Here is a 43159-nt window from a genome sequence, read left to right as displayed (position 1 = left end):
TATATACAAATCTGCAAGAGCCGAAAGTCTTACTTAACATAATTTCTTGTTCTTTAGTTGGCACTAACCTAAATTTAAAAGACTTCTCCACAATATCACCTCATTTCTTATGTATTTTATGTAGTTTGTATAGTTATTATACAATGCTATTGAAATGACGTCAGAATTAACTTTCATATTGTATTTTGTTCTAAATCAGAAGTTAGTGTAATGTTAAGTTAGGGGAGTATCGAACTCCCCTAACTTAAAGCCCTTACATCCTCGACCACAAGGGCACGAGGTTTTACGGGCAAAATAATAAAATGGAACTAAATGTGTACCATCTCCATTTTTCACAAAGTTTGAGAATATGAAAGTTAAAGCTAAACCAAGGACTGTTCCAATTATGCTACCTATTATCCCAAGCATAAGACCTTGAAACAAGAATATAAGACTTGCATCACTGTTTTTTATCCCCATAGCCTTTAATATACCTATTTGCCTAGACTTTTGCACAACTGATATTGCAAGAACTGAAGCTATTCCAAGTAACACCGCTAAAAGTATAAACACTTGAATTAGATAACTAGAAGCTGATTGACCAGTAAGTCCTGATAATAATTCCTCATTTTGTTCTTTCCAGTTTGTAATTTTAAGATTACTATCTAAATCTTTTTCTATTCTTTCCGCTATTATATCAGCTTTAAATACTTCTTTTACTTGCGTTTCTATTGAAGACAATTTTCCTTCTCTACTAAACATATCTTCTGCGGTTTTTAAATTTGATATGATCCAAGATTCATTTATAGCTTTTACCTTTAAATCGTACATACCAGTTAATTTTACTTTTTCTTTCTTTCCATCTGCTGTTACTATGTCTAATGTATCTCCAATTTTTACCTTTAAATCTTCTATTAGATCCTTTCCCAGCATTACTTCTTTATTTGATGATGGAATCTTTCCCTCAATCAACTTTTCCTCAAAATTATATATTTTATTTGCACTTGCAAATTCCATTCCCCTAAATAATATTGGATAAGCATCATCATCTATTGTTAAAAAAGCTGATGAATCCAAGCTCTTTGAAACTGCTGTTATCTCTTTATCTTTATTCAATTTCTCTAAAAATTTATCATCTGCATCAAAGTAGTTTCCCTTATCTGATGGTACAATTGTAACTTGCGATGAATTACCTATAGTTTTATCTACTAAGCTAACCTGAAGTCCGTCTATTAGGGATCCTATAAATATCTGCACGGAAACCCCTATAGCTATTCCTAGTATTATAAGTACAGTTTGTGATTTGCTTGATTTTAAAAATCTTAATGCTATATTCCATGCTAATTTCATTGTCTGTCCACTTCCTATCCAAGTAAAAATATATCTTTTAAGTCTTTAATGTAAATATCTCCACCAATTTCTTTGTACAGATTATCAGAATTTCTAAATGCGTATCCTGAAAGTATGAATTTTATATCATAATTAAAATTCTTTTTTATATTCTCTATGGTGTTTTTTGTTTCTACAATATTATAAAAATTTGTAACACTTATACACACAATCTTCGGTTTTTTTACTTCAATAGCCTTTATAACTGTATTCCAAGGAGTATTGGATCCTATAAATATAGTCTCATATCCCGCTATAGTAAATATATCAGCAGCCATTTTAGCACCTATAATATGATCTTCAAACTTTGGACAGAGGACTATTACCTCTTCTTCTTTATTTACTCCTCTTTGCTCTCTTTCTTTTAATATATACAGGTATGCATTTTCTATTATACACAAAACTATCTCACTTCTTACATGCTCCTCCCAAATTAGCATATCCTCATCTTGAAACTCTTCAATTACACTATTTAAAATAGGTGTAAGCAATTCTTCGTATAGCGTTATTACATCTACCACTCTGTTCTCAAGAGCATTCATAGCCAATTTCACAGCTTTCTCTTTATCATGTTCTTTTAGAGCGGAAAAGAGCTCTTCATATAATTTTCTCATGTTCTTCTCCTTTCTTAATCAAAATTAGTATAATCTTTGAGAGTATCCATATAACTTAATAGGATTATACCATGATATAGTAAGATTATTAAAGACATGATTATTATATTTAGAGCTCATAATTAATAGTTTATATATTTATTCTCTTTCTGATAGAGACGTTTTATACATTTCTACTCTGTACAAACTTAATAAAAGCATTTGCTTGTCTTTCTAAATAAGGGTAACTTGCTTTTAACACTAATTTACCCTCACCATCAACTTGTTCCATAGCCTTTGGTATTGTAAGGCGCGGATAATTCATAACATTCATGTTTAGTACACTTATAAGTGTAACTAAATGATCTTGAGCAAGTGCTGTACCTGAAGTACCAGGAGATATTCCACTTACTGCAGCTGGCTTTTGGCTAAGCACCTGTCTTTCTTTGTCGCTTATAGGACGAGACAACCAGTCAATTAGATTCTTCATAGCACCGGAAAAAAAGTGATTGTATTCAGGTGTAAAGAACCATATGCCATCTGCAGATTTTACTTCCTCACGAACGCGTTTTATACATTCAGGTGCTGGATATTCAATATCTTCATTAAACAGTGGTATGTCTTTATACTCCAATATTAAAAATTCAGCCCTATCCCCTATTATTTCTTTTGCTGCCAAGGCCAATTGACGATTAAAAGATTCTTTTCTTAAAGAACCAACAATTGCTAATATCCTTATTTTTTCCATTATAATGCCTCCTCCATAATTGATTTAATATCTATTAGTAAGAAATTTTATTTTGTATAAAAGTGCCTTTTTTTAAATCATCGAATGCTTTATTTAAGTCTTCCTTGCTACTCATAACTATAGGTCCACCCCAAAATACTTCCTCATTTAAAACTGTAGAGCTTATATATAATACTTGGCATTTTTTATCCCTTGCCTTTATTTCTATATAATCACCAGGGGTAAGTTTAACTGCTGTTTTTTCTTTTACTAACTCCCCTGATATGTAGGCATCACCTAGTAGGGTAAATAACATAATAGAGCGATCCCTTTCTGTATCTAAAACAATGGATCCATTTGGGTTTAGGTGTAAGTCATAATAATTTAAGGGAAGGTATTTGCTTAAATATCCTTTTGTTCCCTGAAACTCTCCTGCTAGAAGCCTTAGCTTTCCATTTTCCAATTCTATTTCTTTAATCTCGGAATTTTTTATACTAGTATAAGCTGGTGGAACCATCTTATCTTTTTTAGGTAGATTAAGCCAAAGTTGCACTCCAAGCAACCTCTCTGCTGCTGGTATTTTTTCTTCATGCATAATGCCAGAACCAGCCGTCATCCATTGAACTTCCCCATCGCCTATAGTATTCTCATTACCTAAACTGTCTTTATGAGTCATACGGCCACGATAAATATAAGTAATTGTTTCTATTCCTCTGTGCGGATGCATTGGAAACCCAGCTGTGTAATCATCAGGGTTTTTGCTATCAAAAGAATCAAGCATCAAAATCGGATCATATTCTTTAACAGTGTCTCTTCCTAAAGCTCTAACTAAGCTTACGCCTGCTCCATCCTGTGTTCTAAAACCTTGGATCTGTTGTTTGATTTTTCTTTCCATATCCTTAGCCTCCTAGTTCATAGTTATTTCTTTCATTAGTAAGTAAAAATATTGACTATTCTTTCTTACTTATAAGTATAACAATTCTTTTTTTATTTTACTATACATAAAAAAGCAGTTCTCTTTAATCTTAAAAAGAACTGTTTTTATATATTCTAAGTTTACTCTTCTATTGTAGCATCTACTACATTTTTTCTGACACTTACTATACCATTTAAGCAAGCTGATTTTGCACCATAACCTTCTGAAGCTAGAATGTTTTCCCCATTTCTTGCATTTAATCTAAAGCGATGTTCACCCGCTTTATCTAAGTACATTTGAAATTTAGGGTTAGTAACATTTTCAAAATTCTCTTCTGTTTGGTCCTCAAATTTTGCAATTACCGCATTATTTTTTACACTTTCAATTCCTTTCATGCAAGCGCTTTTTGTAGTGTAAACTTCAGATGTACCAATTACTTGTCCATTTGATGCTTTCAGATCAAACTTAATCCCAGTTTTTGTTTCTTTAATAACAAATTTGCCCATATACATACATCCCCTTTCTTATTTTCTTCTATAATAGTGTACAATCTAATATAATTATACACTATTACTGCTTTGTGTTGTTTAATTGTTTACAATTTTAAAATAATTAAATTTATTAAAAATATTTTATATTTGTGTAGTTATAAAAATATAGCCCGACCTATTTAAGGTGCAGGCTCTCTCTATAATCACTTTCTCCCTTTTATCTTTTATTCTCCAAACAACCATATGCTTTTTTCTCAACATATGTCATCATTGCATTGTATCTATACCCATGAAAGCATATTAGCAGCACCATTGATGCATAAACCATGAGGCTTTCCCTAAGTACAAGGCCTGTGACGAAAACGGTAACTACAATTACCCCGAGAAATACCATAAGTGCAATGTGATCCTTCAGCCATTTCTTTTTATAGAAATCTATCCTATCTTTCAAATTAAAACTGCTGGTCTTTATAGTCTGCTTCAAATTTTCCTCCGCTGCTTCCTTATACTCTTCAATAGCTAATCTCTTTCCACTTAGGATTTCATTGATACTTACTGAGAACAACTGGCTCATGGATAATAGGACATCCCCTGGTGGAAGATAAATTCCCGTTTCCCATCTGGAAATAGTTTTGTTTGTCACACCAAGCTTATTGCCCAGTTCCTCTTGAGTAAGCTGTTGTTCCTTTCTTAATTCAGCTATGAACTTCCCAATTTTAATTAAGTCCATTCAATCACCCCCAAGAAAAAGTATATAACTCTTGCTGATTTTTGTCTTTACCACAAACAGCGAATCCATTGGACATAATCCTTTTTAACCTAAAAAAATAACTTACATTAGGTATGGTAATTAAAATATGGAAGGAACTATCATGGAAAGTAGAAATCCTAATATTAAAGATATAGCATTGGCTGTTATGATTTTATAATCCAAGACTACAAGTCCAAGCTATGGCATCATCCTTTGACAATGTTTCATTAAATATTTTACCTTCTTTTATGACAGTACTATCATCCACACTCACCTTCAGATTTTCAACAGTTTTCCCAAATCCACTGCCACCTGACGTTGCGAACAATACAATGGTTTTATTGGAAAAGTCATAGCTCTCCAAAAACGTATTAATTATATGAGGAGCAACATACCACCAAATTGGAAAACCAATAAAGATTACATTATGTTTGTCCACATCCGCTTCTTTATCAGCAAGGGCTGGACGTGATTTTAGGTCATTCATCTCAATTGAACTACGGCTGTTTTTATTTTTCCAGTTTAAATCTTCCTGCGTGTATGTTACTTCTGGTTTAATTTCGTATAGGTCTGCACTTACAACCCCTGCTAACACCTGTGCCACCTTTTTAGTTACTCCACTTGCTGAAAAATATGCTACTAATGCTTTTCCCTCCATTTTAAACACCCTTTCTTATTTTAATAATATTTAATTCCTAATTTTTAACTCTACCAACTATAGTTTCTATGATTTTCTATCATATAATTTTCCTATGTAGCTTCCACCCAAATACCCCAATAATCCTATTAATGCAGACCACACACTTCCAGTAAAATAAACAGCAATTCCTGTTCCAACTGCTCCAACTAAACTGCCGATTAGAGCACCTATGCCTTCACCCTTTTTCATATACCAATCACCCCATAATTTTTAATTTATCTACTACACTTATTATATCAAATATGCTAATAAATAAGTATATGTCAAATTATTATAATCTTCTAATCAACTTATTGTAATTTATCTAATGTCATAAGATCCTTTACCGTCTTTTGGTGAGTATCTTAATTATAGTGAATTATGAACATAACCTTTTTAGATCTAAAATATAATAGCTTTGTACACTATCTACTCCTTATTCTAACATATTTTTCTAATGTAAATCCATTTTCAACACTGATTTAAAACATAGTATATTTATTATTTACACTTTTCAGTTATTGATGTAAAATAATATCTATACAGAATTTTCCTAAATATATTGAGGAGGCAACGATGATAAAAAAAATATTGAATATTATCATAACTTTTGGAGCTGTTATCATAGTAAATTTATTCTTAATCGTATTACATTTTGTGGCCATTGTACCCTTAGCTTTTAATGATTCAGGTATCACTTATATGCCTTGGCTACAACTTATATTTGTCATAATTATGTTTGTATTGCCATTAATAGTTACTTATATTGCCGGTGTTTATGTTGTAAAAAGGCTTTATAAGGACATCAATAAAATTGTATATCTAGCCTTTGCTATTCCCATGTTTATGTATTATTCATACTCATATATACGCATTTATCAACCTGATAATATATTAATATCATTTTTAGAAAATAATTCTTTGGAACGTGAATACAAAAGCCAGCAAATGATAACAAATAAATTGGGGTCTAAGGTTGAATCTGCCACTAAAATCATCACAACGCAGTATAACGGTGCTGAATTGTCACTTTTATATAATACTGAAAATTTTTATTTTTATTATAAAGATGATATCGCGGAAAAGGATATAATACAAGAAACCTCTACAGAGATTATGGATTCTCACAATTGTATTAAACCAACGTTACTTCTCAACTCTCCTAAAGACACAATTATTTTTGGAAGTTGTAATGCTTTCAAAACTTCAAATGGGAAAGTTTTTCATTATAATGATTATGTTCCTATGATATTAAACACCCCTAAAGCACCTAAAAACAAAAATGATAAATTTGAAAAGTTTTACCCAGATACTATTATTTATGATGCCATGCTTAAAACACGTTTTAAAATTTCATCAAATAGCTGTATTTATGATGGTACTGTGGGATATTACGAAATCAAACTAAACGAACAAGGTCTCTTGGAGATTGCTTCTCATATTCCCACTATAAATGGAACCGAAGGAAATATAAGTGGAATCAATTATTATGTTAATGGTATAAAAATGTTGTGTAAATCTGATAATATCTCCTTATGCAACCCCAAATTGGATTTCAGCGTTGCTAAGAGAGATGCTATAGAAACAGCACAAAAAAAGTACGGTATTAAATTAGAAGATATTCACACCATTGAGCTATGTTTGCAATCTTTTTCAACTTTGACAAGTGAAAATATACCTTGTAGTAATGTGCTTTCCGTGAGCCTTCATTGACTTATTACATATGGTATAGCTTATATTGAAGCAATAGCTGAAATTTTAATAAGGCAACTTATTAAAATTTCAAATTAGTTCCTAGTGAATATAAAGATAAGATAATAAAAGTAGCTGAGATTTTAATGCCTCAGCCACCAGGTTAAAAAATAAATTATTTTAGAATAAGTTTTTGATTTTGCCAACAATTCCGCTTGCTTCATCTAAAGATATCTTTGCTTTAACCCCATCTATTACAGACTTTATCTGTTCTTCAGGAAGGTCAACACCTATAATAGATTCCACAGCTTGAATTGGGTTGCTTTTAAATTTAGCAGCAAAGTCCTTGTCATTTTTCACCTTTGATATAATCTCTTCAATTTTTCCTTTAATGTCCATATTTAACACCTCTATTTTTTTGTTAGTGTAAATTTTTTAACACTTAATGTCCTTCTTTATCTTTGTACATAAAGGGCTACAGAGTTTTTATATACAAAACAGTAATCCCCTTTAGATAGTCTTTCACCTACCATAACATAATTATAAACTATATAGTTGCAATTCGCAATGACAACTAATAAGACGTGTAATGAGTAGAATGAAATACCTTTACTGGATGTCACTAAATAGAGAAAAGAGATTTTGCACATTAATGCAATACCGTACCTGTCTTTAATTTTTCTTGTCTTTTATATATCTAACTCATTTAATATCTCTTTAATCTTCCTTAATTCTTCAACGGTAAATGTAACGCCCTTGCCCATCTTCTTATGCTCTGGGTCCCACTCTCTAATGTCATACTTAGCTTTTTTGTCATTCCAGCTTATTAAATTTAATTCCTTTTTCCATCCCTTAGTGGATTCTGAAATAACCCCTACAGTTTCTTTAATTTCAAACTTAATTTCTGCCATATTATTTTTCATCCTCTTTCTATAATAAATAATAGTATTTAGTTGACATTAACATTTTACAATACACAATCGTATTAATTATTCTCTTTATCTAGCAATGCTGGTGATTTCTTTGATATATTAAAATACCAATTTAAGCCATCATTAGGATGGTACTGAAATCCACATTTTTCTACCATAGCACCTTTAAATTCACCATTAGTAATAGGAAATTCTTTAAAAAAATCTTTTAATTGAAGGCTTGTCATATCTTTATTTATGCCCTTTATCTTATTAAAATTGGTGTTAATCCAACTTATAAGCGCATCCTGTTTGCCTTTGTCCAATTTATAAAACATCATAGGTTCATTTTCGTTATCAATAGTAGGTTTTTCTTTAACTTGATCTTCAGTTACAATTTTGAGTCCATATTCTTCAAGAAATTTATTTAAACAACCAGCACTAAGATCTGTTTCAAATTCTACCCAATAAATGTGATTACTTTCTGTTTTATAATCCACAATTTGAGCATTTATTCTTGTTTTAAAATCCGTCCATCCCCACAAATCAATTTCACCTTGTACTTTGTATCTCATTTAACCACCCTTTCTATTTAGAAACTCAATATTCTTCAATGTATTTCGGCAAAAATAACACCATACCTGTAATATTCCCATTACAAATTTATTTTTACTTTTTATCCACAAAGGACTGCACCTAAAACCCAGAGGACGGATTTATCCCGTTAATCTCCTTATGAATTATAGCTTTCCACCCACTCCTTTAAACTTCTCCACAAAGGCAGCTATTTTCTGAAAAACGCTGTGTTTTTTTGTTAAATATTTAGGGTTAAGTGGGCTCATCTTCGGAAGAACTTCATTCAACTCTGTTCCGTTTTCACTGGCATATTCTCTTTTTAAGGATGCAATGATATATCTTTTAGCTGCATCCACGTTAAGTTCTTCTGAATTAATCAATTCTTCTGCCTCTTTTTTTTGTTCCTTTTGTGCAAATAAGAAGAAGGCATCAATAATGCTTGCTTTGTCTTGAATTTCATCCAAATTTGTTTGGTTAATAAAATCTACTATTAAGCTTTCTTTTGCACGATTGCCTGTACTAGAACGAATTATACGGCGTATTTCGTCAACCAGTGTTTCTTTATCTTTTACGTTTTTATGTTTTTCAAAAATCAATTCTAGTATATAATCTAGGTTTACAAATAGTTTAGCAAATTCTTCTTTCATTGTTTGATAATCTAAATCTTTTCTATCTACTACGAAAAACACCTTGTCTATAAAATCAAGCTCAGTTGCTAGACGTGCTGCCTTAAAGCTAGTCAATGTTTTACCTGAACCCTATCGCGTCAAGTCAATGATAGCATTTTCTTTAAAAAACTTATATATAAAAGGAGAACTTGATAAACTGATATCTTTCTATTGTACTAATTATATTCTATTTTTTCTATACCTTTGCTAGAAATATAAATTGTTTTAATATATTTACCCACTACATCTTCAGTAAGACTCTCTATACTTCCAATTTCCTTAATATCCTTATCAATAACTTCTATACGCCTTTTATTTTCTTCACAAGACTCTTGTAACAGGTCATTAAGGATTTTTGCAGTGCCATTTAAAGTATGTCCATCAGGATAAGCTGAAATATATCTAACATTATCTGAAACTACTTCATCAATGATAAGTTTGACTTATCTTTAGGATCTTTTAGATATCCATATGGTGGTGTTCCTGTGGTATATTTTCCTTGTTTTCTAGCAGTATAGAGGGCAGTTATCATATTTTCTTAAATGTCTCTACTATAGTTATTTTCTTCTCTTTTGGGCTTAATCAAACCTTTTTCTTCATAGTATTCAATTGCTTTTCTAGTTAATTTTGTTTTCTCTTTTACTTCGCTCATAAGCATAAGTTTAACTCCCTTATAAGCTATATAATACCAGTCACCATAAGGGACAGGTCAAGACTTTATTTAAATTTCATAAAGAATTTTAAATTATTTATGAAATTTTCTTATATAAACTACTGTACTACATAAATTATCGTTTCCTATCCAATCGCTACAAATCAAGTTTCCTTACCCTAGAGAGCATTTTGTAAACTACCTTTTTTGCTTTATTGACGATTTTATTTTGAAATTTGAGTCACAAAAAACAGCAAACCTATTTGATTTACTGCTTCTCAAATTTTTATATTCAATTAGATAAATTGGGATTTATCTCTATTTCTTTTTTGAATTGTAATATTTACTTCCACAACCTATTGATTGGCTGCGGATAGAATGTAATTGGTACATTGCTGCTGTTCTGATGTCTGCTCTGTCTCATCAAGTAAAGCGGTGTTTCCGTGAATTATAGTAAGGGGCGTTTTAATATCGTGTGCCATAGCTGAAATTTGATCCCTCTTGTTTTTCTCCATTTTCCACTGACTCTCTAATGACTCTTTTAATGCAGCACGCATCTGATCAACAGAAAAAAGCATTTCGTCAATTTCAGTGATGCCACTGTGCTGTATTGTAAAATCAAGATCCTGATTTTGTATTTTTGCAGTGGCTTCTTTTGCAACTTCCAAACGACCTTTGAGTTGTTTTCTAAATACAGAACTCAGAAAAAAAATAATGAGGATTGTTCCAAAAAGGGTTTCGTCATATAATCGTCAGCACCTTCACTTAGACCATCAATCACATCATTTTCCATAGTTTGGGCAGTAAGGAAAATAATAGGGCAGTCTACCCTATTTCGAATCTCATGACATAGTTTCCTAAGTTCCTGTATACCTATTGAATCAAGGCCATTTGTGGGTTCATCAAGAATCAATAGTTTAGGACTATTTACCAAAGCAATTGCAATTCCAAGGCGCTGTTTCATACCCATAGAAAAATTGCCAGATTTCTTTTTTCCTGTATCCATAAGATCTACTATTTTCAATACTTCATCAATGCGTGTGTCTGGCAATCCGAAAAATCTAGTGCGTACCTTTAAGTTTTCCCGAGCCGTCAAATTTTCGTAAATAGGTGGATTTTCAATTAGCGCTCCAATCTTATTCAAATCATTACGTCTCCAAGTATGCCCGTCAAATTCGATCTTTCCAGAAGTCGGTCGAAGCATTCCAGTCATCATTTTTAGAATTGTTGATTTTCCCGCTCCATTTGGTCCAGGGAGCCCATAAATTGAGTTTTCCTCAACGGAAATGGAAATTCCATCTACCGCCTTTTGCTTTTTAAATGTTTTACAAAGATTATCTGTTTTTAAAATAATGTTATTCATATTACATTCTCCTTTCCTTATCTAAAATCAATTATAATTTGAAAGTTTAAGTATTTTATAAGGAAAGGGAAATAATAATTATAAATATTTTTAAAACTTTTCTTTTACTCTAACTCATAAGGTACTAACTCCCAATCTTCATTGTACCCTATACTTAAGTGACGGTTTATATTGTCTTTATTATCTTTGAAGCATTTAATGTTATGAAATTTCCGTAAAATTGCTTTAACACTATTTATAGTAACTCTATATTTACCACATAAACCATTACTCTTTTACCATAATATTTTTATCAAACAGTTCATTAATTCCATTCTTTATTTTCACATCTTCAAGACCATAATATTTTAATTGCATAGCATACAGAATATTTTCAAGGAATACCAAATCTAATAATGCTAGGCCAACAAACTCTTTGTCCAAATTTTCATGAGCAAAGTTATTTCTTTGCTGTGATAATCTCTCACCCATTTTGTAATAATCAAGCTCTTCTCCATTCAGATGATACAAATGCTTTCCAAATATATCTATTATCCCAATAAGTTTCTTTCCAACAAATGTTATTTTATTATTTAATGAACTTAATCCTATACTTTTTTGCATATATTTATAAATACTTTTAAGTTCTCCACTGCTTCTATCAATTATCTCCTGCAGTACCTGGCTAGCTTGCGCCTCAGCTTTCAATTTTGCATCTTTCTTTTTTACCCCTTCCGGAAAAATACGCCTAAACTCCCACTCAAAAGCTGCTGTAATCATTACAAAATTTGCGGCATCACTATGCCTACTTGCTTCATATGTTTCAGGTAAATGTCGCATATAGATTGTATTGGAAGCAATATCAGATAATATCTTTCCCTCAAAGCCATCAATATAGCATTGCCTAATATAACGCCCATCTTTTATGGTATTTTCTTCACATTGACTATAGTCATCTAAAATTTGCATTTTTGCGCATATATTATAGTTTTCATCGTCCATTAGTTCACTAAGTTCAACTGCATCAATAACAACATTCTGTCTATAGCATAAATACTGAACAAACAACTTTGCTATCCTATACAAGCGTAAAATGAAATCATAATCATCTGTAGATTCAAATTCAAAAATCATAATGGACGTCAGTTTTAGTGGTGCATCTTGTATGCCAATACTAACTCGTCTTCCAATACTAAAATGAACTGATACCGCCTTATCATTAACATTAAAAGTACTTTTATCCGTTATCGTTTTCTCATATTCAGTTGTTTGAATAGAAACTATTCCCTTCTGCGATTGCTCCTCATCATATATCACTGAAAATGCTTGTCCTACAGAATGAATAGCATTAATCTCTGGTCCTGTAAAATCAATCCTATTAATCATCTTTTTTTCAGTAGTGAACAGAATAACTGCTACCACTTTAACAAATAATACATAATTGTAATTTCCAATAGATGCTCCTTGTCTCATAATAAATATAATATTTTGTCCTGTTTCATTAATAGAGCCCTCAAGATAAGGACTATCCATAGTAAGTAAAGCTCCACCAGACAATTCCATTAGTTGCCATCTACGAACCTCTGACCTCTTATCTGCTGGCGGAATCAATCTAAGCTCCTGCTTGTCATAAACAAAGTCAAAACATATATCTTTGTACTTCAACTTACCAGAATAAATATTTAATTCTTCCAAACGATCACCTCCTCCTACAGATGCTGATTCAATACCAACCTCTGCTCTAATCCATTTTTGTATATGTAGATCAACCTGCGCCTATCAAATATAGGATTTGTGTCATGTATAACACTATGATGATTCGGACATACAATAATCTGATTACTTGCATCATTATTAAGGCTGGATACAAAATAATCAATATGGTGTGCCTCTACAATATGAGAGCCAAACTCTTCACCAATTAACTTACCGCATATCTGACAGCGATAACCATAAAGCAATTTCAGGTTATCACCTATCTTTTTGTTCAACTTACGTATTTTATCAATTCTTTCTGTTTCAATAATTGTAGAAGTCGAATCCTCAACATCATAGTTGAACGCTGCTTCCATTACTCGTTCCTTCTGACCAGAAACTGCTTGTCTTAATGAAATTATTTCATCTGCCACAATTGTCTCCAGAACATATGAATCATCATATTCTGTTGTATAAATAACAAGGTACTCCTTGTATTCTTCCGGCAACCTTATCATCGTTCTATCTCCAGGTTCACGCAATTCTCGTGTTTTCTTTATAAACTGATAACTCTTTGAAAAGTATGCCTGCAGTGCTTTTGCCAACTCACCATTCTTTGTATAACGTATTTGGAGTGTATCCTTTTTTCTCTTAAACTTTAGATCAAAATTGACATTTGTTATTTTGGCTTTATAAGATTTTCCATTCAAATAAAGCGTAATATCTTTTGACTCTCCCCTTTGCAAGAACCGTCCCATAATCTGCCCAAATACAACCTGATTATCAAAAGGCAAAGTTAACCCCTCATTTAACAATGACCAGTCCACTTCTTTTTTGTAGACGTAATTTTCTGTTGTCATTAAAGCTCCCCCCATTAATTATAAAGTTACACATAGGCTTAATAAACCACTGACTCTACTATTTTATTGGCTAGTTTTTCATACCAAACACAACAATTTAATTGTACACCTTTTCACGCTATTTTAACATATATGAAAACTTAATTTTGAAAAAGATTCATTGTGTTCAAAACATATATTTGTATTCTCTAGCTGTTATTTTGTTACTCACCATCCAATCCTAAGCTAATTAAAAGTTCCATGGTTATAATCTTGTTTCTTTTTTTAATCTGTGCAATGCCAAGGAAAAACTGATAAAGCACATAATCACAAGCAAAAGAAATACAAATGCAACATCACGTACAGCAATATTTTCCTGTAAAATCAAAGCTCTTAAGATGTTAATTACATGAGTAAATGGGTTTAGCTTAACTGCAATTGAAAGTCCTCCAGATAATCTATCTGCCGGAAATAATGCCGTGCTTAGAAAAAATATCGGCAAGACAATTGCATTCATAACGGTTTCGTAAATGACCTCATTGGGAAGGCAAAGGCTAATGGCATAAGTAATTCCTGACATAAAGAATGCCGTCATAAATACTAGCAAAGCAATGAGGAGAGCTCCTGCAAGCCCAGAAGCAATTTTTACAGAGAAGAAGAGACTGACAATGCACATAATAGCAACTTCAATAAAAGTACATAATACCGCTTCTAATACTTGTCCGAGTACAATTGAGCTTCTTTGAACCGGGGCAATCAACACCCTGTAAAAACTCCCATCGGTTTTCATAAGATAATTCATAATACCGCTGCTGCTGCATGCTCCAAAACTTACAAGTACAACTAGCCCAGGAAGAATAAAGGCCGTATAGTTTTCAATTCCAATACCCTGCATGGACTGTGCGGCAACGGCACTATATAAAACCAGCCAAAGTATAGGCTGTAAAATTGTCATTACAATGGTAAAAGGGTTGTGAAATCGCCATTTTATATTGCGCTGAAGTAGAGTAAAAACATCCATTAGCTGACCTCCTTACCATCTTCGCTGGTTAGCCTGACAAAAACATCTTCCAAGGTAGGCTGCATAATTTCTATACCCAAGAAAGGAATGTTATGATCAAGAAGCCATCGATTGGCTTTTTCTAAATCAATATGTCCATTTGTTAAGTCGGTAATGATTTTATCATGACACAAGTTAGATTCTTTTATCCCAATAAGGCTTTTTAACGGCTCAAAACAGTTTTTGGCTTGTTCTTTCGATGCAAAGCTGATTTTCAGCATATCCTGTCGTAAATATTCTCTGAGAGCCCGAGGAGTACCTTGAAGTATCTCTTTCCCATTCTTCATAATGCATATGGTATCGCTTAACTGGTCAGCTTCCTCTAAATAATGAGTTGTCAAAAAAATTGTTGTTCCAAAATCATTTCTAATTTTTTTCATCATGTCCCACATTACCATACGTGATTGAATGTCCATACCAACGGTTGGCTCATCCAAGAATAGTATTTTGGGATTTGACATCATATTGAGTGCAATATCAAGGCGCCTCTTTACCCCACCGGAATAAGAGGCAACAGGATATTTCAAATATTGCTCTAAACCAAAACAAGAAATTAGTGTTTTCATACGTTTTTGGGCTTCCAGTTTAGGCACCTTATAGAGCTTGCTTTGAAACATCATATTTTCTGTAAGGGACAAGTGCGTATCAATTGATGTCTGCTGTGCTACACAAGATATTTGTGTACGAATTTCAGAGGCTTCCCTATAAACATCTTTTCCAAACATGGTAACAACACCAGAGGTAGGCGCAAGATAAGTGGTCAGTATATGAATAAGCGTTGATTTTCCAGCACCATTTTGTCCTAGGAGGGAGAAAATTTCCCCCTCCTTTACTGATAAACTAAGACCATTTAATGCCTTTACACCGTTCTTATACCTTTTTATTAAATTTTCAGTTTTAATAGCCATCATATTATTCCTCCTTAATTGGGAACAAAATTTCTGTAATATATTTATCAGGATTTCCTTTTATAAACATTCCAGGCCCTTTAATGAAAACCTCTCTAAACGGTGGCTGCAATTGTAGGTTATGGCTCTTAGCGTATTGGTCTATTTCACCATAGGCTTTATATATAGTTTCATAAGAACCTACATGAGGAACGCTAACTGCCTTGATACGCGGCATTTCTTTTACTTCAATTCCATTTTCATAAGGTGTCTGAGCGGTTGGTACACATATATCCATTTCCCCCATTCTTGTTTCAGAGTCCATGACGTAATAAGAGATAAACGGTGCCCCATTCGCTTTTCCTCGAATAGCCTTAAAAATATTGGGGAAAACTTTATTTGCTCCGGTTGCAATGCCCTTGTATCTCATAAAGGCAATTCGAATGGGTTCAATATCTCTGATTTCAATTTGGTATTCCATTTTTTTAATTCTCCTTTTCCTTTTTTACAGCAATCCATACTTCAGAATGCCCCTGTTGCGGTTTTCCTTCACTGATTGGATATACTTCTATGTCCGGCAACTCAGCATAAGTATAGCCTGAGAAGGGAAGCCATTCTGTAAGAAAACGTCTAAAAATATTCTGAATGGACTCTTTAAAATGTCCTTCACTTTCAAATATTACCCATGTTGCTGCCGGAATTTTATACTCAAACATTCCTTCAGAAACATGCTGATCTGTTGCAGCTGCAATATAATAGTAAATATTATTTGGATTTTCATAAACAGTAATACCTAGCACTACACCCGGAATTTTATTAGACAGCTTGCAGACTTCTGTAAATCGATTATCTTGCAACGCACTGTTCCAAAAATGCGGCACTAGTTTTTGGTTTTCATTCACATCCTCTGTTAATGGAATGCGGATACCTACAATTCGCATAGCCTCTTTTTCTTCCATACGATATGGCACAGCATCACCTCCTGTAACTTTAACGGAAAACTTAATAGGTGGATACGCATTAAGCACGCTCCCCTCCAATTTAGCAGCTGATGGAGAAATTCCATGAACGCTCTGAAATGCCCGATTAAAAGATGTCGGGGAATTGTAGCCGTATTTCAGTGCAACATCCATTATCTTTATATCTGTAGATTGCAATTCAAAGCCGGCCTGTGTCATTCTCCTGCGGCGAATATATTCAGATAATGGAATACCGGCTACATAGGTAAACATGCGTCTGAAATAATAAGACGAGCAACACGCTATTTTTGCTGCTTCCTCACATGAAATCTCCTTATTCAAGTTTTTTTCGATATAATCAATAGCACGGCTTAATTCCTTTAGCCACTCCATTTCTTCACCCCCTTGTAAAAATCATACTATACAAAATAAATTTATTCCTCGCTTTTTGTGTCCTCTTTTGTAAACATTATTATATATCAATAAAACTGCTTTTGAGCGTAAGAGTCAAAAATTAAATAACTAGAACTTCTATCCTCCCATTGATAAACTTAAGTAAAAGATTATTTGTTGGAGGATTGCCTATGTATAAAAAATTAGATAACAAGGCTTGGGAGGAATATTTAAATAACTTTGACGCTATTAAAGATACAATAACAGTAAGAGGTTTCTGTGAAGAAAACAACCTTAGTAAGAGTCAATTTTATTATCATAAAAAAAGAGTAGAAAAAGTAGCCAAGGTAAAGATCCTGTTTTTCAAGATATCCCTTTGAATTGTAAGGTTCATAATATGGACGAAAACAAGATTACATCAAAAGAAGTAAAAGAAAAAATATAAACCAATTAAAGCAGATGAAACTGCGAGAACAACCTGGCTAGAGATTTTTTTGCATCAGATATAATGAAAAATGGGCAACAGATGTAACTGAATTCAAAGTGCCAGGTAAAAAGAAGAGGTTTTATTTAAGTACCATCATCGATTTGTATAACCGTTATCCTGTTTCGCATGTTATAAACTGCAGAAATGATAATCCGTTAGTATTTAAAGCATTTGATAAAGCAATAGCTGCTAATCCTGTTGCAAAATCTCTGTTTCATTCAGATCGAGGATTTCAATATACAAGCAAAGTATTTCAAAGAGGCTTGTTGATAACGAAATGGAACAATCTATGCCAAGAGTAGGTCATTACATTGATAATGGTCCGACAGAAGAATTCTTGGGAATAATTAAGACTGAAATGTATCAAATGTATGATATCACGGATGAAGCATCTTTAAGATTAGCAATTAATGATTACATACGTTTCTATTCAACTGAGCGTCCTCAAGATCGTTATCACTGCAAGACACCTTTAGAAGTCAGAATGGAGGCATTACACACAACTGTTCCAGAGCAGCGCCCTATACAAGAAAATAAACGAGTCAAGAAATATAAAGAAAAATGGTTTGTATAGAAATACAACCACACAGCTTAACACTGTATGGTTGTATACTACACTTTGTTTTAGATATTTGCCTGTCTACCTGACAGGGGGCAAATCAATCAATATGCCTTACTAGGATATCTTAATACTGTTTGTGAGGTTGTTAAATACACCAAAACTTTGACACTTACGTTTATAGCCTTGTTATTGACATCATCATCTACCATCTAGGTAACCTCCTTTCTGGGGAAAATAAAAAAATCGGCCCAGATTTTCAGGTCTGAACCGCTAAAACTATAACTTTATATACCTACTTATAATTCCTATTAGTATTTATCATTTGAATAATTTGTTAAAATCAATAGAGTAACCATACGCATTTAATTCTTTAGCAATTTCTGTTTTCCATGCACCATTGGAATCATAACTTACATAAACAACTCCTGATATATCATTAGGTTTTTCAACAGTTTCTTTGACAAGTGCAACTACATTCTTTCTTCCGATTTTTCCAATTAAATACCCATGTTCAAACACAACATTTTGTCTTGCACGAAAATTCAAATCTATCGGTTCTTTAGCTACTCCGCCCTTGTCGCATGGTGTATATAATACTATCCCAAAGCCAACATTTGAATAACGTTCTATTTTTTCTATAATGGTGTCTCCACTACTCGATTGTTCATGTAATATAATCGGTTCTAATCCAAGGTTTTCTAAAAACCTAGCTACTTCATTTTTTATCCCATCATCATGCCCATGAACAATAAAAATCTTTTTACCGCTTATAGAAGGGTTTTCTTGTTCAATCACTGGAGAAGAAAAAAATTTTTCATATTCTTCTTTATTATCGCTAATATCTTTAATGATTTTATCTACTTTTATTTTATTTTCCCTATGTACTTCTTTATAAAAAACATATCCGTTTGTCTGAATATTTGACATGTTTTTACTATACCAATCTGAAATTTTTATACAGCAAAACTCAAGAACTTCGAAGTTAAGATTATCTTGTTCAAGCCCCTCTTTCAAAGTTTTATTAGGAATACTAATATTAGGGTTACTAGTATATTCACTGATATTCCCGATAATCGCTAATAGTTCTATTTTTAAAATCTTATAGTTTATCATTTCTTCCTCCTGGTAATCTTATATAATCAAACTAATTATTAACTAAAAAAATATTCACCAATAAATCATATTATTGTCTATCACTATTTTGTTTCAATACCTACTGGAACACTAATATAATCTTTTTTAACTTTATTTCAAGTTTTATTACCCTCTTTTATAATGATAATATACCTCTAAAAGTGCTTTCTTCTCATGCACTGCTCACAACAATTAGACTCTAATTACTCTAAGCAATGCATGAATTATATTTGGTTAAAGTTTCTGAAACCCTTGATTTTATAACATATATTGCACCCATCACTATTATGACACGTTCCCCAGTTGGCATAACAATTGTTGCTACTTCCTTACTTACACTCCAATGTGATTTAATAGCATAAAGTGCACCCAATTGTGGACTTCTTAGCCCTTCAATATTTCGTTCTATATCCTCTTGCTTATAATTGAATGAATCATACCATGAGTTTATAACTTTATCAGGAGCAACAAATATTGACTTATTATTTAATACTTGTTGATAAACTTTGTTTTTTCCTATTTTACACTGTAAAGTTGACATTTTATTAACCTCTTTATTAAATAACCTGAATTATTCATAAGAGCCAACCCAATCATGGCGGAAGCCTGCAATTGTTAGCTTTTATCTATATTTTCAAATTCACCTATTAAGTGATATAGAAAAAGAACCAAACTTTTGTTAAAATTATAGGTAACTAATCCAAATAGAAACAAAAGAGAGGTTCTTATATGGATATTTTAAACACTAAATCACTAGAAAGCAATAGTAAAATTAAAATAAATTTTGCCGGAGGCGATTTGACCTCCGACGCAGGTCTTCTTTTAATCAAGGAATTCATTAATAAACTGGGATTTGTTAAACTTCTCAAATCAGAGTTTAAAACTAAAGATAATGCTAGTTTTCGTTATCATAAGGATGCTGAAAATTTGCTACAAATGATTTATCAAATTATTATGGCCTATTTTCAGGATGATTGTGCAGATGAACTTACCACAGAACCAGTATTCACGGCAATACTGGAAAAGAATACACTTGCTTCGCAACCAACTCTATCTAGATTTTTTAATAGAATGGATGAGTCTACTTTAAACCAATTTCATGAACTTATGACTAAATTTCGCGAAATTGTGTATACAGTCAAAACTCCTGAGCTAATGCTCCTTGATTTAGATTCTACACTTCTTAATACCTATGGACATCAAGAAGGCGAAGACTTCAATTTTCATTATCAAAGTCATGGTTATCATCCATTAGTTTGTTACGATGGCATCACTGGAGATTTATTGAAAATTCAACTGCGTGACGGAACTGATTACTCGTCAACAGGTGTTGTAGAATTTTTACAACCACTTTTAATGGAATTTCAAAATAATTATCCTGATATTCCACTACTCCTTAGAGGTGATAGTGGATTTACAAAACCAGAACTTTACGAGCAATGTGAAGTCAATGGTGTTTCTTACGTGATTCGTTTAAAAGAAAACAAACTGCTACGAAAATTAGCAGATCATATTGATGAACGTCTAACAGATGCCACTAAAAATGATATGTGTTCTTATGCTGTTCAATATGGAGAATTCATGTATCAATCTGGTTCATGGAAATATCCACGACGAGTGGTGTGCAAAGTAGAAAAACCATATGGACAATTTATCCACATGTATACATTTATAGTGACTAATATGGAGTCCTCGCCAGCGCAGCTAATAAAGTTTTACTGCAAACGTGGTACAATGGAAAACTTTATTAAAGAAAGTAAGAATGGCTTTGATTTTGCTGCCGTTAGCAGTTCTTCTAAAATTGTTAATGCAAATCGTGTTCAAGTGCATGCTCTCGCATATAACATATTTAATTGGTTTAAACGTCTAGTTTTACCCATTAGTATCCGTAGGCAGTTAGTAGATACCATCCGCTTAAAGTTATTAAAGATTGCAGCGAAGGTAGTACATTCAGCAAGGTATATAACTTTCAAATTATGTAGCAGTTGTCCATATAAAACTGAATTCTACGAAACCTTGAATAATATCAGAGGGCTACGCCCAAAGCTTGAGTAAGCGCTTTTGACGATCTTTGATAGTTAAAAAATGGTAATATATAATAGTCCTAGGGTTACTATACCCTTTTTTAGGCGTGTATACAAATATTAACATGGTTATAAATTAAAAAACTTAAAATAAAACTATTTGTGCTAGTTTTTAATGTTCATGAATAATTCGGGAATAATATTTATTTTCTACACTTAAATACTTTAGTCATTAAATCTTATACTTCTTAATAATATATTGACTATAATATTCTACAAATTATTGATTATACCTTCTTATTTTACCAAATATCCTTTGACCTGATATAATTAAGTTGTAACACCTCTGTCTAATTAATGATATAATCAAATTAGAGAAAAGAGGTAGACTAATGAGTAAATATGAACAAGAATTTAAGGACAAGATAATACGCCAACATCTTAGTGATGGAAGGACTCTTGCGAGCCTTTCAAAGGAATATGGAGTAAACAAAGCTACAATATGTAATTGGGTAAAAGTATACCGTGAAGAATGCCAAGAAGATCCTACTAAAAACGAAGAAAAAGACTATTTCAAAGAAAATTTGCTATTAAAGAAGCAGCTCGAAGAGCTTGAAAAAGAAAATAAATTCTTAAAAAAAGCAGCGGCATTCTTCGCGAAGGAAATAGACTAAGTGTATATACTTTTATCAAAAACTATAAATCAGAATTTGGTGTAAGGTGGCTACTAAAAAAATTCAACTTATCTCCAAATGCTTACTATAACTTCCTTAAAAATAGGAGGTCTAAGTACCATACCCAAAAACAAGCTACGCTTGGCAAAATCAATGAAATTTTTCATAAAACCAACGGAGTTGTTGGCTATAGAATCATGAAAATATTCCTTCAAAGGCAAGGCTTTAATTATAGCTATCAGACTGTGCATAAGTATATGAATAAAGAACTTAAGCTCCACTCAATAATAAGAAGAAAGAAACCTCCGTATATCAAGGGCGATGCCCATAAAGTGTTTCCTAATCTATTAAATCAGGATTTCAGTGTACAATCACCCAACACCGTATGGTGTACTGATTTTACATATATGTACCTTCAAAATGGGAAAACACGTTATAATTGCTCTATTCTAGATCTTTATGATAGATCTATAGTTTCTACCTTAAATAGCAAAGAAATTAATGCGGAGCTAGCAATAAATACATTAAAAACCGCTTTAAAGAAAGTGGGTAAAATAAGCAATAAAATTATTCTACACAGTGATCAAGGACGTCAATATACTTCCAAAGATTTCACGGAGTTTTGCGCTAGTAATAATGTGGTTCAAAGCATGAGCAAAGCTGGGTGCCCTTATGATAATGCTCCCATGGAAAGATATTTTAATACATTCAAGAACGAGTTTCTAAATCTATATAACTTTAAAACAGATGAATCTTTAAATAATGCTGTATATGATTTTTCATATACCTGGTATAACCATGTGAGACCTCATTCTTTCAATGGAGGACTAACACCGTTTGAAGCTAGGTATTCTATGAAATCTTTTTAGACAAAAGTGTTACAATTTTGCTTGACCACAACACTTATAGTCTTTTATTATACTTACGTTTACTAGTAGATTTCTTAAGTATTCAATTTATAAAACACAAAAGACCATGAAGTTTCAGCCATACTCGCTCTCTTCATAGTCTTTTTCTGTTTTGTATAAATTTATAATAACGTGACCCCTTACAGCATATCAAATTCCAACTCTTACTTTTACACCATTAATTGGCTCTTTATTTTTAAAATCATTACCTTGTGCGGTAAAGTGAATGAATTCACGGATTATAAGGTATCTTTGCGGCGTATTCCTACTACCACCTCAGTCGTAGATTGCTTCCACTCAAACTTAGCTATCACTCGTTTTTGTGGGCAATCCTAACATGAGTCGTACTAATTACTTACTTCATCGCTCCGCTCTTCGTAAGTAAGTTACGACTTCAATATGAAGTTTTTAGGCTAATTTACACTATCGTAAAAACACAGCAAAAATGCTGTGTTTATGCTGGTTTGATATCCAACCTGTCCTCTTTATAAATAACTTCCGAGTAGGCTATTTTATTTCTTCATTGCTTTGAGCTATATTTTTTTCCTTGGTTGCCTGGTAGTGTGTCTTGCTTATGTTGCTAAACTGGTTTATTAAGATGTAAGCCGCTTTGGCTTCCTATAATTCGTCTATTAAGAAAACTCCGAACTATATTTCAAGGGCATATTCGCTTACATGCCCCCTAAAGTCTCCATAACTATTAATTATTCCACTACCTACTTTTTTAAATCCAATTCTCTCATGAAGTTTGATAGAGGGTATATTTTTATTTGCAATATGTACAAATACCCTTTCATTAGTTGTCTCTCGTAAAATACGAATACCTTCTATAACTATAGACTTTCCTATACCTTTTCTCCTTTCATTAGGTATCACTTCCAATCCTTCTATCAACCACTTATTGTCGCAAAACGGAGTCTTCCAAAGCCTTGCGACACCTATAATATTATTTTGCTCTTGAGCGATAATTGTAAGTTTCTCTCCTGGTATTTTATCTGAAAACCAACTTTTCCACCATTTAACACAGTCATCAAAGTTTTCTGGCTCAGAATAAGTCAAAACGTGTGATAATTGTTCTATTACCTGTTTGTCTGCATCTGTCTGTTCAACTCTTTTGATATATACTAAACCAACCATAGTTCTCCCCCCTGTGATCCGCCATAAAATACAATTGCGACCTATATCTTAACTATTTACTTTTTCGAACTGTATTTTTTGCCTTTTCGCTTACTTCGGTGCTGTTTTTCAATCTGCGCCGCTTGAAATGTTTCCTTAGAGATTATCGCCGGACTGTTGTCTTCAGCCAAATAACATGCGCTATGCTCTCCGTTGTCCAACAGCCGCACATTGCCTATATACTTTTCATTACTGAGCATTACGTCAATTGTTCTCTTGGGTCATGTAGCCTTTCCTGTAGGAGGCTTGATCCCTAGCCGCTCCAGTTCTTTCACAATACCTAAAACACTTTTACCCTGAAGATAGAGGTTAAATATCAGGCGGACATTTTTAGCTTCTTTCTCATCAATTACAAGATTACCATTTTCATCATTGGAATATCCATAACATTTTCTATTATATAGCTTTGAAGTGCCTTGTGCAGCACATTATTTAATTCCCCACTTAATGTTATCGCTACGTGATTCATTCTCTGCCTGAGCAATTGACTCTATTATGGAGACCATAAGGGTGCTGTCTGTATCAGCTGTATCAAGTTGTTCCTGTTCAAATATAACACGAACGTCGAGAATCCTTAGCTGGTTCAACGCATCAAGAATCTCTACTGTCTCTCGTCCAAATCTGCTGATACTCTTGGTTAGGATAATTTCTAAATCATGCGACTGACAATCCTTCAGCATACAATTAAACTCTTTTCGAGAAGAGCCCGTCTTGCTTGAAGCAATATCAATATATCCATCTACTAATAACCATTTGGGATTAACTGCTGTTAATCTTGTTAGCGCTGATACTTGGGCGGTAAGACTTTTCAATTGATCAGCACTGTTTGTACTCACACGACAGTAAATACCAACTCGTTTTTCTCTCTTTGGAGGTAATTGTGGTATGAAATGAATTGTTTTATTATCAGCCATGACAATACCTCCTTGATTTCAAGTTCATTGAAAAATATAAAAGTTTGGTTTTTTAATCTATTTTTCTCCATTTTAAATTCAGCGCTTTGATAAACGAACCTGTATAATTTAAATCCTCTTTATCCAAAGCGTCATCTGCCCAAAAAATACATTCATCTTTAACGAATAAGCATGCGCTAAAGATTTCTCGGCTATAGTTTTCCTGTGTGGGCCTTAAATTCATGGATATCAGACCCTCAAAGCACAGTTCGACAACACCATACCATCCGGAATTATCGAAGGTTACAGTCAAACTCCTTTCACTATAACCCTCGATATACTGTATTTTATCAAGTGTTGAATCATGAAATCCTGCAAACACTTTAAAAAACTCGTCCGCATCGCTTTGCGTCTTTATATATGTCCATTGATCAGTATCACATGGTTCCCTTACTTGAATAGAACAATTGCTCTTTGGCACGATCCTAGCTCTAAGAATTTTCAGCATAAAATCATAGTCCTGATACAACTCATCATATCCGCAATACTGTTTTATAAAAGCATTTATACCATTGCTCTTAAAGTAACGATTAAGCTTTAATACATTTACTTTATCATATGTCACCCATTCATTTCTATCGGAATTGATTACCTCTATCAATGGCAGTAGCACACTCTGGTCCTTGCTTTCTTTATCCAGATAATCCACTAATTCGAACGCGTCCTCTCTTGGGTTGTATACGATATTGCGCTCATAATACCCAATATCAAGTTTGCCATAAATGATAGATTTATAAAAAATTCCAGTCTTTTTATCAAACACACGCGCAAACATTATCTTCAACCTCCTTTGTACCATGACTAATAAACATATTAGCATATTTCAGCTATGTTGATTAGCCTATTCTACAACCTTTTAACCCCAACATTCAGCCTGACCACACAACCCCGACAAAATAAAAAACATCTAAATCGACCACTCATGAACACCCACCATCTATCCTAACCATTCGTCAAGCACCGACATCTAAATAGCTCTCTCGCAAACGTTTTAGCCTATTTAGATATGTTAAAATGAAGCAAAAAACACACGATTTCCTCGATCCTATTTTTTAATTCCAAAATACACAAATGGCTTATATACTTGGCTTTCTACGCCCCTACTTTTTTACCCTTCTTATCAATGCTACCGTCTCCACGTGAGGTGTGTGTGCGAACATGTCTTTGCCTCGTACTTTTTCTATTACATATCCTTGTTCTGTGAGATATTTTAAGTCTTCCACTAGGGTTTTTGGGTTGCAGGATACATAGATGATGTTTTTGGGGTTGAATTTCACTACGTACTGCAAGGCTACCGGGTGTACACCTGGTCTTGGTGGATCTAGGATTATTGTATCTGGTGATGCTTCTATGGTGTTGATGGTTTTTGCCACGTCTCCTGCTATGAATTCGCAGTTTGTTAGGTTATTTAGGGCTGCGTTTTCTTTGGCTGCTTCTACGGCTTCTTCTATGAGCTCTATGCCGATAACTTTCTTTGCTTTTGGTGCCACGATTTGGCCTATGGTTCCTGTGCCACAGTATAGGTCGAATACTACTTTGTCCTCTGTATCCCCAAGGAAGTCGCGGACTATTTTGTATAGTTCCTCTGCTGCCAAGGTGTTGGTTTGAAAGAAGGAGAATGGACTAATCTTGAATTTCAAGCCCAACAATTCTTCGTATATGTATGGCACGCCGTATAATACTTCTACTTTTTCTGGGATAACTGCATCACTAAAGGAGTCATTGCTGGTGTGTAGAATGCCTGCTATAGTTCCTTCGTATTGCTGATTTAATATAAGTTCTTTGTATTCTCTAAGGTCAAAGTCCACTTGAGTTGTGGTCACGAGGTTTACGAGAATTTCACCTGTTCTCTTGCTCTTTCGAATTACAAAATGGCGCAAATACCCTTCCCTCTTCATGACTTTGTATGGTGAGAATCCTTTTTCTCTAAAGTAATGCATGGTGATGCTCTGTAGCTTTCTAAAATCGCTGTCCATGATCATGCATGGTTCTGTGCTTACTATGGAAAATCCTCTATTCTTCACGTGCATGCCTAAGGTAAGCTGGCCGCCCTTTTCCATGTCGCCAAAGGTGAATTCCATTTTATTTCTGTACTCGAAGATGGCTGGACTCTTTTCCACTCCTTCATAATTAAAATCTGTAAAGCCTGCATTTCTGAATAATCTTTTTAGCTGTTCATCTTTAAACTCTACTTGTTTTTCATAGGGAATGTCCTGACATGCACAGCCGCCACATAGATCTGTTATGGGACATTTAGGCTCTATCTGGTATGGTGCTTTCTCTAGAATTTCTAAAAGCTTTGCCTCCACTCTAGATGTACCTTTCTTATTAACTTTTGCTCTGACTTTTTGCATAGGATATGCACCCTTTACATGGACTCTAGTGTCTTCGTATTTTGCAAGTCCTATGGCTGGGAATGCCGTTCCTTCTATATTAAATTCGTATTCTTTTCCTTTTTTCATATATTATCTCCATTCCGTGTTTTTTCATATCTAGTCTATCATAAATTATGGCTTATTACTATAAAAACTAATTTTCTAATGGAAGTGACTTTAAAGTTCATAAATGATATAATGTTCTATATTCTAATTAATTTCCGGAGGTGATTTTATGGTAAACACAATCTTCGCAGGATTATTCATTGTTATTGGTATCATCGAAGCCCGTGCAGGCATTACTCTACCTTTACATAAAGTTCTTGTAGACGAGAAAGGCAACACTATAAAAGATAATGAAAAGAAACTTTCACAGGAAGAAATGACTTTATCAAAACAAGAAAAAAACATCTTAATTTTCCAAAAAATTTACTTTATTTTTATGGGAATTTTCACAGCCATTCTCGGAGTTCTTTCTATAGTAAAAGAAAACTTCATACCAAAATACATGGTAGTAATCCTAGCTATATTGCCCATCATATTAAATAAATCTATTGGCACTGTTATTTCAAAAAAAATCAAATAATAAATTAAACAAGCTGTCTCACATACCACTTTGGTGAACAAAACGGTGTGAGGCAGTCTTTTTATTTTCTAATAGTGAAAATAATCTTGACATTACTATTTACGCAATGTATAATTGTCCCGCCTTAAAGAAAGGATGTATTTGATTAACCAAATGGTTAATGATAACCATACAAAAGGGGGGACTATTTTATGAGAGCAAAAGTACTGAAGGCAACTTTTATAAGAAATTTTATTATAATGTTGCGAGCCTATCCAAAGAGCTTTTTTATAGGAAACGTTTGTACGGGATTTTATACTGTAGTTGGAGCATTATTTATGTACAAGCTACTTTTTAACGGTGTAGTTGGAGATGATTTCTTTAAGTACACAAAAACTGAGGATTATATGGGATATGTAATTTGGGGAAGTTTAACTTATATTTTTGTAGTAAGAACTTGCCTTAATGTAAGTAGAAGTCTTATTACTGAACTTAGAGAGGGAACACTAGAAAGTTTAATGATGACGCCTTTTAAAAGGGGTGAATATTTTATAGGAAATATGTTGCATCAAACTATAGCTACTACTTTTGAAGTTTTAATTTCATTAATTATAGCGATGCCATTTGGATTAAGTTTTAAAAGTATGAATTTTCCTGCTTTTATATTTGTATTCTTTTTAGCTCTTTATGGATTCTTTGGGTTATCTATGGTTTTGGGCTCCGTAATGCTCTACACAAGAGATACTTATATTTCTCAAAACACTTTATTTGTAGCTATGTTTTTATTGTGTGGAATCACTTTCCCAGTAGAATACTTGCCACATTCCTTAAAAATCATTGGAGAATTGATACCAGTAACGGAAATATCAAATCTGATTAGAGGTTCAGCTATTTTAGGCAAGGGATTAAGTGAGCAGATAGGTACAATAGTTTATGTATTTATACTAAGTACAATCTATCTATTTATTGGATTTTTATCTTTAAAGAAAATTGAGTATATTGCACTCGAAAAAATACAAGGATAGGTGATAATTATGATAGCGGCAAAAAATTTAAATAAGCAATTTGAAACTAAAATTGGTAAGGGTTTGTTTAGTAGAAAAAAACAAATAGTAGAAGCTGTTAAGGATGTATCTATTAAAATAGATAAGGGTCAGATAGTTGGACTCTTAGGGATTAATGGTGCAGGAAAAACCACTACTATAAAGATGTTAACCACATTACTTTCTCCAAACAAGGGAAGTTATTTTATGGATGGGATAAATGGAATAAAAAATCCTAAGGCTATTAAGAAAAAAATAAATATGGTAGCTGGTGGGGAAAGAATGATTTATTGGAGACTTACAGCCTATGAAAATCTTTGGTATTATGGCCAACTTTATGATATAGATGACAAGGTTCTAAAAGTAAGGATAGAAGAATTATTAAAGCTGGTAGGTTTATATGAAAATAAGGATAAAAAGGTGGAGGAATATTCTAAGGGAATGAAGCAAAGATTGCAAATAGCGCGAGGTCTTATTAATAATCCAGATTATATATTTATGGATGAGCCAACGCTTGGATTAGATGCTATAGTTGCAAAAGAATTAAGGGCTCATACTAAATTCTTAGCTAAAAATCAAGAAAAGGGAATATTATTAACTTCTCACTACATGGGTGAAGTTGAGGAGTTGTGTGATTATATATACATTTTAGAAAAAGGAGAAATAATCAAACAGGGAACTATAAAGGACCTATCTAAGGAAGTATTTAAAAAAACAATATATAAGTTAACCCTTCATAACACCATTGCTAATTTTGAAGATGTATTGCTAAAACAATTGAGGATAATGGATAACACTGTAGAGGTATATAAGAATGATGAGTCTTATAAGATATTAAGCAGTATCAACTTAAGTATGCATATTTCAAAAGCCTGTATAAATAGTGGTGCTATTATTAAAGAATTTTATGAAATATCACCAGGACTTGAAGATACAATCATTAAACTTGCTAAAAAGGAGGCTTAAAGCATGACAGCGTTTTTTAAAGCTTTAAAGGGAGAAATGAAAAAGCAACATTTAAATTACTTTTATAGTAAAACCATATATATATCCTTATTTGTTTGGCCAATATTGCATTTTATTACAACTTATTATAGTTTCAAACCTTTTAACATAAACAATAGCAATATACCTTATCTTAATGAAGATAATATGATAATATTTATATTATTAGGATATATGACTATGAGTCTGTTTAGAAGCTTGGTCCAGTCAGCTTGGAAGTTCTCTTTTGAAAGAGTTAGCGGAACATTAGAATTAATATACTTATCTCCAGCCTCAAGGCAAGGTGTAATATTGGGAAATGCATTATCTTCGTTATTTGAAAGTGTAGTCTTCATGGTACTTTTCTCCATAGGCATATTAATATTTAAAAAGGAAGTTTTAAATATTAATTATTTGTCTTTAATTATTGTGTGTACTATAACAATAACTATGGCTATCTTGTGGGGGATGTTACTAAACACCTTATTCTTATTTTCAAGGGACTCAGGTTTTCTTTTTTCAATGTTGGAAGAGACCATGGAAACATTTGCAGGAGTTAAGGTACCAACAACATTATTCCCAATGTGGGCGAAAATAATAAGTTTAATTTTTCCTTTAACTTATGCAGTAGAAGCAGTAAGAAGAGTTATGTTAGATGGAAGTTCTATTGCTGATATTAAAAAGTTTATACTCATTGGAATAGTTATAATCATAGTATTATACTTTTCTTCAGTTATAATAATAAAAATAGTAGAAAATCACAGTAGAAAAACAGGCAATTTCACATATTTCTAAAATATGTTATTAATTTAAGAGGCATTATGAATATTGATACAATTTATGAAAAGAAGATACTGTGTGAGTTTGTGTATTCACCTTTAAAAGAAATGCTTTGTGCGTTACATGTTTTATATAAAAGTGATCATCATTTGCATAGAAAAACATGGATAGACACGGTAAATGAACATATGAGTCAAGAACTAAAAAAAGAAATAATAGAGGTTGGTGAGTTTACAGAGGGATATATTGTTCCACTAGATTTTATGATTGCTTTTGCAGAATGCAATAATTTAAGTGTATTAAGCAGCATTGAATTTTTAGAGGATGTGCCACTATATAAAATAACAAAAATAATCAAAACATATGATATTAATAGAAAAATAACAGAAGCACAGTATTCTAGGCTTATAAATTTGCTTAAAAGTTTTTATATTAATGTATTTAGCCACGAATTAAAATATATAGAACCGATGATGGTTAGAGTTTTAAAGAAAAAATCTTCCTATGCAAAGGAAAAAGGAATCATGGCATTGATAGATAGTATTCATGAAAGAATCAAAATAGAAGATGAGGAAATCGTATTTTATAAATACAGAGAATTTAGAATGAAGTGGGCAGATATAAAAAAAATAACTATAAATATATCTACTTTTATAAGTCCTCATCTTTTATTAGGTTACAATAAAAATAGTCTAGATCTTACAGTACTACTTGAATTGCAGCATTATGAAAAGGAAGCCCCAAAGGATTTGGAAAAAGTACTAAAAGCTTTGGGGGATGGTACACGTCTTAGAATATTAAAGGAAATAAGCAAAAAAGGTAAGACTACACAAGAGTTAAGCACTATATTAAATGTATCAGAAGCAGCAGTATCTAAAGCACTAAAATTATTGTACCAAGCAAAAATTGTAGATAAAAAAAGAAGTGGAAATTATCTTATTTATACTTTAAATAAGCTCCAAATAGATTATTTACCATATAAAATATACGAATATCTTATGAGATAATATTAAAAGCTCCATCTAAAATGGCCTCTTATAGGTATTTTTATGGAGGTCAACTTTATCTCCGATGGCACAGGGCCGCCGTTGTGTATTATATAGGGGATTCCACTTCTAGAACGTCTATCCGATACAATTCCTACATGTTCATATCCATCAGTGTAAACGATTATATCCCCTGGCTGAAATTGCTTCAAGTTTTCAATATCTTTCACATCTATTTCTACTGGCAAGTTTTCAAAGTGCCTCTCAAAATATACAAGCTGATTTACAACCCTTCTAAAATCTATATTGGGATCTGGTTTACCATGAACCCTTGGGTACAATTCCGTATTTTCTGCAATGTCCTTATCCATTAAATCTTTCAAACTCACGCCTATACCCTTGTATGCCCTCCACACCACATCTGTACAAACCCCTTCATTATTTGGTGGATATCCCCCCACATAATAGGCACTTTTATATGTTGTCTTATTTTTAACTTCCTGTCTTGCAGCATTTACTATGTCTATAGGATCTGAAATGCCATTTTTATTGTTATCCACATCTTCATTGATGATGCCAATGTTCACTTTTTTCCCAAAAGGAAGTTCTGCATGAATGCCTATCCAATCCATAATTAGACCATCCCTAAAACACATGGCAAATATTACACCGCTTAAAAACACTGTAGTTACAATTAACAAACTTACTTTGAGAACAGTTTTCTTTTTTCTCATTGTCAACCCCCATATACTATAAATCTTTACTTATATTTTATAGTATATGAATCACTTTATCAATATTCATTCAATTTATATTATTATGAGTTCACTTCATTATAACTTCTTCATTGAAAAATCTCCTCAAAGATAGTATAATTCCTTTAAATTTAATTTTTTAGGAGTGGATTATATGGTTCCTATTGAAACTGAAAGGCTTCTTCTCAGGGAGTGGCATGAAAATGATTTACAGGATCTTTTAGAATTGTTGCAAGATGAAAGAGTGGCAAAATGTTCTGGTGGTAGGACAATTTTAGATGTAGATGATTGTAGAAATAGTTTACATTGTTTTATGAAATCTGGACTTTCCTGGGCTATTTCTTTACACTCCAGTGACAAGGTCATAGGATTTATAGGAATAGACAATATCTCTTTAGACAAAAACCATGACCATTTAAATTCCTGTTATATTGGCTACACTATAAACACTGATTATTGGAATAAGGGTTTTGCCACAGAAGCGACAAAAGCTTTAATAAAACATCTGCTGGAAATAGAGCAGAGAGATGAAATTTGGACAAGCCACTATAATTTTAACAGTCAATCAAAAAGAGTGATTGAAAAATGTGGATTTATCTACAGATTTTCTAAGGAAAAATCTCTTAAAACTTTAGACGGTAAAATAGTTCAAGAACTTTGCTACAGCATAACTAAGCAAAATTAGCCACAGAATCATAAAAAAGTGCGGGGGGACCGCACTTTTTTTGTATCACATATTAATTTAGGGTTGTATAATTTTAAGCTCCTTCTTTTAAGAATCTGTACTGAGCCATATACAAATCATAATAATAACCTTTTTTAGCTAACAACTCTTCGTGAGTTCCGCTCTCTTCTATACTTCCACCATTGATAACCATTATTCTGTCACAGTCTCTAATAGTAGATAATCTGTGAGCAATTACGAAAGAAGTTCTTCCCTTCAATAATTTCTGTATGCCCCTTTGTACTAGAATTTCCGTAGCTGTGTCAATATTAGACGTAGCCTCATCTAGAATAAGAATCCTTGGATTTGCAAGGAGAGCTCTGGCAAAGGATATAAGCTGTCTCTGCCCTACTGAAAGTCTTGATCCTCTTTCATTTATTTCTGTATCGTAACCCTTTGGAAGCTTCATGATGAAGTCATGAGCATTTACAGCTTTTGCAGCTTCAATAATTTCCTCATCACTAGCATCTAGTTTTCCGTACCTTATGTTTTCTTTTATGCTAGCTGAAAATAGGAAAGTATCTTGAAGCATGATACCCATCTGACTTCTAAGGGACTCTAAGGTTACATTTCTTACATCTATTCCATCGATTAAAACTGCACCACTGTTTACATCGTAGAACCTGCTTATTAAATTTATTATGGTTGTTTTGCCTGCACCGGTGGCTCCAACCAGGGCAATGCTGCTACCCTTTTCTACATTAAAACTAATATCGTTTAACACTGTGGTATCTTTATCGTAGGCAAAACCTACATTTTTGAATTCTACTCTACCATCTATGGTAGGCATTTCCTTGCAATGATCTCCTGCAAATATTTCAGGTTCCATATCTAGAATCTCGAATATTCTCTCTCCACCAGCAATGTTAGTGATTAAACTGTTGTAAAAATCGCTTAGCTTTATGATCGGCCTCCAAAACATGGTTACGTACCATGTAAAGGAAATCAGTGTACCCACTTCCAATTCCCCACCTTGTATAAACTTTGCTCCAAAGATATACACAAGTATGGTTCCTAAACCAGAGGATGTACTTACTAATGGCCAAAACAAATCGCTTATTCTAACACAGGATATAAAACTTTTTATCATATCACCATTCATATCTTTAAAGGATTTTTTTCTGCTGTTTTCTGCTGCAAATGCTTGTACAAGCTTTATGCCGGAAAAATCCTCATGGATAAAACCGTTTAAATTGGATTTTTTCTGTCTGAACTTTCTCCACTTTTCCGTGCCTATTTTCTCTATGGTGAATATACCCAAAAACAAAAGTGGGATAATCACAAGAGCACAGAAAGCTAATTTATAATTCATCACAAACATCATAACTGCCACACAAACTAAGGTTAACATCTCAGGTATAAGGTTCATGATGCTAGTGTCGAAGAGTTCCTTCAAAGAGTCGATATCTCCTATGACTCTTGCCAATATTTTTCCCACTGGTCTGCTGTCAAAGAACCCGAAGGACAATTTCTGTATGTGAGTGTACAAATCTTCTCTTATGTTGATTAATATATTATTTGTAATGGAGGACATTAGTTTTATTCTGCCCTTCATGGCAAACATGGCCACAAGGTTCATGGTAACCATGGCTATAGCCATGTAAATTAGCCCCGTTACATCATTGTTTCCAATGCATTTGTCTATGGCAACTTCAAGAAGCATGGGGTTTATAAGGGTGGATACCATGATTACTATCATAAGCAATACTACTATGAAAACTTTCATTTTGTAAGGCTTAAGATAAGAAAACAATCTCTTTACCACAGACATTTTCTTATATCGTTTTACTTCTTCATCCGCTCTAACGCCGTTTATATTTTCTGCCAAATCTTTCACCTTCTCTTTTTTAATGTGATTTCAATATTTTTTTTAATTATTACGAAACCTCAGCATTTGCCAATATCTTATCTTCATCACATTTATTGTCTATCTGTTCATCTTCAAGGAAATCCTTAAATTGTTCCTTGTATATTTCGTAATATTTGCCCTTTTTCTCTACCAATTCCTTATGAGTTCCCTGTTCTTTTACTTCCCCATCTTCCATGAAAAGTATTAAGTCAGCATTTTTCACCGCTGATATTCTGTGGGCAATTATAAAGGTTGTTGCTTTATTTTCTTTGTTTCTTAAATTCTTAAGCAGCTGGTATTCCGTCTCCATATCCAGAGCTGAAGTTGAGTCATCTAGTATAAGAATTGGAGCTTTTCTAGCCAATGCTCTTGCTATGGATATCCTCTGTTTCTGTCCTCCAGAAAGTCCTATGCCTCTTTCACCAACTACTGTATGGTATTTTTCATTTAACTCCTGAATAAAATCATCTGCACAGGCAAGTTTACAGGCATTCTCTATTTCCTCTTTACTCATATCCTCAGTTCCTAAAGATACGTTATTTTTTATGCTATCTGAAAATAAGAAAACGTCCTGTGGTACCACTGCCATGTTACGCCTTAGATTGTGCAACTCTCGCTGTTTTACATCCACACCATCCACTAAAACCTGTCCGGATTTTACGTCATAATATCTTCCAATGAGATTTACAATAGAAGTCTTACCTGCTCCCGTTGTTCCCATAATAGCAACAGTATCTCCAGCTTTAGCCTTAAAGTTTATATTCTTTAGTATTTCGCTATCACCGTGCTTAAATGTTACATTTTTAAATTCAACGTGGCCTTTTATGTCATCAATAACTGGATTTGTTGGACTTACTATTCTAGGTTTTGTATCCAAGATAGTATATATTTTTTTGCATGATGCCTTGTTTTGCGCCAACATACTAGTTATAAAGCCCATATCCTTCATTACCCAGATCATGGTGCCGATGTATCCGTTAAAGGCTACAAGTCCACCCAGGGTCATTTCTCCCTTTATTACAAGGTATCCACCAAAACATATCATAATTACAATGGCAGTATTTGCTAGGAATTCGCCCAAGGGTAAATGATTGCTTCTCACCTTTGCTTCCTTCATATTTAGCTCATAATTTCTTCTGTTCATACCAAGAAATTTTAATATCTCGTGTTTTTCTCTGGCAAATGCCTTTACCAGCCTTACACCTGCAATGTTTTCCTCGGCAGCAGTATTCATCTCTGCTCTCTGATCGCTGATATCGCCGTAAATTTCATCTTCCTTCTTTTCAAGACTTACTGCTAAAAATCCTATAGGTATCATAACAGCCACACAAGCTATGGTAAGCTTCGGACTTATATTCATAAGCACCACCGTGGCCATAATAAAATATATAAAGTCTCCCACACATATTCTAAGTCCAAATCCGATGGTTCTCCACACGCTCTCAACGTCTCCTGTTATCCTAGACATCAACTCTCCAGTATTCATATTGTCAAAGTATCCAAAGTGTAACGTTGTGATGTGATTGAACATCTCTTCTTTCAGATCCTTGTGGACCCTATTTCCCAGTACATCAAAGCTGTACTCTTCTACGTATCCCATTATAGCTCTAATTATGGTTACCACCATTAGTGTTATCAGCACATTCCAAAGAAGATTGTACTGTGCTCCTTTTAACACCGTATCAACCAATTCCTTTGAAATTAGTGGCAGTATTATGTCAAGACCCATGTCTACAAATAGTGACAGTACGGGTATTAGGACAAACCACCCTTGCTTTAAGGTATACTTAAGCAATCTTTTCATTCTCATTCCCCCCTTAAAAGTAAAAGAACCATGGTTCACCCATGATTCCTTTTAAAGCCTAAAAATGGCGAAAAAAATCATGGGTAATGCACCCATGATTCAAAAGTCGTTTTGTAAATCTCATAATAATAGCTGTAGCTAAGGACTTACTATAAAACAAAACCATCTGAAGCAGGCACATTAATTAAAATACTATCTATTTTCACTGTACTATTTACATAATTTCTTACAATATTAATAGTTCTCATAATTATTTACCTCCTTCATATTATTTGCGTTAGTCACGCTACAATTTTTATTATACGCTGAGCTTTTATCATTGTCAACAGATTTTTAAATTTTTTAATTTATTTTAAATTTTTATTATACTCCTTGATGTTCTGTGATAAATCTCTCTATATCATCTGCTTCTTTAATTATATCCTTTGACAAGTTTTCGCATCCGTCTTCAGTCAAAAGAAGATCGTCCTCTATTCTTATACCGATATTCTCTTCTGGTATATAAAGCCCTGGTTCGTTAGTTAAAATCATGCCCTTTGTAAGAGGTACATCGTAGCTTCCTACATCGTGGGTATCCAAACCTAAAGGATGTCCAAATGTATGGAAATAATATTTTGTCAGTTCCTCATCCTCTTTTATAAGGCCAAGCTTTTTGCATGCTTCAGCTAGCTGTTTTTTTGCATACTCATTTACATCATTCCACATGATGCCTGGTTTTACGAAAGCTTCTATGGCTTTCTGTGCCTCTAGCACTGCTTCATATACTTCTCTCTGCCTCTTAGTGAACTTTCCACTAGCTGGTACGGTACGAGTGATATCACCATTGTACAGCTGATACTGTGCACCTAAATCCGTAAGAACCAAAGTGTTGTCTTCTATCATACAATTGTTTTCTTCATAGTGGAGAACTGTACCGTTGTGGCCTGATCCTACTATGGTATTGAAAGCTGTGAACTTTACACCGTTCTTCTTAAGGCTGTAGTCAAAATAAGCCTCTAGCTCGTATTCCATCATGCCTGGCTTTATGTGAGCCCACATGTTGTATAATCCTTCTTTTGTTATTTCAATTGCCTTGCGAACTAAAGAAATTTCTTCTTCAGTTTTTATAAGTCTGAGATTTGCAATGTATGGGAAACAATTTTTCACTCTATAGTATGGATATATCTTCAAAATTTCCTCTGCAAACACTTGACTCTTAGTTCTTCTTATACCGTATTCTTGTCTTTCAAGATCTAGGTATAATGTAAGTTCTGTGGCATTTTCATTGGGCATCTTTTGGAATTGTTCTTCAAATTCATCTAGGTAAAAAATGTTTTCAAAGCCCGTAAATTCTCTAGCTTCTTCTATGGAAAGTCTTGGACCAACCCATCTAGCCTTTACAGGATCAAATCTTTCAATAAATAAGGCCTGAAATACTTTACCAGCAATTTTACTCATTAAAAAAATGGCTTTTTCTCTTGGGAAACCTGTCATATAGTAAAAGTTTCTGTTTTGTACAAAGGAATATTTGTAATCCGCAGATTTATATGGTGCATCTTCCTGAAACATTACAGTTACACTGTTGTCTTCTAGCAACTCAGAAAGCTTTTCTCTGTTATTAATAAAAAATTCTTTTTTCATTACTTTCCCTCCATTTTATATTATTGTCTTTACTTTAACTTATCACGATTTATTCATAATTGCAAGACTATTTATCCTGCATTTATTTACTTTATTCTTGCTTTACTGAGTATAAAACAAATTAAAACACAGATACTAATAGTATAATTTAAAGGAGAAAAAAAGATGAAAAAAAAATTAAACTGCCTATTATCTATACTGTGTTTTTTCACCTTCATGTTCTCACAAAGTATCTGTGTTTTAGCTGAGACCTCTTCTATAGAGACAATTGAAAACACAAAAGAAATGGTGAAAGAGTTTTTTACAAATGTCTACAACACAAGAAATAATATTATATTCACTGGGGATATAAAAGAATTAAAAAACTATTTCAATATGAATAGTGTAGCAGGAAAGGGTTGCATTGAAAACGAAGTGTGTCGCATGATGTACCTTAGAGACTGGTCTTCAGAAAGGGGAATTAAATTTACCTCTGTTCAATCTTTTCCACATATTAATTCCATAAAGGATATGGGAAGTTTTTATAAAATACAGTTAGACGAGGACTATAAATTTAAATACATCTATGATGGTGAAAATGAAACAGAAAACCTATTTGGAATTTCACTAGTCCACTATATAAAGCTTCAAAAAAGCAATGATTCCTACAAGATTTTAACGGATTACTATTTAGATTGCTTCTCCGACGCTTTAAAAAATTATTATCACAATCTAAAAAAGGACACCTTGCCAGATGCAAGTCCCCTTAAATATAATATAAGCCAATTATCTCCCATAGATAGAGAACTAACTATACCAGATAAACCCTGGAAGTACAATCGATTAAAAGCCGTAGAATACGCCCGTAGATATTGCGGCGTACGTTGGGTAACAGACAATGCCACTCCTCGCTTCAATCCAAAGTACACAAATTACACTGGCATTGGAGGCAATTGCACAAATTACGTATCCCAATGTTTGGGTGACAAAGAAGGTGCCAATATGCCGCAAAATGGAGGATGGTATACTCAAAAGCGTTTAAATAATACTTATGAATGTAGTACCCCATGGGTAAATGCCGACGCCTTTAGAAATTATATAATATACAGTGGAAAGGGCTACCTAGTTAAAAGAGGCTCCTTCAAAACACTGTGTTCTTCTTCGGCGTCACTTCCAGGTGCTTATTTTTCAAAACTAAATTATGGTGATATAGTATCCTACGAAAAAAAGAATGATATTGATCACAACGCCATAGTATGCGGCTTTGATTCCCATGGTTATCCCCTCATCAACTCCCACACCGTAGAGAGATATAATGTACCTTTTGATCTAGGTTGGGGAGATAAGAATATATTTTTTCACTTTGTTCACATTAACTGAACAAAAGAGGTCACAGTTTATATTCTGCGACCTCTTTTGTTTTATTCCTCATCATCAAATCTTTCCAAAAAAGAATGTTTTTCTTTTCCATCTTGCCATCCAAGTATAGAATCCACACTGACATTTTGTGCCGACTTAAATATGGATTTATCCACATCGTTGAAGTTTTCCTTCAAAGTTTTTATAAGATTTTTTATTTCGTATCTCTTATTTCCTATTTTGTGTGCTGCCACCATACAAGCACAGTTTAGAGGTGCAATGCCGCTGGCCTTTGTAAAATTGATAATATGCTTTTCTTCTATATAATACATGGGTCTTATAAGCTCTATTCCTGGAAAATTTGCCGACTTAATTCTTGGAAGCATGGTTTTATAGTTTCCAGAATAAAGAACATTTAATAAGGTAGTCTCTATGACATCGTTGAAATGATGCCCTAGTGCCACCTTATTGCACCCTAGCTCTTGAGCTTTGTTGTATAATGCACCTCTTCGCATCCTAGCACACATATAGCAAGGATAATCCTGTGCCACCATATCCACTATGTCAAAAATTCCAGAATCATATATTTCTAAGGGTATACCTAAATATTCGCAGTTTTCTACCATGAGTTCCCTGATATTTTCATGATATCCAGGATCCATACACACAAACCTCATATCAAAATTAATCTGACCATGTCTTTTAAGCTCCTGAAAGAGCTTTGCCATAATCATACTATCTTTGCCACCAGATATTGCAATTAGTACCTTGTCTCCCTCTTTTAAAAGATTGTATTCCTTTATAGCTCTGGTGAATTTTGTCCAAATGTGTCCCCTATAGGTGGTGATAATGCTTCTCTCAATATCTTTTAGATTCTTTTTCTCACCTGGTTCCACGGGTGCTGGACAGCTATCATTGGCTATTTTATTCAAAATACTCCCCTCCTACAAATCCGTAACCTTAATTTTTTCTTTTTCCTGCTAATTCTATATTTACTTTTTTACCTTTAATTTTGTTGTTTGAAGACTTTTTCAACACTTCCTCCATGTACTTATCTTTTACTTCTACAAAAGTAAATTTATCGTACATGTCGATAATGCCCACGTCTTTGCCTGTAATATTTGTATTTGTAACAATAAGTTTCAATATTTCCTCAACCTTTATATCCTTATCCTTGCCTACATTTACAAAGAATCTCTTCATTCCCTTTTCTGGTGTCTTGCCCTGTGTTCTTCTGCCACTCCTAGACTCTCTATCTTGGCTACTATCTTCCCTTCTGCTTCTTGTAGAGCTTCTTTCACTTGAAGATAAGCTTTGAGTTTCAATATCTTTGTACTCTTGAAGAGAAAGCTGAGTGTCTATAAGGCTACAAAGGATGTCTTCTGCGGTGCATCCTGTTTCCTCAATTAGCTTATTTACATGGGATAAATACTTATTTTTTGATTCTTCATTTATGTTGTTTTTTATTGAATCCATGTATTCACATATCTTAGCTTGCTGAAGCTGCTTTATAGATGGCAATTTTGCCTGCTCCATATCCTTCTTTGTAAACCTCATGATGTCTTTTATTGTTCTCATTTCTCTTTTCGTAACAAGGCTCACAGAAGTACCCTGTCTTCCTGCTCTTCCAGTTCTACCTATTCTGTGCACATAGTATTCTTCATGGGTTGGAACATCGTAGTTAAATACCATATCTACTTCTTCTATGTCCAGACCTCTTGCTGCCACATCCGTAGCTATTAGTATCTTTATCTTTCCAGCTTTAACCTTTGATATTACTAAGTTTCTTGCGCTCTGTCTCATATCACCATGAATCTTTTCGCAATCGTAGCCTCTAGACTCTAAAACATCGTATAACTCATCAACCTTCCTTTTTGTATTGCAAAAAACAAGGGATACTCTTGGATTTTCAAAATCTATTATTCTGCATATAGCTTCACCCTTATCATCTTCTTTAACGCATATATACTTCTGGGTGATGTTTGGAGTTGTAAGCTCCTTTGCCTCTATTTTTACCTTTACAGGGTCTTTTAGATATTCCTTTACAATTTCCATTATATTCTTCTTCATAGTAGCAGAAAACAAAAGTTTTTGAATATCATGGTCTATACTCTGAAGTATTACCTCTATGTCTTCTCTAAATCCCATATTCAGCATTTCATCTGCTTCGTCTAGTATAAGAGTCTTTAAGTTCTCCAATTTAAGAGTACCTCTTCTCATGTGGTCCATAACTCTTCCTGGAGTTCCTATTACAACGTTAACGCCTCTTTTAAGATCTGATAACTGTCTTCCCATAGAGTCTCCACCGTATATAGAGACTATCTTAATATTTTTCTTAAATTCACTAAGTTTTTTTAGCTCCTCTGCTACTTGAAGTGCCAATTCCCTAGTTGGACACAAAACCATAAGCTGTATGCCCTTCACATTTTTCTCTACTTTATCAAGTGAGGGTATACCGAAAGCCGCTGTTTTTCCTGTTCCTGTTTGAGCAAGGCCCACTATGTCCCTACCCTCTGCAATAACAGGTATTGCTTGTTCTTGTATCGGTGTAGTATACTCAAAGCCCATATTTTCTACTGCCTTAAGTATCTCCTCTGATATATGTAATTCACTAAATTTAATTTTTTCCATTCTATTCTCCTTATATTCACAAAAAAAGCCGTCCCTAAATCCCATTTTAAATGTTCACAACAGGCTTTTAAGTTCGACCTAAAATTATTCCACAGTTTGATTAACATTCACAAGTATTTATTATAACACATTATCACAAATATTTAAAGCTATTTATAGTTTTATCTAATTTATTTTTTTTATACCCTTTAATCTATATAAACATATGAAAAAAACTGCACAACTAAATAAAATGTACCCTTTGTCAAGGACAATTTAAAAAAGCCTAGGCACAATTGAGAAGATGATTTCTGTATTGAACAGGGGTCATCTTTTCTAAGTTCCATTGATATCTATAGTTATTATAATAAATCATATATTGCTTAATTTCCCGCTTTAACTCTTCTAAAGTTTTACAGGGCTTTATGTATGTTTCATCTTTAAAATGTCCGAAGAATGATTCTTGTGGTGCATTATCCCAACAGTTACCACGTCTAGACATAGATTGTCCTAATTTATATTTCTTTACTAATTTTTGAAAAGCTGGACTAGTATAATGAATGCCTTGATCTGAATGGATAAAAGCATCTTTAGTTAATTTTACATTCC

Annotated in this window: 47 protein-coding genes and 2 pseudogenes; 13 read left to right on the top strand and 36 right to left on the bottom strand. The window is 33.3% G+C overall.

All coding sequences use genetic code 11. From position 1 onward, the window contains the following. From BUA73_RS11075 to BUA73_RS14135, 9 genes are all read right to left on the bottom strand, one after another. Window positions 1-91, bottom strand: a 91-nt coding sequence (locus BUA73_RS11075; protein ID WP_178139261.1) for a helix-turn-helix domain-containing protein, incomplete at its 3' end; no start/stop codon positions are given. 122 nt (window positions 92-213) lie between these two features. Next, window positions 214-1329 (bottom strand): ABC transporter permease, encoded by a 1116-nt coding sequence (locus BUA73_RS11070; RefSeq protein ID WP_072904185.1) that lies wholly within the window; start codon window positions 1327-1329, stop codon window positions 214-216. A 14-nt stretch (window positions 1330-1343) separates the two neighbouring features. Further along, a complete protein-coding gene (locus BUA73_RS11065; RefSeq protein ID WP_072904184.1) occupies window positions 1344-1982 on the bottom strand; it encodes a cobalamin B12-binding domain-containing protein in 639 nt (212 codons plus the stop codon). A gap of 163 nt (window positions 1983-2145) precedes the next feature. Beyond that, window positions 2146-2709 carry an NADPH-dependent FMN reductase gene (locus BUA73_RS11060; protein WP_072904183.1) on the bottom strand — a complete coding sequence of 188 codons (564 nt, stop codon included), beginning with the start codon at window positions 2707-2709 and terminating at the stop codon, window positions 2146-2148. A gap of 34 nt (window positions 2710-2743) precedes the next feature. After that, the gene (locus tag BUA73_RS11055) at window positions 2744-3583 is read right to left on the bottom strand and encodes a pirin family protein (protein WP_072904182.1); all 840 of its coding nucleotides are present in this window, start codon (window positions 3581-3583) and stop codon (window positions 2744-2746) included. Between the two features lie 161 nt (window positions 3584-3744). Then, window positions 3745-4110 (bottom strand): YegP family protein, encoded by a 366-nt coding sequence (locus tag BUA73_RS11050; protein WP_072904181.1) that lies wholly within the window; start codon window positions 4108-4110, stop codon window positions 3745-3747. A 202-nt stretch (window positions 4111-4312) separates the two neighbouring features. Next, window positions 4313-4825: a helix-turn-helix domain-containing protein gene (locus BUA73_RS11045; RefSeq protein WP_072904180.1), complete on the bottom strand. Its 513-nt coding sequence runs from the start codon at window positions 4823-4825 to the stop codon at window positions 4313-4315. Window positions 4826-5018: 193 nt separating this feature from the next. Then, entirely contained in the window at window positions 5019-5504 is a 486-nt protein-coding gene (locus BUA73_RS11040) for a flavodoxin (protein WP_072904179.1), read from the bottom strand. A 66-nt stretch (window positions 5505-5570) separates the two neighbouring features. Beyond that, on the bottom strand, window positions 5571-5735 hold the full coding sequence (locus BUA73_RS14135) for a hypothetical protein (RefSeq protein WP_178139260.1): 165 nt from the start codon (window positions 5733-5735) through the stop codon (window positions 5571-5573). A 366-nt stretch (window positions 5736-6101) separates the two neighbouring features. On the opposite strand from BUA73_RS14135, the gene BUA73_RS11035 reads away from it, so the two are divergent. Further along, the gene (locus BUA73_RS11035; protein ID WP_072904178.1) at window positions 6102-7238 is read left to right on the top strand and encodes a hypothetical protein; all 1137 of its coding nucleotides are present in this window, start codon (window positions 6102-6104) and stop codon (window positions 7236-7238) included. A 159-nt stretch (window positions 7239-7397) separates the two neighbouring features. Here the strand turns inward: BUA73_RS11035 and BUA73_RS11030 are convergent, their stop codons facing one another. The 13 genes and pseudogenes from BUA73_RS11030 to BUA73_RS10970 form a co-directional block, all read right to left on the bottom strand. Continuing rightward, window positions 7398-7616, bottom strand: coding sequence for a hypothetical protein (locus BUA73_RS11030; RefSeq protein ID WP_072904177.1), 219 nt, complete (start codon window positions 7614-7616; stop codon window positions 7398-7400). 290 nt (window positions 7617-7906) lie between these two features. Then, window positions 7907-8128 (bottom strand): YdbC family protein, encoded by a 222-nt coding sequence (locus tag BUA73_RS11025; RefSeq protein WP_072904176.1) that lies wholly within the window; start codon window positions 8126-8128, stop codon window positions 7907-7909. 74 nt (window positions 8129-8202) lie between these two features. Then, a complete protein-coding gene (locus tag BUA73_RS13745) occupies window positions 8203-8703 on the bottom strand; it encodes a hypothetical protein (protein WP_084672245.1) in 501 nt (166 codons plus the stop codon). Window positions 8704-8868: 165 nt separating this feature from the next. Then, window positions 8869-9462, bottom strand: a pseudogene (locus BUA73_RS11015) (type I restriction endonuclease subunit R, EcoR124 family); the annotation flags it as partial. Window positions 9463-9910: 448 nt separating this feature from the next. Further along, a complete protein-coding gene (locus BUA73_RS11010) occupies window positions 9911-10030 on the bottom strand; it encodes a MerR family DNA-binding transcriptional regulator (protein WP_084672244.1) in 120 nt (39 codons plus the stop codon). 350 nt (window positions 10031-10380) lie between these two features. Further along, window positions 10381-10728, bottom strand: coding sequence for a histidine kinase dimerization/phospho-acceptor domain-containing protein (locus BUA73_RS11005; RefSeq protein ID WP_341465315.1), 348 nt, complete (start codon window positions 10726-10728; stop codon window positions 10381-10383). Beyond that, the gene (locus BUA73_RS11000; protein WP_072904173.1) at window positions 10725-11387 is read right to left on the bottom strand and encodes an ATP-binding cassette domain-containing protein; all 663 of its coding nucleotides are present in this window, start codon (window positions 11385-11387) and stop codon (window positions 10725-10727) included. The genes BUA73_RS11005 and BUA73_RS11000 overlap by 4 nt, the downstream gene beginning before the upstream one ends. A 267-nt stretch (window positions 11388-11654) precedes the next feature. Then, window positions 11655-13061, bottom strand: coding sequence for a hypothetical protein (locus tag BUA73_RS13740; protein ID WP_084672242.1), 1407 nt, complete (start codon window positions 13059-13061; stop codon window positions 11655-11657). A 14-nt stretch (window positions 13062-13075) separates the two neighbouring features. After that, window positions 13076-13921, bottom strand: coding sequence for an HNH endonuclease signature motif containing protein (locus tag BUA73_RS10990; protein ID WP_072904172.1), 846 nt, complete (start codon window positions 13919-13921; stop codon window positions 13076-13078). A gap of 244 nt (window positions 13922-14165) precedes the next feature. Next, on the bottom strand, window positions 14166-14921 hold the full coding sequence (locus BUA73_RS10985) for an ABC transporter permease (protein WP_072904171.1): 756 nt from the start codon (window positions 14919-14921) through the stop codon (window positions 14166-14168). Then, window positions 14921-15871, bottom strand: a complete 951-nt coding sequence (locus BUA73_RS10980) for an ABC transporter ATP-binding protein (protein ID WP_072904170.1) — start codon at window positions 15869-15871, stop codon at window positions 14921-14923. The genes BUA73_RS10985 and BUA73_RS10980 overlap by 1 nt, the downstream gene beginning before the upstream one ends. 1 nt (window position 15872) lies before the next feature. Beyond that, window positions 15873-16328 carry a GyrI-like domain-containing protein gene (locus BUA73_RS10975; protein ID WP_072904169.1) on the bottom strand — a complete coding sequence of 152 codons (456 nt, stop codon included), beginning with the start codon at window positions 16326-16328 and terminating at the stop codon, window positions 15873-15875. Between the two features lie 4 nt (window positions 16329-16332). After that, on the bottom strand, window positions 16333-17199 hold the full coding sequence (locus BUA73_RS10970) for an AraC family transcriptional regulator (RefSeq protein ID WP_072904168.1): 867 nt from the start codon (window positions 17197-17199) through the stop codon (window positions 16333-16335). Between the two features lie 191 nt (window positions 17200-17390). Between BUA73_RS10970 and tnpA the strand changes: the two genes are divergently transcribed. The 3 genes from tnpA to BUA73_RS13810 all read left to right on the top strand — a co-directional run bounded on the left by tnpA (window position 17391) and on the right by BUA73_RS13810 (window position 18260). Then, window positions 17391-17579, top strand: coding sequence for an IS66 family insertion sequence element accessory protein TnpA (gene tnpA, locus BUA73_RS10965; protein ID WP_072904167.1), 189 nt, complete (start codon window positions 17391-17393; stop codon window positions 17577-17579). 118 nt (window positions 17580-17697) lie between these two features. Then, complete coding sequence (locus tag BUA73_RS14630; protein ID WP_093426702.1) at window positions 17698-17988, top strand: DDE-type integrase/transposase/recombinase; 291 nt, start codon at window positions 17698-17700, stop codon at window positions 17986-17988. Beyond that, window positions 17964-18260, top strand: coding sequence for an IS3 family transposase (locus tag BUA73_RS13810; protein WP_072904166.1), 297 nt, complete (start codon window positions 17964-17966; stop codon window positions 18258-18260). Before BUA73_RS14630 ends, BUA73_RS13810 begins: the two co-directional genes overlap by 25 nt. A gap of 306 nt (window positions 18261-18566) precedes the next feature. On the opposite strand, the gene BUA73_RS10950 is transcribed toward BUA73_RS13810, so the two are convergent. Continuing rightward, window positions 18567-19361, bottom strand: coding sequence for a TIR domain-containing protein (locus BUA73_RS10950; protein ID WP_178139257.1), 795 nt, complete (start codon window positions 19359-19361; stop codon window positions 18567-18569). 229 nt (window positions 19362-19590) lie between these two features. After that, window positions 19591-19923, bottom strand: a complete 333-nt coding sequence (locus BUA73_RS14250; protein WP_072904165.1) for a hypothetical protein — start codon at window positions 19921-19923, stop codon at window positions 19591-19593. 188 nt (window positions 19924-20111) lie between these two features. On the opposite strand from BUA73_RS14250, the gene BUA73_RS10940 reads away from it, so the two are divergent. Together BUA73_RS10940 and BUA73_RS10930 are read left to right on the top strand one after the other, a co-directional pair. Continuing rightward, window positions 20112-21437 (top strand): IS1380 family transposase, encoded by a 1326-nt coding sequence (locus BUA73_RS10940; RefSeq protein ID WP_072904164.1) that lies wholly within the window; start codon window positions 20112-20114, stop codon window positions 21435-21437. Window positions 21438-21798: 361 nt separating this feature from the next. After that, window positions 21799-22949 (top strand): IS3 family transposase gene (locus BUA73_RS10930; RefSeq protein WP_423230388.1). Its coding sequence is split into 2 segments (ribosomal slippage): window positions 21799-22039 and window positions 22039-22949, totalling 1152 coding nucleotides; the frame shifts between segments, so codons are not numbered across the junction. Window positions 22950-23636: 687 nt separating this feature from the next. Here the strand turns inward: BUA73_RS10930 and BUA73_RS10925 are convergent. The 5 genes and pseudogenes from BUA73_RS10925 to rlmD all read right to left on the bottom strand — a co-directional run bounded on the left by BUA73_RS10925 (window position 23637) and on the right by rlmD (window position 27579). Continuing rightward, the gene (locus BUA73_RS10925; protein ID WP_072904161.1) at window positions 23637-24125 is read right to left on the bottom strand and encodes a GNAT family N-acetyltransferase; all 489 of its coding nucleotides are present in this window, start codon (window positions 24123-24125) and stop codon (window positions 23637-23639) included. 56 nt (window positions 24126-24181) lie between these two features. Then, window positions 24182-24481: pseudogene (locus BUA73_RS14575) on the bottom strand (recombinase family protein). Window positions 24482-24592: 111 nt separating this feature from the next. Next, the gene (locus BUA73_RS14395; protein ID WP_242942376.1) at window positions 24593-25078 is read right to left on the bottom strand and encodes a recombinase family protein; all 486 of its coding nucleotides are present in this window, start codon (window positions 25076-25078) and stop codon (window positions 24593-24595) included. A gap of 52 nt (window positions 25079-25130) precedes the next feature. Next, entirely contained in the window at window positions 25131-25892 is a 762-nt protein-coding gene (locus BUA73_RS10915; protein WP_072904160.1) for a hypothetical protein, read from the bottom strand. A 325-nt stretch (window positions 25893-26217) separates the two neighbouring features. After that, the gene (gene rlmD / locus BUA73_RS10910) at window positions 26218-27579 is read right to left on the bottom strand and encodes a 23S rRNA (uracil(1939)-C(5))-methyltransferase RlmD (protein WP_072904159.1); all 1362 of its coding nucleotides are present in this window, start codon (window positions 27577-27579) and stop codon (window positions 26218-26220) included. A gap of 148 nt (window positions 27580-27727) precedes the next feature. Between rlmD and BUA73_RS10905 the strand changes: the two genes are divergently transcribed. The 5 genes from BUA73_RS10905 to BUA73_RS10885 all read left to right on the top strand — a co-directional run bounded on the left by BUA73_RS10905 (window position 27728) and on the right by BUA73_RS10885 (window position 31871). Beyond that, a complete protein-coding gene (locus tag BUA73_RS10905; protein ID WP_072904158.1) occupies window positions 27728-28078 on the top strand; it encodes a hypothetical protein in 351 nt (116 codons plus the stop codon). A gap of 191 nt (window positions 28079-28269) precedes the next feature. After that, on the top strand, window positions 28270-29082 hold the full coding sequence (locus BUA73_RS10900) for an ABC transporter permease (RefSeq protein ID WP_072904157.1): 813 nt from the start codon (window positions 28270-28272) through the stop codon (window positions 29080-29082). A 9-nt stretch (window positions 29083-29091) separates the two neighbouring features. Then, on the top strand, window positions 29092-30066 hold the full coding sequence (locus BUA73_RS10895) for an ABC transporter ATP-binding protein (protein WP_072904156.1): 975 nt from the start codon (window positions 29092-29094) through the stop codon (window positions 30064-30066). 3 nt (window positions 30067-30069) lie between these two features. Beyond that, a complete protein-coding gene (locus tag BUA73_RS10890; protein ID WP_072904155.1) occupies window positions 30070-30879 on the top strand; it encodes an ABC transporter permease in 810 nt (269 codons plus the stop codon). Between the two features lie 26 nt (window positions 30880-30905). After that, on the top strand, window positions 30906-31871 hold the full coding sequence (locus BUA73_RS10885) for an ArsR/SmtB family transcription factor (RefSeq protein ID WP_072904154.1): 966 nt from the start codon (window positions 30906-30908) through the stop codon (window positions 31869-31871). A 2-nt stretch (window positions 31872-31873) separates the two neighbouring features. Here BUA73_RS10885 and BUA73_RS10880 read toward each other — a convergent pair whose 3' ends face one another. Then, window positions 31874-32584: a DUF1287 domain-containing protein gene (locus BUA73_RS10880; protein ID WP_093426700.1), complete on the bottom strand. Its 711-nt coding sequence runs from the start codon at window positions 32582-32584 to the stop codon at window positions 31874-31876. Window positions 32585-32759: 175 nt separating this feature from the next. On the opposite strand from BUA73_RS10880, the gene BUA73_RS10875 reads away from it, so the two are divergent. After that, a complete protein-coding gene (locus tag BUA73_RS10875) occupies window positions 32760-33290 on the top strand; it encodes a GNAT family N-acetyltransferase (protein ID WP_072904153.1) in 531 nt (176 codons plus the stop codon). A gap of 73 nt (window positions 33291-33363) precedes the next feature. On the opposite strand, the gene BUA73_RS10870 is transcribed toward BUA73_RS10875, so the two are convergent. The 3 genes from BUA73_RS10870 to BUA73_RS10860 form a co-directional block, all read right to left on the bottom strand. Continuing rightward, window positions 33364-35100 (bottom strand): ABC transporter ATP-binding protein, encoded by a 1737-nt coding sequence (locus BUA73_RS10870; RefSeq protein WP_207649874.1) that lies wholly within the window; start codon window positions 35098-35100, stop codon window positions 33364-33366. 106 nt (window positions 35101-35206) lie between these two features. Beyond that, window positions 35207-36982, bottom strand: coding sequence for an ABC transporter ATP-binding protein (locus BUA73_RS10865; RefSeq protein ID WP_072904151.1), 1776 nt, complete (start codon window positions 36980-36982; stop codon window positions 35207-35209). 363 nt (window positions 36983-37345) lie between these two features. Continuing rightward, window positions 37346-38602, bottom strand: a complete 1257-nt coding sequence (locus BUA73_RS10860) for an aminopeptidase P family protein (protein WP_072904150.1) — start codon at window positions 38600-38602, stop codon at window positions 37346-37348. Between the two features lie 165 nt (window positions 38603-38767). On the opposite strand from BUA73_RS10860, the gene BUA73_RS10855 reads away from it, so the two are divergent. Further along, window positions 38768-39961, top strand: coding sequence for an amidase domain-containing protein (locus tag BUA73_RS10855; RefSeq protein WP_084672240.1), 1194 nt, complete (start codon window positions 38768-38770; stop codon window positions 39959-39961). A gap of 41 nt (window positions 39962-40002) precedes the next feature. On the opposite strand, the gene BUA73_RS10850 is transcribed toward BUA73_RS10855, so the two are convergent. The 3 genes from BUA73_RS10850 to BUA73_RS10840 all read right to left on the bottom strand — a co-directional run. Then, window positions 40003-40872 (bottom strand): tRNA 2-thiocytidine biosynthesis TtcA family protein, encoded by an 870-nt coding sequence (locus BUA73_RS10850; protein ID WP_072904149.1) that lies wholly within the window; start codon window positions 40870-40872, stop codon window positions 40003-40005. 28 nt (window positions 40873-40900) lie between these two features. Continuing rightward, on the bottom strand, window positions 40901-42571 hold the full coding sequence (locus tag BUA73_RS10845) for a DEAD/DEAH box helicase (protein ID WP_072904148.1): 1671 nt from the start codon (window positions 42569-42571) through the stop codon (window positions 40901-40903). Window positions 42572-42836: 265 nt separating this feature from the next. Continuing rightward, window positions 42837-43159: IS3 family transposase (locus tag BUA73_RS10840; RefSeq protein WP_143147008.1), on the bottom strand; the 323-nt coding region annotated here is incomplete at its 5' end.

Origin of the sequence: Hathewaya proteolytica DSM 3090 (assembly GCF_900142225.1) — a bacterium.
GTDB classification, from domain to species: Bacteria; Bacillota; Clostridia; order Clostridiales; family Clostridiaceae; genus Hathewaya; species Hathewaya proteolytica.
Note: the sequence above shows the minus strand (reverse complement) of the source record. Positions and strands in the feature narration are given on the sequence as shown.

Coding starts and splice junctions, on each gene's coding strand:
- BUA73_RS14135 (WP_178139260.1), bottom strand. CDS start 5,735: ATGAAAAAGGGTGAAGGCATAGGTGCTCTAATCGGCAGTTTAGTTGGA.
- BUA73_RS10855 (WP_084672240.1), top strand. CDS start 38,768: ATGAAAAAAAAATTAAACTGCCTATTATCTATACTGTGTTTTTTCACC.
- BUA73_RS10940 (WP_072904164.1), top strand. CDS start 20,112: ATGGATATTTTAAACACTAAATCACTAGAAAGCAATAGTAAAATTAAA.
- BUA73_RS11055 (WP_072904182.1), bottom strand. CDS start 3,583: ATGGAAAGAAAAATCAAACAACAGATCCAAGGTTTTAGAACACAGGAT.
- BUA73_RS10885 (WP_072904154.1), top strand. CDS start 30,906: ATGAATATTGATACAATTTATGAAAAGAAGATACTGTGTGAGTTTGTG.
- BUA73_RS10845 (WP_072904148.1), bottom strand. CDS start 42,571: ATGGAAAAAATTAAATTTAGTGAATTACATATATCAGAGGAGATACTT.
- BUA73_RS11070 (WP_072904185.1), bottom strand. CDS start 1,329: ATGAAATTAGCATGGAATATAGCATTAAGATTTTTAAAATCAAGCAAA.
- BUA73_RS11040 (WP_072904179.1), bottom strand. CDS start 5,504: ATGGAGGGAAAAGCATTAGTAGCATATTTTTCAGCAAGTGGAGTAACT.
- BUA73_RS11045 (WP_072904180.1), bottom strand. CDS start 4,825: ATGGACTTAATTAAAATTGGGAAGTTCATAGCTGAATTAAGAAAGGAA.
- BUA73_RS11000 (WP_072904173.1), bottom strand. CDS start 11,387: ATGAATAACATTATTTTAAAAACAGATAATCTTTGTAAAACATTTAAA.
- BUA73_RS10860 (WP_072904150.1), bottom strand. CDS start 38,602: ATGAAAAAAGAATTTTTTATTAATAACAGAGAAAAGCTTTCTGAGTTG.
- rlmD (WP_072904159.1), bottom strand. CDS start 27,579: ATGAAAAAAGGAAAAGAATACGAATTTAATATAGAAGGAACGGCATTC.
- BUA73_RS11030 (WP_072904177.1), bottom strand. CDS start 7,616: ATGGACATTAAAGGAAAAATTGAAGAGATTATATCAAAGGTGAAAAAT.
- BUA73_RS10970 (WP_072904168.1), bottom strand. CDS start 17,199: ATGGAGTGGCTAAAGGAATTAAGCCGTGCTATTGATTATATCGAAAAA.
- BUA73_RS14395 (WP_242942376.1), bottom strand. CDS start 25,078: ATGGCTGATAATAAAACAATTCATTTCATACCACAATTACCTCCAAAG.
- BUA73_RS10895 (WP_072904156.1), top strand. CDS start 29,092: ATGATAGCGGCAAAAAATTTAAATAAGCAATTTGAAACTAAAATTGGT.
- BUA73_RS10950 (WP_178139257.1), bottom strand. CDS start 19,361: ATGATAAACTATAAGATTTTAAAAATAGAACTATTAGCGATTATCGGG.
- BUA73_RS11035 (WP_072904178.1), top strand. CDS start 6,102: ATGATAAAAAAAATATTGAATATTATCATAACTTTTGGAGCTGTTATC.
- BUA73_RS13810 (WP_072904166.1), top strand. CDS start 17,964: ATGGAACAATCTATGCCAAGAGTAGGTCATTACATTGATAATGGTCCG.
- BUA73_RS10870 (WP_207649874.1), bottom strand. CDS start 35,100: ATGTCTGTGGTAAAGAGATTGTTTTCTTATCTTAAGCCTTACAAAATG.
- BUA73_RS10880 (WP_093426700.1), bottom strand. CDS start 32,584: ATGAGAAAAAAGAAAACTGTTCTCAAAGTAAGTTTGTTAATTGTAACT.
- BUA73_RS10915 (WP_072904160.1), bottom strand. CDS start 25,892: ATGTTTGCGCGTGTGTTTGATAAAAAGACTGGAATTTTTTATAAATCT.
- BUA73_RS10980 (WP_072904170.1), bottom strand. CDS start 15,871: ATGATGGCTATTAAAACTGAAAATTTAATAAAAAGGTATAAGAACGGT.
- BUA73_RS11065 (WP_072904184.1), bottom strand. CDS start 1,982: ATGAGAAAATTATATGAAGAGCTCTTTTCCGCTCTAAAAGAACATGAT.
- BUA73_RS10985 (WP_072904171.1), bottom strand. CDS start 14,921: ATGGATGTTTTTACTCTACTTCAGCGCAATATAAAATGGCGATTTCAC.
- BUA73_RS13745 (WP_084672245.1), bottom strand. CDS start 8,703: ATGAGATACAAAGTACAAGGTGAAATTGATTTGTGGGGATGGACGGAT.
- tnpA (WP_072904167.1), top strand. CDS start 17,391: ATGTATAAAAAATTAGATAACAAGGCTTGGGAGGAATATTTAAATAAC.
- BUA73_RS10890 (WP_072904155.1), top strand. CDS start 30,070: ATGACAGCGTTTTTTAAAGCTTTAAAGGGAGAAATGAAAAAGCAACAT.
- BUA73_RS10900 (WP_072904157.1), top strand. CDS start 28,270: ATGAGAGCAAAAGTACTGAAGGCAACTTTTATAAGAAATTTTATTATA.
- BUA73_RS11060 (WP_072904183.1), bottom strand. CDS start 2,709: ATGGAAAAAATAAGGATATTAGCAATTGTTGGTTCTTTAAGAAAAGAA.
- BUA73_RS14250 (WP_072904165.1), bottom strand. CDS start 19,923: ATGTCAACTTTACAGTGTAAAATAGGAAAAAACAAAGTTTATCAACAA.
- BUA73_RS11025 (WP_072904176.1), bottom strand. CDS start 8,128: ATGGCAGAAATTAAGTTTGAAATTAAAGAAACTGTAGGGGTTATTTCA.
- BUA73_RS10925 (WP_072904161.1), bottom strand. CDS start 24,125: ATGGTTGGTTTAGTATATATCAAAAGAGTTGAACAGACAGATGCAGAC.
- BUA73_RS10905 (WP_072904158.1), top strand. CDS start 27,728: ATGGTAAACACAATCTTCGCAGGATTATTCATTGTTATTGGTATCATC.
- BUA73_RS10975 (WP_072904169.1), bottom strand. CDS start 16,328: ATGGAATACCAAATTGAAATCAGAGATATTGAACCCATTCGAATTGCC.
- BUA73_RS10990 (WP_072904172.1), bottom strand. CDS start 13,921: ATGACAACAGAAAATTACGTCTACAAAAAAGAAGTGGACTGGTCATTG.
- BUA73_RS10875 (WP_072904153.1), top strand. CDS start 32,760: ATGGTTCCTATTGAAACTGAAAGGCTTCTTCTCAGGGAGTGGCATGAA.
- BUA73_RS11010 (WP_084672244.1), bottom strand. CDS start 10,030: ATGCTTATGAGCGAAGTAAAAGAGAAAACAAAATTAACTAGAAAAGCA.
- BUA73_RS11050 (WP_072904181.1), bottom strand. CDS start 4,110: ATGGGCAAATTTGTTATTAAAGAAACAAAAACTGGGATTAAGTTTGAT.
- BUA73_RS10865 (WP_072904151.1), bottom strand. CDS start 36,982: ATGAAAAGATTGCTTAAGTATACCTTAAAGCAAGGGTGGTTTGTCCTA.